Origin of the sequence: Mycolicibacterium tusciae (genome assembly GCF_002086795.1) — a bacterium.
GTDB lineage: Bacteria > Actinomycetota > Actinomycetes > Mycobacteriales > Mycobacteriaceae > Mycobacterium > Mycobacterium tusciae.
The window spans coordinates 57,672-113,067 of the sequence record NZ_MVIM01000007.1 but is presented as its reverse complement, the minus strand read 5'-3'; the positions used below and the strand labels follow the sequence as shown (position 1 = coordinate 113,067).

The window sequence follows — 55,396 nt, the reverse complement described above, 5'->3', positions numbered from 1 at the left end:
CGTCGACGGTCCAGTACTTCGAGACGGCTTGGCGCAGCTCCTCCTCGCTGACGGTGTTCGGGCCGAATTCCGCTCCCGGCGGGAACGCGCCGTTGGCGAACACCAGGATGTAGAACACCGCTCCCGGGGCTGCCGCCCGGTGCGCCGAATGCAGGTATCCATCGCGGCCGTCGACCGGCAGCGAATGAAACAGGGTGCTGTCCACAATGGTGTCGAACCGTCCGTCGTATCCGGTGAACGACGTGATGTCGCCCTGGACGAACGTCGCACTGGTCAAACCGCGCTCCTCGGCGGCCTTGGTGGCGGCGGCGACGGCCGTCGGCGTCAGGTCGATCCCGACGACCGTGTGGCCCTCGGCGGCCAACGCCAGTGACAATTCCGCGACTCCACACCCGGCGTCGAGCACGTCGCCGCGGATCTTCCCGCTCTTGATCAACGCAGCGAGCTCCGGCTGCGGCTCACCGATGTTCCACGGCGGGGGCCCCTGGAACTGGCCACTTTCCTGGTAGGCGTCGTCCCATTCCATTACGTCGTCTGATGCCATGGCATCCAACGTAGTTCACGCGATCTTTCGCATTACCAGCGTTGCGCTGAGCGCAGCTCGATGGCATAGCCGCCGACGTCGTTCGTCAGCGTGCCCTGCCCGGGCGCGGGATTGGTGTTGAACTCCAGCGACGCCGGCGCGTTCTGATCGGGCTCAGCGTCGACGGTGATGCGCGCCTGCCCCGTCCAGAAACATTCGACGTCCGTCGGGCAGCGCGAATTCTCCACGTCGGTGAAGTGCAAGCGCAGACCAGCGCCGCGATCACGGGCCGTCCCAGGTATGTACGGGCTCGTTGCTGTGCATGTGTTCGCAGTAGAGCCGCAGCATCTCGGCCAACGCGTCCGGCCGCGACATCCCGCCCTCCTGCAGCGCGTGCACCGTCGCGATCTGCCAGACGGACCCGTTGACACCGGTCTTCGCGCGGCCCTCGATCACACCGAGGTAGCGGTCGCGCACGTCGGCGGACACCTCCCAACGTTGCAGCCCTTCGTCGGCCATCGGCAGCAGCTGCCGCAGCACCAGCTCGTCGGGTGTCACCTCACCGAGGCCGGGCCAATACAGCCGCGCGTTCATGCCGTTCTGCGCGGATTCGACGAAGTTATGTTGGGCCGCAGCGAAACTCATCTTCGTCCAGATCGGCCTGTCGTCCTCGGCCATCGTCCGGAGCACACCGTAGTAGAACGCGGCGTTGGCCATCATGTCGACCACCGTGGGCCCGGCGGGCAGCACCCGGTTCTCCACCCGCAGGTGGGGCCTACCGCCAACGACGTCGTACACCGGTCGGTTCCACCGGTAGATCGTGCCGTTGTGCAGCCGTAGCTCGGCCAGCTTGGGGGTGCGGCCCTCGGCCAGCTCGTGGGTCGGGTCCTCGTCGGACATCTCGGGCAGCAGCGACGGGAAGTAGCGGACGTTCTCCTCGAACAGGTCGAAGATCGAGGTGATCCAGCGTTCGCCGAACCACACGCGGGGCCGCACACCCTGGGTCTTGAGTTCGTCGGGCCGGGTGTCGGTGGCCTGCGCGAACAGCTCGATGCGCGTCTCGGCCCACAGCTGGTGCCCGAAGAAGAACGGTGAGTTGGCACCGAGCGCCAGCTGCGGGCCGGCCAGCACCTGCGCCGCGTTCCAGTTGTGCGCGAAATCGGCCGGCGAGACCTGCAGGTGCAGTTGCATGCTGGTGCACGCGGACTCCGGCGCGATCGACTCGGTCTGCAGGCTGAGCCGTTCCGGCCCGTGGATGTCGATCAGGATGTCCTCGCCGCGCGCGGTGAAGATCGAGTCATTGAGCGCCTGGTAGCGCACCGACTCGCTCATCCACCGCCCCGTGAGGTGCTCGGGCATCAGGGTGGGCAGGATGCCGACCATGACGATGTGCGCGTCATGCCCATTGGCCTTGGCTTCGGCAGCGTTGAGGCTGGCCCGCACATCGGCTTCGAGCTCGAGTGCGGCGCGGCCGGGCAGCCGGCGCGGCGGAACATTGAATTCGATGTTGTAGGCGCCCAATTCGGTCTGATACGCCGGATCGGCGATCGCCTGCAGCACTTCGTGATTCGTCATGGCGGGCTGGTATGCGGAGTCGACGAGGTTGCACTCGATCTCCATGCCGGTCAGCGGCCGTTCGAACTCGAAACTGGACTCCTTGAGCATGGTTTCGAAGACGTCTAGGCACTGCTGCACCTTGCGCCGGTACTCGCGGCGGTGCGCGAGGGAGTACTCGGTGTCCTGCACTTCTTCGCCCACGATCCGAGCCTATCGGCGGGTGGCCACCACAACCTGCGGATTCATCAGCCCGCCGCGCAGTTCCACGTCGATCGCCGGATCGGCATGTTCGGCCAGCGCCCGCAGCGCCGACGGACTGTACGTGCGCAGCGAGCTGATGAAGCCGTCGTGCAGAAAGGGGACGAACGGCGTGAACGGCAACATCGTCGCCAGCCGCAGGAGGTGCAGCGGGGCCGGCGGCCGGGGCAGATCGATGATCACCAGCTTGTCGGCGGCGCGCGTGCCCTCGGCGAACACCCGGGAAGCAGCCGAGGGCGGCAGGTGGTGGAACGACAGCGCGAACACCGCGAGGTCGAAGTGTCCGTCGGGCGCGTCGATGGCGGTGGCGTCCATTTCGCGAACCGTCGCGCGCGGGTTGTCGCCGAGGTCGCTCGCCGCCATTTTCGCGACGGACGCGGGCTCGACGTCGGTAACGGTGAGTTCGGCGGTGGGATGCCAATCCAGCAGTTTTCGCGACAGCCCGCCGTGGCCGGCGCCCAGCTCGAGGATCTTGGGATCGGCAACGTCAGCGACTTCCTCGAGCGCGATGCGCGCGAAGTTCTCGGTGTTCCCGAAGCGTTCCCCGGTCCATTCGAGGGCGCGGACCACGCTGCGTTTGACGTCCTCGTCCACGTCATCGCGGTCGAGGTACTCCTGGCGGTCGGTCTCGAGCAGCCGGTCCAGGCACGACGCGTCGGGCCCGCCGCGGGGCATGCGGTCAATGTCGGCGATCGGGCTGGCCACGTAGACCATGATGGTCGATTGAAGTCGCCGTTACGAGGGGAGAATGAGTTGGCCGATTTCGTCGCCGCCATCGACCAGGGCACCACCAGCACCCGGTGCATGATCTTCGACCACGACGGCGCCGAGGTGGGCCGCCATCAACTCGAGCACGAGCAGATCCTGCCCAAGGCCGGCTGGGTCGAGCACAACCCCGTCGAGATCACCGAGCGCACCGCGGCGGTCATCCAGTCGGCGCTGAACAAAACCAAATTATCTGCCACCGACCTCGCGGCGCTGGGTATCACCAACCAGCGGGAGACCTCGCTGGTGTGGAACCGCAAAACTGGACGACCGTACTACAACGCGATCGTGTGGCAGGACACCCGTACCGACCGCATCGCCACCGCGTTGGACCGCGACGGGCGCGGTGACGTGATTCGGCGCAAGGCAGGACTGCCGCCAGCGACCTACTTCTCCGGCGGCAAGCTGCAGTGGATCCTGGAGAACGTCGACGGGGTGCGCCGCGACGCCGAGAGCGGCGACGCGATCTTCGGAACCACGGACTCGTGGGTGCTGTGGAACCTCACCGGCGGCGCCCGCGGCGGTGTGCACGCCACCGACGTGACCAATGCCAGTCGCACGATGCTGATGAACCTCGAAACGCTCGACTGGGACGACGAACTGTTGTCGTTCTTCGACATTCCGCGTCAGATGCTGCCCGAGATCAAGCCGTCGTCGTACCCGGACTCCTACGGCAGCACCCTGGAGGGTGGGCCGGTCGGCGGCGCAGTGCCGATCACCGGCATCCTGGGTGACCAGCAGGCCGCCATGGTCGGTCAGGTCTGCCTCGATGCGGGTGAAGCCAAAAACACCTACGGCACAGGCAATTTCCTGCTGCTCAATACTGGCGAGAAGATCGTCCGCTCCGAGAACGGGCTGCTGACCACGGTGTGCTATCAGTTTGCGTCCAAAGATGGTCCAGCGAAGCCCGTCTACGCACTGGAGGGTTCGATCGCCGTCACCGGCTCTGCGGTGCAGTGGCTACGCGACCAGCTCGGCATCATCAGCGGTGCATCAGAGAGCGAGTCGCTGGCCCGTCAGGTGGAGGACAACGGTGGCGTCTACTTCGTGCCTGCGTTCTCGGGACTCTTTGCGCCGTACTGGCGTTCGGATGCGCGCGGCGCGATCGTCGGCCTGTCGCGGTTCAACACCAACGCACATCTGGCGCGCGCGACGCTCGAGGCGATCTGCTATCAGAGCCGCGACGTCGTCGACGCGATGGAGGCCGACTCCGGCGTGCACATGGAGGTACTCAAGGTCGACGGCGGTATCACCGCCAACGATCTGTGCATGCAGATCCAGGCCGACGTCCTCGGCGTCGAGGTGGTCAAGCCCGTCGTCGCCGAGACGACCGCGCTGGGTGCCGCCTACGCGGCCGGTCTCGCGGTCGGCTTCTGGGAGAATCCCGATGACCTGCGGGCCAATTGGCAGGAAGGCAGCCGCTGGTCCCCGGCGTGGAGCGACGAGCAGCGCGCCGACGGATACGCCGGCTGGCGCAAAGCCGTGCAGCGCACGCTCGATTGGGTCGACGTCGAGTGAATCTGGCGCGCTAACCAACCCTCACGGTGCGTCAGCGCGCCCGATTCGCAATTAGGCGGCGACGTCTAGCTGTCGTCTGGTTTCGTCGTCGAGCGTGATGTCGCGGACGGCGGTGTTCTCCTCGAGATGCGCCACCGACGATGTGCCCGGTATCAGCAGCACGTTCGGCGCGACGGACAGCGTCCACGCGAGCGCGATCTGCGCGGGCGTGCGACCCAGTTTCTCCGCCTCGCTCTTGACGGCTGGATGGCCGAGCACCGGATTGTCGGGGCTGAACGCCGAGCCGAGCGGGAAGAACGGCACGAACGAGATGCCGTGCTCGATACACGCCTCGAGCACCGGCTGCGAGGTGCGATCGACGAGGTTGTATGCGTTCTGCACGGTGACGATCTCGGTGCGGTCCAACGCGATTCGCAGATGCTGGGGACCGATGCTGGATAGGCCGATGCCTCCGATGAGCCCTTCATCACGGGCCTTGATCATGGCCGTGAGCTGACGGTCGAACAACTCGCGATCGACAGGGCCGACCGAACTCGGATCGCCGGCATGAATGCGAAGGTTGACCGCGGCCAGGCGATCGGTCCCCAGCGTCTGCAGATTCTCCTCGATGTCGGCGCGCAGTTGGTCGGGTTCCTGCGCCGCCAGCCACGCCCCGGTGTCGTCACGTCGGGCGCCGACCTTGCTCACCAGTGCGAGATCGGCGGGGTAGGGGTGCAGCGCTTCGCGGATCAGCTGATTGGACACGTTGGGCCCGTAGAACTGCGACGTGTCGATGTGGTTGATACCCAACTCGATTACGCGGCGCAGGACCGCGATCGCCTCGTCGTGGTCACGCGGCGGACCGAAGACTCCCGGGCCGGGTAGTTGCATGGCGCCGTAGCCGACGCGCCCGACATTGAAAGAGCCCAGGGAGTAGGAGTCCATGGCGCCACGCTATACGCGAGTTGTGCACGTTTAGGAGCGGTGGGCGCTCCCAAACGTGCACAGATCGCTACTATTCGGCTTCGCCCAAGATGCCGTAGATCTCGCGGCGGGCATTGTTGACAATGTCGACAATGCGCTGCTGCTGTTCGGCGGATGCGGCGTGCGCCGACTGTGCGACCGCGCCCATCAGCTGGCCAACGGCGGCGCGCAGGCTGACTGCGCCCGGATCGGCACCTTCGGTGATCTCGTCCCACGGAGCCGTCTCGATCTTCTCTGCGGCGGCCCGGCCTTGATCGGTCAGCTCGAAGAGCTTCTTGCTGCCCTCGGTCTCCGTCGCGACGAGCAGGCCCTCGTCGACCAGCAGTTGCAGCGTCGGGTACACCGAGCCGGGGCTGGGCTTCCATAGCTGCTGACTGCGTTCGTTGATCTCCTGGATCATCTCGTAGCCGTGCATCGGCCGATCGGTGAGCAGCTTCAGGATTGCGGCGCGCACGTCACCGCGCCTGCCGCGGCCGCCGCCACGGGGTCCTCCGCGCCGACCGCCACGACCGGGGCCGAAGCCGAAGCCGGGACCGAAGCTGCCGGGGCCGAAGCCGCCGAAACCGGGACCGAATCCTGCGTCGCCGCGGTGTTCACGGACGTGCTCGCGGAACCCGCGACGGGCTTGCCGACGCTGTTCGTGCAGCGTACGACGGTCTTCAGGACTGACGGCAGGGCCGAAGCCGAAGCCGAGTCCGCGGCCCGCGAAGGGACCTTGAGGGGGTGTGAATGGGGTGTTCATGTCTGTGTCTCTCTTTCGGACAGAAAGCACGATCTGCGCTTCCGATACGTTGACGATATATCGGAAACTATCGCGATGCAACGTCCGAGGTCAGGGCGACATCGACACGTCGACCGCCAAGTACTCACCGATGGCCCGCGCCGTCGGCCAGTCACCTGCGTTTACGGCCTTTTGGAGATCGCCGGCCAACGGACTGTCGGCTCCGAGTTCGGCCAGCCAGCCCGACACCGTCGTCGCAATCGCGTCCGCCGGTACCTCGACGGTGAGCCCACCATTCAAGCGTTGAGTAACGCGATAGCGGCGCTGCATACTCGTGATTCGGAGCTACCGGACCCACGGATGGCCTTAGAGCGCCGAGGAGTCCAGGTCGTCCGCCGACGGTGCAGCGGTGGAGCGGTGGGTGTTCGGGCTGACCCCGTAGGCCCGCTTGAACGCACTGCTCAACGCGAACGGGGTGCTGTAACCGACCTGGCGGGCGACCGCACCGATCGTCACCTGACTCGACCGCAACAGGTCGGCGGCCAACGCCAGCCGCCAGCTCGTCAGAAACGCGATCGGCGGCTCTCCCACCTGATCGGTGAACCGGCGTGCGAACACCGCACGCGAACAGCCAACGGCCGCAGCCAAATTGGCCACGGTCCATGGGTGCGCCGGATTGTTGTAGATGAGTTTCAGCGCCGGGCCCACCACCGGATCCTGCTCGGCGTCCCACCATGTCGGTGCGTTGCCATCGCGGCCGAACCAGACCCGCAGCACAGCGATCAGCAGCACATCGAGCATCCGGTCCAGATACGCTTCCTGGCCGGCGCCGTCATCTCCCGCCTCGCGAGACAGCAGATCCACCAGCGGCGAGTCCCATTCGCCGGACCGCACCACCAGCACGGTGGGGAGCACGTCGAGCAACCGGGCGCTCACCTCACTGCGACCCTCGTAGGCGCAGACAACCGATCGTGTCGTGCCCGACGCGCTGTTGCCCCACGTCCGCACGCCAAGCGACATCTCGAACTTCAGCGTCTCGCCCGACAGCGTCGTGCAGCGGTTGCCCGGATGGATCACCGCCATCGGTTCGGTGCCCGGATCGTCGGCGAAGACGTAGTGCTCGGTGCCACGGACCAGGGCGACGTCACCGGGATGCAACCAGGTGGTCCCGTTGCTCGCGCCGACGATGACTGAGTCCCCATGCGTCTGGCAGATCAAGGTCAGCGGTGCGTCATCGCGGATGCTCAGCGACCACGGTGGATCCATCATCATCCGCAGAACGAACGCGCCGCGCGCGCGTACCCCGTCGAGCAGGCCGACTACGGCGTCCACCGTGCGAGCCTATCGCTCCGTAATGCCGTGGCGAGGCAGGTAACCGGCGAGAAACAGCGCGACCCCGGCGCGGACGTGGCGGTCGACATCCAAGCCCGCGAGAACCTGCGGCCCGCCGCAGAACAGCGCCTGGTCTATGCACCGACCCACGACAAGGAACGCGAAATGCTCTGCCGCAACGGCAGGTTCAGACACCGACAGGAGACCCCGATCGTCTAGACGTTCCATGCAATCGGCGAACGCGGCCAGCGCCCGCGAGGGGGCCTGCTCGTAGTAGAGCTGCGCCAGGGCGGGCACCCGGTTGGCTTCGCCGACCACGAGTCTGCGCAACTGCACCACCGGTTCCGTGAGCACCGCGCGCAGGTACTCGCCCGCCAGCGCGGTGAGGTTGGCCTCCAGATCGTCGGTATCGGCCAGCTTCGCGATGCGGTCCAGAAACGGCGTCACTGTGCTGTCCAGTGCCTCGTTCACGATCGCCAACAGCAATTCCTGTTTGTCGCCGAAGTGCTTGTAGACCGTCTGTTTGGACACCTCGGCCGACGCGGCGATCTGGTCGACGCTGGTGCCCTGATAGCCGTGGCTCAGGAAGAGTTCGCGCCCTGCCGCCAGGATGGTCGCGCGTTTCCGCGCCGAGCGCCCCGGCACCGCCCCGGTCATACCGCCTCCTCAGCCAGTACTGGACAGTCTAGTTCGACAGTGATAGTACTAGACGGTCTAGTTTGATTAGACCACGAGGAGTCTGATGACCAGCACTGATTGCCCGCCGTTGTCGGTGCGAATAACCAAATCGTTGCTCGGCTACGGCGTCATCGCAGGCCCCATCTACGTCGTCGTCGCGGCGGCGCAGATGTTCACCCGCGACGGCTACGACCCCACCAGACACGCGGTGAGCCAGTTGTCCAACGGCGACCTGGGCTGGATCCAGATCCTCAACTTCCTGGTGACCGGGGCGATGACGATCGCGGCCGCCGTCGGCGTGCGACGTGCACTCGGGCCGGGCCGGCAGTCGGTCTGGGCGTCCGGACTGCTCGGGGCGTACGGGCTCGGTGTCTTCTGCGCAGGCATCTTCCGGGCCGACCCGTCGGACGGCTTCCCTCCCGGTACGCCGCCCGGGATGGGCGAGGTCAGCTGGCACGGACTGACCCACTTCGCGGTCGCGGGCCTCGGGTTCGCCTGCCTGGTGGCGGCGTGCATGGTGATGGGCGCGCGGTTCGTCCGGACCAATGAGACGGGCTGGGCCTGGTATTCGCGTATCACCGGAGGCGTGTTCGCGCTGAGCTTCATTGCGTTGTCCTCCGGATCAGGTGCACCCACAACGGTTTTGGTATTCACTGCCGCAGTCGTCGCCGCGTGGGCATGGTTGGCCGCGGTGTCGGTGAAGCTGTACCGGACCGTCGAATAGGCGCAGACGCACGCGTATGCGGCCGGGACGTCTGACGATGGACCGTGAACGCCGGCCCTTGTTCACTCAAGGCATGAACATGAGCCCCTTCGTCGTCGTCACCTCACTGGCCGCGCTGACCGCTGCCGCCGCCTGCGGGATGATGTACGTCTTCTCGACATTCGTGATGAAGGGACTCGACCGCACCGGCCCGGTCGAGGCGATCACTGCCATGCGCGGCATCAACGTCGTCGCGAATTCGAGTCCGGGGTTCCTGCTGGCCTATTTCGGCGCATCGCTGCTGGCGCTGGTCGCCGGAATCATGGCCGTGACGCGGATCGGGGAGCCGGGCAGCGGATGGATCCTCGTGGGAGCGGTCCTCGGAATTCTCGCGGCGATCATCACGATGGTGTTCAACGTGCCACTCAACAACCACCTCGAAACCGTCGACCCGGTCGGGCTCCCGGTCGCCGACGCGGCGCGGGAGTGGCAGGCGTACCTGTCAACGTGGACGGCGTGGAACCACGTGCGCGCGGCCACCAGCATCATCGCGGCTGTGCTGATGCTCGTCGGGCTCCGATACCGCTGACGGAGAATACCTTTCGATCACCGAAACCGCGTCGTCGCTAGCTCGGCGGCGCGAAACCGTCGGGGTCGGACGACGGTGGCGGAGCCTGTCGCGGTGGAACCTGCTGCGGCGGAGCTGGATACCCGATGACGGGGGGTGGGCTCGGCGGCCATTGGGGTGGAGGCCCAACGGGCGCGGGCTGCAGCCGGGCGAGTTCGCGGCGGTGGCGCTCGGCTAGCACAGCGGCCAGCACGTACTGCGGTGGTGTGCCGAGCGGTGGTGGCGGCGAGATCTGGGCGACGACGTCGCTGGTGATGCGGTAGGCCATCTGGTCGCGCAGCTGTGGATCCAATTGCGATATGCGGGAAAGGAACTGGCGTGCCAGCTCGGCCTGCTCGGGATGCAGCCCGGACAACTGCAACGTGGACGCCCACCACGCGAGCTGCGGCGGCATCAGCGGAGGCGGCGACATTCTTGGTGCACGTTCACTGATGACCACGGTTCCGGCGAAGATGTCGCCGATCCGCTTGCCCTTCGACGACGCCAGGCTGCAGATCACCGCAGGCCCGCCGGTGAGCATCCAGATTTCGATCACGCCTGCCAGCGCACGAAACAAGGCCTGCCGAAAGCGTTCCGGGCTGCCATCGTCGGACACCACCCGCAGTCCCATCGCGAGCTTGCCCAACGAACGGCCACGGGTTGTCGTCTCGAATATCGTCGGATACCCCACGATCGCCAGGACGGTGAAAATGATCAGCACCGCAGCCGAGAAGGCCGGATCGAACTGGGTGAGTGTGTTGGCCCACAACACGACGCCGGTGATGTAGAGGATGAACACCACGGCGACGTCGATGATCGCCGACAGCGCGCGGACCGGTAGCTGGGCGATCTGAACATCCAGAACCACCGCGTCCCCGGTCACCACGGGTTCTTGCTGGCCGACCATGGCGATCACGCTACTAGGATTCGTGGGGTGGATGTCGACGCGTTCGTGGTGGCGCATCGTCCGACGTGGGAGCGGCTGGAGCAGCTGACCAGGCGTCGGCGGAAGCTCACGGGCGCCGAAGTCGACGAATTGGTCGATCTCTACCAGCGGGTGTCCACCCACCTGTCGATCGTGCGCAGCTCGTCCACCGACTCGGTCCTCATCGGGCGGCTGTCGGGGTTGGTCGCCCGCGCACGGTCGGTGGTGACGGGTGCGCATGCGCCGCTGTGGCGCGAGTTCGCGAGGTTCTGGACGGTGTCGTTCCCGGTGGTCGCCTATCGCTCATGGCGATGGTGGCTCGCAACGGCCTTCGCGTTCTTCTTCGTCACCGCGCTGATCGCGCTGTGGGTGTCGGGCAACCAGGAGGTGCAGTCGGCCCTCAAAACCCCAAGCGAGATCGAACAATTGGTGAACGAGGATTTCGCCAACTATTACAGCGAGAACCCAGCCGCATCGTTCGGCCTGCAGGTGTGGATCAACAACTCATGGGTTGCCGCGCAGTGCATCGGCTTCGCGATCCTGCTCGGCATCCCCATCCCGTACATCCTGTTCCAGAACGCTCTCAACCTCGGAGTGATCGCCGGCTTCATGTTCGACGCGGACAAGGGCGACGTCTTCCTCGGCCTGCTGACCCCGCATGGGCTCATCGAACTGACAGCGGTCTTCCTCGCCGGGGCCGTGGGAATGCGACTCGGGTGGTCGGTCGTGTCGCCGGGCCATCGGCCGCGGACGCAGGTGCTGGCCGAGCAGGGCCGCGCGGTGGTTGCGGTCGCCGGCGGCCTGATCGTCGTCTTGCTGGTGGCCGGGCTGATCGAGTCGTTGGTGACACCGTCGCCGCTGCCGACGTTCGTGCGCATCGCCATCGGGGTGGCAGCCGAAGTCGCTTTCCTCTGCTACGTAATCTATTTCGGCCGCCGGGGTGTCGCTGCGGGGGAGAGCGGCGACATCGCCGACGCACCGGATGTGGTGCCGACGCGCTAGAGCCTGCCGGTGGCCTTCATGGCGAGGTAGTGGTCCGCGAGCGCGGGTGCCAGTTCGTCGGGTGGTGCGTCCACGACATCGACCCCGGCCGCCCGCAATCGCGAGGCCATCGAACGCCGGTCGTTGCGCGAACGTTCGGCCGCCGCAGCGTCGTACACCGCGGGGGCGTCCGCCCGCCCCGCGGCCATCGCGTCCACCCGCGGGTCGGCGACAGCGGCCAGCAGAACCTGATGTTTGGCGGACAATTGCGGCAGCACGCCCATCAGACCCTCGTCGAGCGCGGAGGCGTTCAGGTCGGTGAGCAACACGACCAGCGCTCGGCGCCGAACGCGTCGCTGTATCGCGGCCACCATGGCCCTGGCATCGGACTCGATCAGTGCGGGTTCCAGCGGCGCCATGGCGCCGACCAGTTGCGCGAGCAGTTCCGTGCGCGAGGCGTTGAACAGGCCGGCCCGGGTGACCCGGTCGTGAGCGAGGAAGTCGACGTGATCGCCCGCGCGCGCTGCGAGCGCGGCCAGCAGCAGCGCGGCATCCATGGACCAGTCCAGTCGCGGCCAGCCACTGGGATCGTCGGCGGTGGGGTCAACGCCGACACGGCCCGCCGATGTGCGTCCGGTGTCCAGCACGATGACCACCCGCCGATCACGCTCGGGTCGCCACGTCCGCACCACGACGTCGGCTCGCCGGGCGGTGGCGCGCCAGTCGATTGATCTGACATCGTCACCGATGACGTACTCACGCAACGAATCGAACTCGGTGCCCTGACCGCGGATCAGGACCGCGGTGTTCCCTTCCAGCTCGCGAAGTCTGGCCAGCCGCGAGGGCAGGTGCTTGCGGGACAGGAACGGTGGCAGGATCCGGATCTGCCATGGCACCCGATGCGAGTGCTGCCTTCCGGCCATTCCCAACGGCCCGATCGACCGGGCCGTCACCAAAGCTGATCTCTGGTCGCCCCTGCGAACCGACCGCAGCGTCGTAACGAGTCGAACCCGTTGTCCTGGAGCAATATTCACACTGTGCATCCGGGGCTCGGCCCTGGCGCTGGGCGCCCACGCATCGCGGACCTGTCCGCGCAAGCGTCGCGGACCCGGGTTCTCCACTTCGAGAACCGCGTCGACGGGTTGCCCCAGTCTCGCCGTGGTGTCACCGGATCGCGCGAAGACCAGCCGGCGAGTGCTGGCGGCCAGAAGGATGTCAAGTACGATCGCTGCCGCAAGCGCACCGGCTAGAACGGCGAACGCCGTTGCCGGCCATGGTGACAACGCGACCGGAAGCACGCAGACCAGTGCCACCAAGCCGGCGCGACCGGTCAGAACCACTACCGTGGCACCGGGACGGCTGCGAGAATCCCGTCCAGCACGCCGTCGGGATGAGCGCCTTCGAGCTCGGCCTCCGGACGCAACTGGATACGATGCCGCAACGTCGGCCGCGCCATCGCCTTGACGTCATCGGGGGTGACGTAGTTGCGGCCCGACAGCCATGCCCAGGAGCGGGCCGTGCCCAGCAGGGCGGTCGCCCCGCGCGGCGACACCCCTAGCTGCAGTGACGGGGAATGCCGTGTAGCGCCCGCGATATCGACGATGTAGCCGAGCACCTCGTCGGCGACGAGCACCTGTTGTACGGCGGCACGGCCGGCCGCCAGTTCGGCGGGCCCCGCGACGGGTCGCACGGCGGACAGGTCGCGAGGGTCGAAGCCGCGCGCATGCCGATCGAGGACCGTGATCTCCTGGTCCCGCGGCGGCAGGGGAACGTTGAGCTTCAAGAGGAACCGGTCCAGCTGTGCTTCGGGCAGCTGATAGGTGCCCTCGTACTCGATCGGGTTCTGCGTCGCCGCCACGATGAACGGGTCGGGCAACGGACGCGGTTCACCGTCCACGCTGACCTGGCGCTCCTCCATGGCCTCAAGCAGCGCGGCCTGAGTCTTGGGCGGAGTCCTGTTGATCTCGTCGGCCAGCAGCAGGTTGGTGAACACCGGGCCGGCGCGGAACTCGAATTCGGCCGTGCGGGCGTCATATACGAGCGAACCGGTGACGTCACCTGGCATCAGGTCGGGCGTGAACTGCACCCGCTTGAACTCGAGTTGCAGCGCGGCCGCCAGCGTGCGGACCAGCAGGGTCTTGGCAACGCCCGGCACTCCCTCGAGCAGCACATGACCGCGGCACAGTAGTGCGATCACCAAGCCGCTGACCACCGCCTCCTGGCCGACGACTGCCTTGGCGATCTCAGTGCGCAGAGCCAGCAGCGCATTTCGCGCCGCATCACCTGCGGCGCCGGGATTCTGACCTGAAGGTGGCTGAGTCACGATTGTGCGACCTGCCTTTCGATGTTGTCGAGTTCACGGGCGAGCTGGACCAAGTCGTCGTCGGTCTGCGGTGGCGGACCGAACAGTGTGTGCGCCACTGTCTGTGCGTGGTGTCCCGACCGCTGCGCCACTGCCTGGACGACGGCGGGCGGCTCGGCGTTGGTGGACAGGCCGAGGCGCGGCAGCATCCGTTGCAAGGTGGCGGTGCGCAGGGCCGTCGCTGCGCGGTCGCGAGCGCGACGGGAGCGATACAGCCTGCCGCGCCCCTCGACCGTCTCGGATGCGCGCACGACAACGGGCATACGTTCTGCAACAAGCGGACCGAGGCGTCGGCCCCGCCACACCGCGACGAGCGCGATCGCGAGCCACAGCTGGATCACTATCCATCCGACCGCGGGAGGAACGAGGTCGGAGATTTCCGCGCCCGCATCGGATTCGCCTTGACGCTTCTGCGGCGCATACCAGATCACCCGCGGGTTCGTTCCGGCAAGGTTCATCGCGAGCGCGGCGTTCCCGTCGGCCAGCAGTCCACCGTTCATCATGAATTCGCCGCTGCCGACGACCGTGACGGTGCGTCCGTCCTCGGTGTAGCGGACCAGGGCTCCGCCGTAGCAGCGGGTGATCGGAAAGTCTTCCACCGCTTCGTATTCGTCGCTCACGCCGAGCTGAACCGCGCCGGCTCGGGTTGCCTCCCGCAGGTCGCAACCGGGTTCGGAACCGCCGAAGGGAACCGACCCGGCAACGGTGATATGGGGAGCCAGCGCTTCACGGGTACGCGTCGACGGAGCCACCAGGAGCCGGTCACCGGGCAAGTTGCTCAGCCGCCACAGGACGTCGTCGTCGAGACGCTGCAGTGTCTGCAACACGACGATGAGTGTGCCGGGGCGCGCGGCACTTTCGGCGGCCGAGATATCCGGTGCCTCGACGACATCGATGCCCTGCTCGCGCAGCAGGGTCACCAGTGCATGGGCGCCGTCAGGCGACGTGGACGTCGGATCCATCGGGCCGCCGAGTCGGGGCGCGGTCAGATAGGTGATCAGGGTGGCGACTGCGATGACGACGACGAGCGACAACAGCATCCATCGGGAGGCACTCCAGCGCTGCTTCAACGTGTGCCCGACCGCCGTGTCCGTCATCGCACCTCCGCCCAGCCGGTGGACGGTGCTGCGGCGGGGACGGCCCCGGAACTCGTCGCAGTGTTGAAACGCACGTGATCGTCGAGTTGGGCGATCATCCGGTACGCGGCTTCGGTACCCGGTCGCTCCCCGTAGGTGACGTCGTTGAATGAGGTTGCAGCCATGGATAATTCAGCAGCCAACGCGGGCATCGCTTTACCCGCGTCGCGCGCGAGCTCGGTGGCCGTCCGGCCGGGGATGGCATCCAGCACCCTGGCGTCCTCGAGCTCACGGGCCACTGCTCTCAGGCGGTGACGGATGGCCGCCGCCCAGTCACCCGCTGCTGCATACTGCTCGGCCGTGGCCCGATGCTCGCCAGCGCTGAGTTCCTGTTCACCGAACAGCGCGAAGCGGCCGCCACGGTCGGTCCGCATGGTGCGCCGTGCGATCCGTATCGCGACGATGATCCCGGCGACGAGCAGGATCAGCAGGATAGAGATGGTGAACCAACCACCGGGTAGGCGAGATCCGTTGTCGGCCAATCGGTAGAGCAGCTCGTTGATCCACTCGAGGAGACGTTCGGTCAGGCCTGGCTTGGGGTAGATCGGTCTTTGCAGTTCGCGTTGCGCGGCGTCGTGGGCGGCATCGCCGTCGATGTCTATCGTCGGCACGTCAGGCTTGACGGGTCAGCCACAGATGGTCAGTGGAATCGGACGGCGAGGACGGACCGAATGCCGCGCCGGTCCGCAATACGAGGTCGAAGGCTTCGGCGCGGATCCGGCGATCGGTGTAGAGCAGCACGACGACGCCTGCCAGGAACGGGGCGGTGATGATCTGGGCGACGATGCCGCCCACCGACAGCAGGAGGAACGACAGCATCGTCATCGCTGTGGACTCGGCCGCCATCAGAAGGAGCTGACCGCCCACGCTGAACGGAATCGTGACCGCGCCGGCGATGAACTGCACCGCGATCGTGGCGAGCAGCCGGATGCCGAACACCCGCCAGAAGTCGTTCTTCACCAACCTGAACGACCGCTCGATGGCGGCGAAGATGCCGAGGCGTTCCAGCACGATGAGCGGCGGCGCGAAGCTGAGAACCACCCAGACATAGACCAAGGCGACGATCAAGAGCAGACCGAGAGGCAGGCCGACGATGATCGCGGCGGTCACGCTGGACGCTATCCCGATCCAGAAGATCAGGCCCAAGACGATGGCGACCAGAATCGCGACGCCAAACCCTTCGATGATCGTGAACCCGATCAGTGCCGACAGTCGACCCTTGAGCCGCTGCCACGCGTCACCAATCGTGATGCCGGCCCCGAAAACGGACCGGCCGACGACGACGGTGAGCAGCCCACTCAGCAGGATCGCCGTCAACCAGGTCGCCGCGGCGCCGACGAGGCTGGACAGTGTCGAGCCCAGCAATGCGCCGGTGGACACCTCGTCACTGTTGAACGACCCCGCGAGCTGCCCGGTCGCGGCGAGCGGTCCCACCGAGAGCAGGAGTGCCAAGAGCTGAGTGGTGACGACGACGATGGTGGTGAATCCCAACGTCGCCTTCGGATTGGCGCGAATGTAGGCGACCGCGCCGTTGAAGATGTCTGACAGGCTCAGCGGTCGCAGCGGGATGATGCCTGGTTTGAGGAGGGGCGGCATCGGCGGTCCGGTGCCCGGAGGTGGTCCGTACCCGGGTGGGGGACCGTAGCCCGGAGGTGGTCCGTACCCGGGTGGGGGTCCGTAGCCCGGAGGCGGTCCGTAGGCAGGCGGCGGTGCGTAGCCCGGAGGCGGTCCGTAGGCAGGCGGCGGTGCGTAGCCCGGTGGCGGTCCGTAGGCAGGCGGCGGTGCGTAGCCCGGTGGCGGCTGTCCGGCGATCCCCGAATTGCCGGCCTCGGTGCTCATGGCAACCATCCTGTCGATCATGATGCGAATTGACAAACGTCTCTGACCGCCGTGTCAGTGCGCTGACCGAGGCTACGGTGGCCGTGTCGACCGAGATCACGGTGCGCGACGGTGCGGCGTAGGTTTGCGGCATGGCAGAACTCAAAGAGCAACTGCGTGCAGACCTCACCGCGGCGATGAAGTCGCAGGACAAACTGCGGACGGCGACGCTGCGGATGCTGCTCGCGGCGATCCAGACCGAGGAAGTGGCGGGCAAGGATGCGCGCGAGCTGTCCGACGCGGACGTGCTGAAGGTGCTGTCCAAGGAATCCAAGAAGCGCGCGGAGGCCGCCGAGATCTACACCCAGAACGGCCGCGGTGAGCTGGCCGCCAACGAGCATGCCGAAGCACGCGTCATCGACGAATACCTGCCCACTCCGCTGACCGAGGCTGAAGTGGCCGATGTGGTCGACACCGCGATCGCGCAGGTCGCCGAGGAGATCGGTGAGCGGCCGGGCATGAAGCAGATGGGCCAGGTGATGAAGGCCGCTACCGCGATCGCCGCGGGTAAGGCCGACGGCTCACGACTCTCGGCTGCCGTGAAGGCCAGGCTGTAGTCGTTTCGTCGTCATTCGCAGGGGTACCCGAATGCCATGACTCGTTTCGGCTACACCCTCATGACCGAACAGAGCGGACCTAAAGATCTTGTCCGTTATGCCGTTTCGGCAGAACGGGTTGGGTTCGACTTCGAGGTCTCCTCGGACCACTACTTTCCGTGGCTCTCGTCACAGGGGCACGCACCGTATGCGTGGTCGGTGCTCGGCGCCGTCGCGCATGCGACCGATCAGGTCGAGTTGTTCACCTACGTCACGTGCCCGACGATGCGCTACCACCCGGCGGTCGTCGCACAGAAAGCCGCCACGTTGCAGATCCTCGCCGACGGCCGGTTCACCCTCGGGCTGGGCAGCGGCGAGAACCTCAACGAACACGTCGTCGGCAAGCGTTGGCCGACCGTGACCCGGCGCCAAGAGATGCTGCGCGAGGCCATTCAGATCATCCGCGAGTTGTTCACCGGCGAGCTCGTCGATTGGAAAGGCGAGCACTTCGAGGTGGATTCCGCGCGACTCTGGGACATTCCGGAGACACCGGTCGCCATCGCGACTGCGGTGTCCGGTGAACGGTCGGTGGAAACCTTCGCGCCGCTGTCCGACCATCTGATCGCTGTCGAACCGAACAAGGATTTCGTGGACGCTTGGCATGACGCCAGGCGCGCCACCGGGCTGCCCGGAGATGTGCGGGTCATCGGACAGATTCCGATCTGCTGGGATCCCGACCGCGACAAGGCAATTCGCCGGGCTCACGACCAGTTCCGCTGGTTCGGGGGCGGTTGGGCGGTCAACGCCGACCTGCCGACCACGGCCGGTTTCGACGGCGCCACCCAGTACGTGCGGCCGGAGGACGTCGCCGAATCCATCCCGTGCGGACCGGATCTCGACGCGATCGTCGATGCGGTGAGCAAGTACTGGGAGGCGGGTTTCACCGATATCGCCCTCGTGCAAATCGGTGATGAGGGCCAGGACCTGTTCCTCAAGGAAGCGGCAGGATCTCTGCTGGAAAAACTCAGAAGCGCATCGGACTGAAAGGCAAACATGCCCAAGGGCAAGGGAATTTACGAGGACCACACGGTCGACGAGTCGCAGAAGAAGGGCGGACGCCCAGGGCCGACCGACGAGGGCGGCGAAGGAGGTATGGCCACCCGGGAGGAAGCGCCCGATGTCGCCGATACCCGTGGCGAGCCCACCGCTTGACAGCTACTGCGGGTCGCGTCCCTGGCGGCTGCGGCGATAGGCCGCGCGCCGGAATCTGGTCAACCAGCGGGGCAGCAGCTCGACGTCGCAGTCGCTGTGCAACGCGGGATCGAACGCGATGTCGTCACAACTCGGGTCGACGTTGCGCAGGGTGAGCCGGGCCAACGGGCTGAACTCCCCCTTTGCCGGAGCCTGCTCGATGTCGAACTCGACGCCTCCCGAACTGATTTGGGCCTCGATCGTGTCGAGGGCAAGACCTCGGTGGCTGAGCTCGGTGACCAGCCGTGCCCGTAACCACCACACGCGGTCGCGGTAGCGCAACGGCATCAGGCTGGAGAAGGCGGCACCGGACCATGAGGTGACCGGCGCCAGACCGAAACGGCTGCCGGCCGCGGTCGATGCCAGCAGCACATCCCAGGGACCGCAGGAACGCAGATCCTGCGGCGGCGGAATCCGGAACGCCAACCCCGCGATGTCGGGCGCCGCTCCTGGCAGTCCGACACCCTTGGATACGCGACCGATGACGTCGCAAGACCGCATGGGCAGTCCCTCACTGCCGGGGGCCGTCCGCTCCAAAGTGCCTTCCGCGAGCACACCGACGGGATGGAACAGCCGGCGACCGCGAGCGGCCGCTCCGAACTTGATGGGCAACGAGGCGAGATCGGAGATTTGCACGCTTGAGGGTGCCCGTACTGCCGGGCCGCAAAACCGGGCGACCCGGTTTAACAGCCCCGATACCGGGCATTAACCCAGCGCACTGCTGCGACGCCGCAGCGAAAACTGTTCGAAAGGCCCTTGCGTGACAACCGCTTACTCCGACTCGCCGGATACTCTATTCGCGCCGGCGGGCGTCTACACCCCGCAGGAAGACTCGCAATTTCTCATCGACGTGATGGAGAAATCTGGCCTCGCGCGCGGTCGCCGAGTAGCCGACCTGTGCACCGGCAGCGGTGTGGTGGGTATTGCCGCAGGCGAGCAGGGGGCATCGCAGGTCATGGCGTTCGATGTGTGTTCGCGTGCCGTTCGGCATGCACGGATGAATGCGTTGAGCGCGGGCATTGATGTCGATGTTCATCTGGGATCGTGGGCGCGCGCCGCGGAGTTCGGCCCGTTCGACGTGGTGGTCTGTAATCCGCCGTACGTGCCACATGATCCCGACGTCACGTACGCGCCGATACCGCCGGATACCGGCCCGGCGCGCGCGTGGGATGCCGGCCTCGACGGTCGCCTCGTTCTGGATCCGCTTTGCGAAGCGGTGCCGGATCTGCTTGCCGCGGGCGGCACTTTCCTCCTGGTGCAATCCGAGTTCGCGGTCCCGCGTCAGACGCTGGCGGCGCTGGCGTCAGCCGGACTTGACGCGGAAGTCGTTGCCTATCAGTGGATTCCGTTCGGACCCGTGCTGAAGTCGCGTGCCGCGTGGCTGGAGGAAACCGGCAGGCTCGAGCCCGGCCGACGCGAGGAAGAACTCGTCGTGATCAGGGCCGAGAAGCCGTGACTGAAACCCGCACGGTGCGCATTGTTCCCTCCGGCCCGGTGATGGTCGAGGGACCGGTGCGAATCGAGTTGCCCGACGGCAGCGTCGTGGAGTCCGATCGCTTCATGGTCGCGATCTGCACATGCCGTCGCAGCAAGGACTATCCGATGTGCGACACCAGCCATCGGTGCCGTCCGCGCGCAGGCAAGCGGTCAGCTCAGCGGACGTCGTAGCGACGGACGACCCGCCTTCCAGCACTCCATCAGGTGATCGGCGAGGCGGTTTTCGACGAGGTCGCGCGCCCTGATCCCGAACACCACGTCAGCCTCCAGATGCGGTTCGCGCGCAAGCAGACCACCGACGACGTCGGTACGCACCACTTGTTCGTGAACCGCGTCGGCCACCACGTGTTCGGAATAGAACGTCACGCATGCTTGGGGTGCGTTCATCCGCCGGAGCGCGTCGACCAGCCGCCGTGACCCGGGCGACGAGGTGATCTCGGTGGACGCGAAGTGCCCCACCGTTGCGCCGCGCAATTCGCGGTGCAGCCCGAACAGCGACATCAGGTTGATCGATGCCAGCGCCTCGGCGGGCACATTGTTGAGATAGGCGAGGTAGGTGGCATCGAGACCGGCGGCGTCCATCAACTCGGCGTACAGATGCTGGTGGACACGCTCTTCGCGGCCGGCGCCGTACTCGTCGAATTCGACTGCGACGAAGGCTGCTTTCGCCCGGCCGGTGAGGCGGGGGATCACCCACGCGTGGGGGTCACCCTCCTTGAGGTGGTAGATGGAGCGGTGCACGAAGTACTCCTGCATCTGCTCCCAGGTGCCCTCGTCACGCAGGTAATAGGACGGGCCACGGCCCTCGACGGGTTCGAGCGAGATCGCATCCATCTCCGCTTCGGCGGTGTCGTCGGGCGTGATGTCCCCGACGTCGCGCCGAACGGCCTCCAGAAACGCCTCCTCGAGGCGGCCGCGCAAGTGGAGCAGAGCGGGATTCCACTCCCAGCGTGGATTGACCGAACGAAAGCCGCGGTAGTGCAACTCGTAGCAGACGCACAGCGCGAGTTGCAGGTCGAGTCCATACGGATCCGCCTCGTAGACGGGAACCTCGAGCGGGCGCACGGGCAGGGCCGGGCGCTGACGCGCAAGCATGTCGACGATCGCCGCCGAGACGGGCCCGGCAGCGCGGGGGAGAGCAGGTTCGACCAGAGTGGATGGCAACGTCACAGCCGTGTGATTCCCGGCTGGCCACCGGTCAAACCTCGGCAGCCTGGTCCTCTGGAGAAGACAGCGCTACTATCCGACAGTCGGTTGCCACTTCTGTTGGTCAGGTTCTCCGATGAGGGGGTCTCATGCGGATGCCTCGCGCAGTCGCAAACTTCAATCGCCGGGTCACCAATCCCGCGGCTCGCGCCATAACTCCGTGGCTGCCCGGTCAAGGCACGCTCGAGCACGTCGGCCGAAAGTCGGGTAAGCGGTACCGCACACCGCTGCTGGTTTTTCCCACTGCGGACGGGTTCGTCGTTCTGATCGGCTACGGGCCCGAAACGGACTGGGTGAAGAACGTGTTGGCCGGTGGACCGGCGGTGCTGCACAAGCGCGGCGAGCATGTTGCGCTGACCAACCCGCGGCTGATGAGCAAGGCCGAGGCGGCACCCCTCGTCGTTGGGCCGGGCCGCACTTTCTATCGCCTGTTCCCCTACAACGAGGCGGCGCTGGTCCTGACCAGAAGCACCTAGCGACGCAAACGCCCCGACCGGCTGAGCCGAGTCAGGGCGTCTACCCGAAAATCACATGAGTCGGGGTGGCGGGATTTGAACCCACGACCTCTTCGTCCCGAACGAAGCACGCTACCAAGCTGCGCCACACCCCGAGTGAAGCCACGACAGCGTATCGCACCCCGACGGTGTGACACCAAACGCGCCCGGCCGCACTGAGGTGCACGTCACGACACGCCGGTGGATGCATTTGGGTTGTCGGTGGCGTTATGCAAACTGACGGTAGAAAACGACTAAGTGAGGCGAGAAATGACCGGGCTCGGTGCTTCGATCTATCTGGGATTCTTCGTCCTGGCCGCCTTGTGGCTGTTCCTGACTTCCGACGGTCCCCTCATGGGCCGGTCCGAGGATCAGGCCCAGCGGCCCGAGCGTTCGAACTCGATGAGGACCTCGGCCCACGCCGAGGGGTCCAGCCCGTGGCTGGTAAGCCACTCGTCGCAGAAGTAGGTGTCCGCGTAGCGGTCGCCGCTGTCGGCGAGCAGGGTCACCACTGACCCGCTGCGTCCGTTCGCGACCATTTCCGCAAGTAGCCCGAAGGCGCCCCACAGGTTCGTGCCGGTGGACGGACCCACGCGTCGCCCCAGCACCGCGCTCGCATGCCGCGCGGCAGCGACCGACGCCGCATCGGGCACGACGACCATCCGATCCACGACGTCGGGCAGAAACGACGGCTCCACCCGTGGACGGCCGATGCCCTCGATCCGCGACGACATCCCCGTCACGATGTCGCCGCGCCCCTGCGCATAGGAGGGGAAGAACGCCGAGTTCTCCGGGTCGACCACACACAAGCGCGTCTCGTAGCGGCGGTACCGGATGAACCGGCCGATCGTCGCGCTGGTGCCACCGGTGCCCGCGCCCACCACGATCCAGTCGGGCACGGGGTGGGCCTCGTCGCGCATCTGATCGAAGATCGACTCGGCGATGTTGTTGTTGCCGCGCCAGTCGGTAGCGCGTTCGGCGTTGGTGAACTGGTCGAGATAATGGCCACCGGTCTCCGCGGCCAGCCGCTCGGCCTCGGCATATACCTGGGACGACTCGGCGACGAAATGGCAACGGCCGCCTTGTGATTCGATCAGGGCGATCTTGGTGGCGCTCGTCGAGCTCGGCATCACCGCGATGAACGGCAAACCCAGCAGCGCCGCGAAATACGCCTCCGACACCGCCGTCGACCCCGACGAGGCCTCGATGACGGTGGTGTTCTCGTCGATCCAGCCGTTGCACAGCGCATACAGGAACAACGACCGCGCCAACCGGTGCTTGAGGCTGCCGGTGATGTGGGTGGTCTCGTCCTTGAGGTAGAGCGCGACATCAACCGTGTCGCACCACGCGGTCGGCAGCGGATAGCGCAGCAGGTGTGTGTCGGCGCTACGGCGCGCGTCGGCCTCGATCAACCGAACCGCATTGTCGACCCACTTGCGTGGCCGGCCCCGGCTGGCGCTCGCTGCCGCGCTCAAGGCGCTCAGCGCACCGAGACGCTCGGGTGGGACTGGCCCTCTTGAATGCCGGTGAAGGACCCGCCGATCGGTGCGGCGACCAGAGTCAGCAACGTGGCTTCGGGGCGGCAGCAGAACCGCACCGGCGCATACGGTGAGGTGCCGATGCCCGCGGACACGTGCAGTTGCGTGTGGGCGCCCCACTGGGAGGCACCCTTGGCGCGCGACCGGTCGAGATCGCAGTTGGTGACGACCGCGCCGTAGAACGGCAGGCACAGCTGGCCGCCGTGGGTGTGGCCGGCCATGATCAGCTGATAGCCGTCGGCGGCGAAACGGTCGAGGACCCGCGGCTCCGGCGAATGGGTCAGGCCCAGCCGCAGGTTCACCGCCGGGTTGGCGGGTCCGGCGATCGTCTCGTAGCGGTCGCGCTTGAGGTGCGGATCGTCGACGCCCGCGGCCGCGACCAGCAGGCCGCTCACCTCGAACTCGCGCCGGGTGTGCGTCATGTCCAGCCAGCCGCGCTCGGTGAACGCAGCGCGAAGGTCCTGCCAGGGCAGCGGCTCGCCGTGCAGGCGGCGGGTCGGATTGGTCAGGTAGTTCAGCGGGTTCTTCGGCTTCGGACCGAAGTAGTCGTTGCTGCCGAACACGAAAACCCCGGGCACGGCGAGCAGGTCGCCGAGTGCCTGCACGACGGCGGGCACGGCCTTCGGGTGGGCGAGGTTGTCGCCGGTGTTGACGATGAGGTCCGGCTCCAGCCGCGCCAGTTCCCGCAGCCAGTCCTGCTTGCGGCGCTGCTGCGGACGCATGTGGATGTCGCTGATGTGCAGCACCTTCAGCGGTGACGATCCGGGAGAGAGTACTGGCATCGTCACTTCACGCACGGCGAATGCATTGCGCTCGATGAGCGACGCATAGCCGATCCCCGCAGCCAGCGAACCGGCGGCGGCGACTGCGGAATTCTTCAAAATCGAAGACGCGGGCATGAAGCAGAGCTTACTGCCAGCCCACCGTTCACTGCGATTTCACCGCGGTCAGCGTGGGCCAGACCACAAGGCCGTCACGGCGGTGGCGGCGGGGCCCCCGGAGGTGGTGGCGGCGGTGGTGGCGGACCCAGCACCGGCACCGTGATCGGCGGCAGTCCAGGAATCTGGACCACCGTCTGCCCGACCGGCGGTGGCAGACCCGGTATCGCTCCCGGCGGTGGGGGAGGCGGTGGCGGCGCGATGCCGTTGGAGATCTGGATCGTGATGATCGATCCGGGCACCGTCTGACCGGCCGGGGACGTGCCCACCACAGCTCCGTAGGATGCGGTGCTGTTCACCGGCGTCGACTCGTTGGCGACCTGGAATCCCGCGTCGCGCAGCCGCTCCCGCGCGGTGCTCTCGCTCATCCCGGAGACACTGGGCACCCGCGAGCCCGGCGCGCCATCGACGTAGCGGGGGTCGGTCGGGGGCAGCGTGACGGGCCCGAAGTTGTTGGCGATAGGCATCATCGCGGTGAACCACGTCCGCGCGGGTTCATTGCCGCCGAACAGGTTGCCGTCACCGCCGCACTGGCGCAGCGGGTAGGAGCACAACGCGCCCGGCGCCGGCGAGTCGTCGTAGATGTAATTGGCGGCCGCGTACTGGTTCGTGAAACCGAGGAAGCCCGCCGAGCGGCTGGCCTCGGTGGTGCCGGTCTTGCCCGACATCGGAAGATTCCAGCCGACCGAGCCGGCGGCACCGGCGGCGGTGCCCGCTCCCGTGTCGTCCTTGCTCATCGCATTGGCGAGAGTGTTGGCCAGCCCCTCGGGCACGACCTGTTCACACGTCTCGGTGGTCACCGACACCTGCTTGCCGTCGCGGTCGATCACCTCGGCGATCGGATTCGGCGGGCACCACATCCCACCGGACGCGAGCGTGGCCGCGACGTTCGACAACTCCAGCGCGTTGACCTCGATCGGGCCCAGCGTGAACGAGCCGAGATTCTGCCGTTTGACGAAGTCGGCCAGGCTTTCGTTGCTCTCCGGGTCGTAGTCACGGGCGGTGCCAGGCAACGCGTAGGAACGCAGACCGAGCTTGACCGCCATGTCGACCGTGCGCTGCACACCCACCTGCGAGATCAGCTTGGCGAACGCCGTGTTCGGCGACGTGGCCAGCGCATCGGTGACGCTCATGGTGCCGCGGTAGTTGCCGCCGTTCTGCACACACCACGTCGCGGGTGGGCAGCCCCGGGCACCACCGCTGCCCAGACCCTTGGCCTGGAACCGGGCCGGCGCGTCGAGCTGAGCGTTGATGCCCATGCCCATGTCCATCGCGGCGGCTGTGGTGAAGATCTTGAAGACCGACCCCGCGCCGTCGCCGACCAGCGAGAAGGGCTGGGGCTGCATGGTTTCCCCGGCCTCGAGGTTCAGGCCGTAGGTACGGTTGCTCGCCATCGCCACGACCGGGTGGGACTCCTTGCCCGGCCTGATCACGCTCATCACGCTCGCGACGCCGTCGAGGTCGGGACTGGCGATCTCGTTGACCGCCGCCTTCACCGGGATCTGCACATCGGGATCGAGGGTGGTCTTGATCAGGTAGCCGCCCCTGGCGACCTGATCCTTGCTTATGCCCGCGCGCGCGAGATATTCGAGGGCGTAATCGCAGAAGAACGCGCGATCACCCGCGGCAATACAGCCGCGCGGCAACTCCTTGGGCACCGGCAGGACGCCCAGCGGCTTCTCCTTCGCCGCCCGCAGCGCCGCGCCCTCCTCGGGGATGTTCTCGATCATGGTGTCCAGCACCACGTTGCGACGGGCCAGGGCACCCTCGGGATTCGTGTACGGATTGAGGGTGCTGGTCGACTGCACCATGCCGGCCAGCAGTGCGGCCTGTTCCCAGTTCAGCTCGGAGGCGTTGATGCCGAAGTACGTCTGCGCGGCATCCTGCACACCGAACGCGCCGTTGCCGAACGAGACGAGATTCAGATAGCGGGTCAGGATCTCAGGCTTGGTGAAGGTCTTGTCCAGCGTCAGGGCCATCCGGATCTCACGCAACTTGCGCGCCGGAGTGGTCTCGATGGCCGCCCGCTTCTCCGCGTCGGTCTGCGCGATCACCAGCAATTGGTAGTTCTTCACGTACTGCTGCTCGATCGTGGAGCCGCCGCGGGTGTCGAGATTTCCGGACAGGTAACCGGAAAGACCGGTGAGCGTGCCCTGCACGTCCACGCCGTTGTGCTCGGCGAACCGCTTGTCCTCGATGGACACGATCGCCAGTTTCATGGTGTTGGCGATCTGGTCGCTTTGCACCTCGAACCGACGCTGGCTGTACAGCCATGCGATGACGTTGCCCTTGGCGTCGACCATCGTCGACACCTGCGGCACCTCACCCTCCACCAGTTGCGCCGAACCGTTGGCCACTACGTCCGAGGCCCGGTTCGAGACCAGTCCGAACCCTCCGACCACGGGAAACATCAGTGCCGCGAGGACGACGCTGGCCAACACACAGCACCACGCGAGCTTGATCACCGTGACCGCGGTTGGCGGTGGGGACGGCGGGGTCTCCGGCATGGGTACAGAGTAGCTAGCGGATTCCGCCAGCAAAATTCGCAGATTTCCCGGGTTATCGCCTCACTTTGTTAGCTCTCCGACCTGCGCGCGCGTCAATTTCCGCCAAGGACTGCACGGTTGTCCCAAAAAAGTGGCCTTCTACGTATTGCGCAGAAGCGTCCTGACCACTTAAGTTGTGCTGACAGTGCGATGCAGGTCACACTAGACCGTCGCAACGTGACGTAGAACGCACTAACGCGCTCTGCACCAGGAGAGTAAGCCGTCGTCGGGGGGCGGCCGGAACGAAGGGGAACGCTGGTGTCCGGTACGAGGCCCGCAGTGCGGAGGACAAGCATGACAATTTCTGCCCCCAGTGTCGTCCAAGGCGCCGAGGCTGAGGCACGCATCGCCTGGGTTTCCCAGGCACGCTGCCGTCAGGCCGACCCCGATGAGCTTTTCGTCCGCGGAGCCGCGCAGCGTAAAGCGGCCGTGATCTGCAGGCATTGCCCGGTGATCCTGGAATGCGGCGCCGATGCGCTCGACAACCGGGTGGAGTTCGGTGTGTGGGGAGGCATGACTGAACGCCAGCGCCGTGCCCTGCTCAAGCAGCACCCCGAGGTGATTTCCTGGGCCGAGTTCTTCGCCGCCCAGCGCAAACACCGCAGCGCTGTCTAAGCCGCAGGTGTCTCGCCGGTGATCTGATCGGCGATCGCCCGCAACGCCTCCAGGTCGGAGACGTCGAATGGCAACGACGGCACACCTACGATCGCCACATGTGGATTGGCGCCCGTGAAGCGCGACAGCAGCCTGATCTCCCGCTTGGACCGTCCCGCGCGGTCGGAGTGGATCCGCAGCGCCGCCGCGGTCACCGAGTCGGGATCGGTGGCTTCGATGGCATCCGCGGCCTCGTCGGCCTTGTCGGCATGCAACGACGACAACATCGGGTGGGTGCGGTTGAGGATGAGCCCCGACAGCGGCATGTGCTCCTGTGAGAGCCGGTCGATGAAGAACGACGCCTCACGCAGCGCGTCGGGCTCGGCGGCGGAGACCACGACGAACTGGGTGCCCCGGCGCTTCAACAATTCGTAAGTGCGGTCGGCCTTCTCCCGGAACCCGCCGAACGTGGCGTCCAGCGACTGCACGAAAGCCGCCGCATCGCCGAGCATCTGAGAACCGAGCACTGTCGAGAGTGCTCGCATTGCCAGCCCCATCGCGCCCGTCACCAACTTGCCGATACCGCGGCCCGGTCCCAGCAGCAGCTTCCACAGTCGACTATCCATGAAGCCGCCCAACCGTTTTGGCGCATCGAGGAAATCGAGCGCGTTACGCGACGGGGGAGTGTCGACGACGACGAGGTCCCAGCGGTCCTCGGAGAGCAGCTGGCCCAGCTTCTCCATCGCCATGTATTCCTGCGTGCCCGCCAGCGACGTCGCGACCGTTTGATAAAACTGGTTGTCCAGAATCTCTTGTGCGCGTTCTTTTCCGGAGTACTGGATCACCATTTCGTCGAACGTGCGACGCATGTCGAGCATCATCGCGTACAGCTGTCCCGACACCTCGGGGGCCAACGGCACCCGCTGTGGCGTATTGCCCAGATCCTTGATGCCCAGCGCCTGCGCCAGCCGCTTGGCCGGGTCGATGGTCAGCACCACGACCGTGCGGCCGTATTCGGCGGCACGCAACGCCATCGCCGCAGCGGTGGTGGTCTTGCCGACACCGCCTGCGCCGCAACACACCACGACGCGGTTGGACGTGTCGGCCAGGATCGAGGCCATGTCAAGTGCGGGTGGTGTCGTACTCATCTGACCCCCTGGTGAGCGAGCGCTTCGGCGAGTTCGTAGAGGCTACCGAGATCTACGCCGTCGGAGATCTGCGGCAACTCCAGACGGGCCACGTCGAGCGCGTCGAGTTGCTCGGCGCTCTCGGCACGCGCCTGGATCCGGGTGGCGTGCTGGATGGTCTCGGTCAGCAGCCCCGCGAAGTCGTTGTCGGACAACGTGATTCCCGCGTCGTTGAGTCCTGCGCGTATGGCGTCGGCGTCGATCACACCCTCGGCGGCCTTGGTCAGGTCATCTGGAGACAGGTAGGAGGGGATGTTGCGGTTGACGATGACACTGCCGATCGGCAGGCCCAACTCCTTGAGCTCGTCGATGGCCTCCAGCGTCTCCTGGATCGGTAACGCTTCGAGCAGCGTCACCAGATGGATGGCGGTGAGGTCGGAGTGCAATACCTTCACGACGCTCTCGGCCTGCGAGTGCACAGGGCCGCCCTTGGCGAGTTGCGAAACGGCCTTGGTGACGTCGAGGAAGCGGGAGATACGGCCCGTCGGCGGCGAGTCGACGACGACGGCGTCGTAAACCGGCTGTTTTCCCTTCTCGGCACGGGTGACGATTTCGCGGATCTTGCCGGTGAGCAGCACGTCACGCAGGCCGGGTGCGATGGTCGTGGCGAACTCGACCGCCCCGATCCGTCGCATCGCGCGGCCGGCGATGCCCAGGTTGTAGAACATGTCGAGGTACTCGAGGAACGCCGCCTCGGTGTCGATTGCCAGCGCGTTGACGGTGCCGCCACCGTCCGCCGTGGCGATCTTGACTTCTTCGTAGGGCAGCGGCGGCACGTCGAACAGCTGCGCAATGCCTTGTCGCCCTTCGACTTCCACCAGCAGCACCTTGCGCCCGCCCGCGGCGAGCGCCAGCGCTAATGCGGCGGCGATGGTCGACTTACCGGTTCCGCCCTTGCCGGTGACGAAGTGCAGCCGCGCCTTGGTCAGGCGCGACGGCCATCCGACCCCGCTGCGATCCTCAGAGGTGGTGCCCACCCGTGCATGCTAACCAAGTGCACTTGGCTGCCCGATAAGCTCAGCAACATGAGCGAACCGACCCGCTGGGAGTACGCCACCGTTCCGCTGCTCACGCACGCGACCAAACAGATCCTCGATCAGTGGGGAGAAGACGGCTGGGAGCTGGTGTCGGTACTCCAAGGACCGACGGGTGAGCAGCACGTCGCGTATCTCAAGCGACCAAAATGAGCCCGTCGGCCAGGCTCGCCGAGCTGGGCATAACGCTGCCCGACGTGGTGCCGCCGCTGGCTGCCTACGTGCCCGCGGCGCGGACGGGGAACCTGGTCTACACCGCCGGTCAGCTGCCCATGGAGGCGGGAAGCCTGCTTCAGGCCGGCAAGGTGGGCGCCCAGGTCACACCGGAGGACGGCAAGGCGCTGGCGCGGGTGTGCGCGCTCAATGCGCTCGCGGCCGCGCACTCGCTGGTCGGCATCGATTCGGTCACCCGCGTGGTCAAGGTGGTGGGCTTCGTCGCCTCCGCGCCCGGCTTCAACGGCCAGCCCGGGGTCATCAACGGGGCGTCGCAGCTGTTCGGTGAGGTTTTCGGCGACGCCGGGGCACACGCCCGGTCGGCCGTCGGCGTCTCGGAGCTGCCGCTGGACGCCCCGGTCGAGGTCGAAGTGATCTTCGAGGTCGCGTGAGCGCGTGACCCTCGAGCACCCCGCGTACAAGAAACTCCGTCCGGTGACGGAAACCGCGGCGGTGCTGCTGTGCGACAACCCCGGTCTCCTGACCCTCGAGGGCACCAACACGTGGGTGCTGCAGGGGCCGGGCAGCGACGAGATGGTCATCGTCGACCCCGGACCCGAGGACGACGAGCACATCGAGCTGATCGTGGGCCTGGGCAGGATCCCACTGGTGCTCATCAGCCACAAGCACGAGGACCACACCGGGGCCATCGACAAGATCGTCGACCGTACCGGCGCGGTGGTGCGCTCGGTCGGCAGCGGCTTCCTGAGGGGCCTCGGTGGACCGTTGACCGATGGTGAGGTCATCGACGCGGCCGGCCTGCGCATCACGGTGGTGGCCACGCCTGGGCACACGGCGGATTCAGTGTCATTTCTGCTCGACGATGCGGTACTGACCGCCGATACCGTGCTGGGCCGCGGCACGACCGTTATCGACAAGGAAGACGGCAGCCTGCGGGACTACCTGGAATCGCTTCGGCGGCTGCGTGGCATCGGCCACCGGACGGTGCTGCCGGGCCACGGCCCTGAGCTCGCCGACCTGGAAGCGGTCAGCGATATGTACCTGGCGCATCGCGAGGAGCGACTCGACCAGGTGCGGGCGGCGCTACGCGAGCTCGGCGACGACGTCACCGCGCGACAGATCGTCGAGCATGTGTACACCGACGTCGACGAAAAACTGTGGGACGCAGCGGAATGGAGCGTCCAAGCCCAGGTTGACTATCTGCGTTCCTAGGCCTCAGCGCGCGCGACGGGCCAGGCGCTCGCTGTCGGAGATCAGAACGCTCTTGCCTTCCAGACGAATCCAGCCGCGATGAGCGAAGTCGGCGAGCGCCTTGTTGACGGTCTCGCGCGATGCGCCGACGAGCTGAGCGATCTCTTCCTGCGTCAGGTCGTGGGTGACGCGCAGCGCGCCGCCTTCTTGGGTGCCGAAGCGCTGGGCCAGCTGCAGCAGCTGCTTGGCCACGCGGCCGGGCACGTCGGTGAAGATCAGGTCGGCGAGGTTGTTGTTGGTGCGACGCAGCCGGCGGGCCAGCACGCGCAACAACTGCTCGGCGATCTCCGGGCGGTCGGCGATCCACGCACGCAGGGCGTCGCGGTCCATCGAGACGGCGCGTACGTCGGTGATCGTCGTGGCGCTGGACGTCCGCGGACCGGGGTCGAAGATCGACAGCTCGCCGAACATGTCCGACGGGCCCATGATCGTGAGCAGATTCTCACGGCCATCGGGCGAGCGGCGGCCGATCTTCACCTTGCCGGAAACGATGATGTACAGCCGGTCGCCGGGTTCCCCCTCTGCGAACACGGTGTGCCCACGTGGGAAGTCGACGGGCTGCAGTTGCTTGGTCAGCGCTGAAACGGCGCTGGGTTCGACTCCCTGGAAGATTCCGGCCCGCGCCAGGATCTCGTCCACGTTGCCCCTCTTAAGCTGTTGGCTGATATGACATGCGCAAGCCGACCTCAAATTGGTTAGCGAGATCAGTCTAGAGGTGGGCCCCGCCGACGTTGTCGGCATTGCGCCTCCAGCGTGAGCCCACGCTACACACGATTGGGTTGTCGAGTCCGCTGAAATTCAGGATTCATCCCGCTGTGGATATACACCCGCGTCGGCAAACCAGCATTGTCCCCGGCCGGTATTCGGTCATTCTGTTTGGCTGCTTCCCCGTGCAATCGCCGATGTTGGCTGTCGATGGCGCGGCTCATACCGTCTCGCGCAAGTGTGTTGACGTCGTCGGCCTCGGCTTGTTCGAGAAACGCTGCCACGTCGCTGGACGACACCGTGTCGCGGGACAGGCTCGTCTCGAGCCGTTCCAGCGCGAAAGTCGCCATCATCAGCAGCCCCGGAATTAGGGCCACGAGCAACCAAGACACAGGGCAGAAGTAAACACGCCCAAGGTCTCAGCGGGATTACGAATTGTCACCGGTCCGCGCAGTGTTCGGGCACGGCCTGTCGGTGCCGATCAGTAGGCTGTTTTCGTGACTGTGCCCAAGCGTGCCCGCAAAAGAGACGGTGAGACCCGCCTTGGTCTCGTCCGTCGGGCGCGGCGAATGAATCGTGAGCTGGCACAGGCATTTCCACATGTGTACTGCGAATTGGACTTCACCAATCCGCTCGAGTTGGCCGTCGCCACGATTCTGTCGGCACAAAGCACCGATAAGGGCGTCAACCTCGCGACCCCCGCGCTGTTCAAGAAGTACCGGACCGCGCTCGACTATGCGCAGGCCGACCGCACCGAGCTGGAGGAACTGATCCGGCGTACCGGCTTTTACCGCAACAAGGCCAACTCCCTGATGCGGTTGGGCCAAGAACTCGTCGAGCGGTTCGACGGACAGGTGCCCGCGACGCTCGAAGAGCTCGTCACGTTGCCCGGCATCGGTCGCAAGACCGCCAACGTCATCCTCGGAAACGCCTTCGGCATTCCCGGCATCACCGTCGACACCCATTTCGGCAGGCTCGTCCGGCGCTGGGGATGGACCACGGAAGAGGATCCGGTGAAGGTCGAGCATGCGGTCGGTGAGCTCATCGAGCGCAGTGAGTGGACCGACCTGAGCCACCGCGTGATCTTCCACGGCCGCCGCGTCTGCCATGCCCGCAAGCCCGCCTGCGGCGTCTGTGTCCTCGCCAAGGACTGCCCGTCCTTCGGCGCCGGCCCCACCGACCCGCTGATCGCCGCGCCTCTGGTCAAGGGCCCCGAAACCGAGCACCTGCTGGCACTGGCCGGTCTCTAGCCGCCGTCCCGACGCACCGATGACCACCTCGACCCGTTGGACCGTGGCCGTGATGGTCGTGGTGGTCGCCCTCGGTGCCGCGCTGTGGACCCAGCTCGGCGGCGACGAATCCCAGTCGGGTTCGACGGGTCCGGGCACCTCCCGCGACCGGCGCGACGCCGACACCGCGGAGGCGCTGACCGAACCTCGCGCCCGCGCCGACCTGGCGCCATGCCCGACGACGGGTGCCGGGGAAGGTCCGGAGGCATTGCGCGGCATCATCCTGGAATGCGCCGGTGACGGGTCCAGCGTCGACGTCGCGAAGGCGGTCGCGGGCCGCACGGTTGTGCTCAACCTGTGGGCCTACTGGTGCGCGCCGTGCGCCGAGGAACTGCCCGCGATGGCCGAGTACCAGCGCCGGGTCGGTTCGGAGGTGACGGTGCTGACGGTGCATCAGGACGAGAACGAGACAGCGGCCCTGCTGCGACTCGCTGAGCTGGGCGTACACCTGCCAACGCTGCAGGACGGCCGCAGGCGAATTGCGGCCGCGCTGAAGGTTCCGAACGTCATGCCCGCGACGGTTGTGCTGCGTGCGGACGGTAGCGTTGCCGCAATCCTGCCGCGGTCCTTCGCCGACGCCGACGAGATTGCGGCCGCCATCGACCCACAGTTAGGAGAGCCGGGGTGAGTTGGGCCAGCGAAGGGAGCGAACTCGTTCCCGATGCGGCCCCATCGTGGCTCAAACCGCTGGTCGACAACGCCAAAGACATCAAGCATGCCTACCGCAGGCGGGTGCCTCCCGAGGTGCTGGCGATGGTCACCGCCGCGAACACGAAGGCCGCCGTCACCGGGGCGCGACGTGACGCCGCGGTGCTGGTGCTGTTCTCCGGCCCGACCGATTCACCCTCCGGTGGCCTTCCCGACGAGGCCGATCTGCTGGTGACCGTGCGTGCGTCCACCCTGCGTCACCACGCCGGACAAGCCGCATTCCCAGGTGGGGCCGCCGATCAAGGCGACACCGGACCGGTGTTCACCGCGCTGCGCGAGGCCACCGAGGAGACCGGCATCGACCAGGCCCGGTTGCAGCCGCTGGCCACCCTCGAGCGGATGTTCATCCCGCCGTCGGGCTTTCACGTGGTGCCGGTGCTCGCCTATTCGCCCGATCCGGGGCCGGTGGCGGTGATCGACGAGTCCGAAACGGCGGTCGTGGCGCGAGTCCCGGTCCGGGCGTTCGTCAATCCCGAGAACCGAATCATGGTCTATCGCAAGGAGAACACGCGCCGCGCCGCCGGCCCGGCGTTCCTGCTGAACGAGATGCTGGTCTGGGGATTCACTGGGCAGGTGGTCTCGGCGATGCTCGACGTCGCAGGCTGGGCGCGGTCGTGGAACACCGACGACATCCGCGAACTAGAGGATGCAATGGCGCTAGTCGGACGGGACGACGACTACGGTAAGGCGCAACCATGACATCGTCGCAATGGCTCGACCTCGCCGTGCTCGCGGTGGCGTTCATCGCCGCCGTGTCGGGATGGCGCTCCGGCGCGCTCGGATCGCTGCTGTCCTTCGTGGGCGTGGTGCTCGGCGCGGTGGCCGGTGTCCTGCTGGCCCCGCACGTCGTCGCCAACCTCGAGGGTCCGCGCACCAAGCTCTTCGTGACGCTGTTCCTGATCCTCGCACTGGTGGTCGTCGGTGAGATCGCGGGCGTGGTGCTCGGCCGGGCCGTGCGGGGCGCCATTCGCAACCCCGGGGTGCGGACGCTGGACTCCACCATCGGGGTGGCGCTGCAAATCGTCGCCGTGCTGGTCGCCGCGTGGATGCTCACCTACCCGCTGCAAACCTCCGACCAGCCGAACCTGGCCGCCGCCGTACGCGGCTCGGTGGTGCTCAAGGAAGTGGACGACGTCGCGCCGAGCTGGCTGAGGTCCGTGCCGACGCGGCTGTCGGCGCTGCTGGACACCTCCGGCCTGCCCGACGTGTTGCAGCCGTTCGGCCGCACCCCGATCGTCGCCGTCGACGCTCCTGACGCCGCGCTTGCGGGCGACCCCGTCGTCACGGCGACGCGGCCCAGCGTGGTCAAGATCCGCGGTGTCGCGCCCGGATGCCAGAAGGTGCTCGAGGGCACCGGATTCGTCGTGGCGCCGAATCGGGTGATGTCCAACGCGCACGTCGTCGCCGGTGCGGAAAGTGCCACCGTCGAGGTCGACGGCCGGACATACGACGCGTACGTCGTCTCGTACGATCCGCAGGCCGACATCTCGATCCTCGACGTTCCCGACTTGACCGCCACACCGCTGGAATTCACCCAGGGCGAGGCCGCCACCGGGACGGACGCCGTCGTGATGGGTTATCCGGGTGGTGGCGACTTCGTCGCGACGCCTGCCCGCATCCGTGAGACCATCGAGCTCAACGGTCCCGACATCTACCGCAACACCACCGTCACGCGTCAGGTGTACACCGTCAGAGGCAGTGTGCGACAAGGTAATTCGGGTGGACCAATGATCGACCGCACCGGCAAGGTGCTCGGTGTGGTCTTCGGTGCGGCAGTAGACGACGCCGACACCGGCTTCGTGCTGACGGCCGAGGAGGTCGGGCGCCAGTTCGACAAGATCAACAACACCCAGCGCGTCGCCACGGGATCCTGCGTCACCTAGTCAGGCGCCGTACACCTGCGCCACGAAGCGCGACAGCTGATCGTTGACCGCTTCTGGCGCTTCCTCGTGAGCGAAATGCCCTGCGCCGGCGATTGATACGTAGCGGCCATGCGGTGCGTAGTGCTGGGTTCGATACACCGGGTCGGCGAGAACGTACGGGTCGGCGTCGCCGCGCAGGTGCAGCACCGGTACGTTGATGGGCCGCCGCATCGAGCGCATGAACCGCCGCCCTTCACCGCGGAACTGGCTGCGCACCGCCCAGCGCTGATATTCCAACGCCGAATGCGCGGCCGAGGGAATCTGAATCGCACACCGCATGTGCGAGATCGTCTCGGAGAAGTCGTCGGAGGCAAGCCATTTCTCGCTTGCGCGGCTGCGGACCAGGCGCTCGAGTTCCTCGCCGTTGTGGCGTGTCAAGGAGTGCTCGGGCCATGCCGGAATCTGGTAGCGCAGCATCCACGGCAGCAGCGCCCGCCCCTGGTCTCGTCGCGTCAGCGCCGAAGCGCGCAGTGCGACCGGATGTGGCGAGCTGACAACCGCGATCGACCGGACCATGCGCGGATGCAGCACCGCGGTCGCCCAGCAGACCAGGCCGCCGTCGGCATGGCCGACCAGCGTCGCGGCCTTGTGGCCGAGCGCGCGGACCAGCCCGGCGGTGTCGCCGGCCAGCGTCCAACCGTCGTAACCGCGTGGCGGTTTGTCACTGCCGCCGTAGCCGCGCAGGTCGACGGCCACCACCCGCGCACCCGTCAACCCGCGGAGTTGGTGACGCCATGACCACCAGAATGATCCGAACCCGTGCAGCAGGATGACCAGCGGGCGCTCCGTGACCGGTATGGACGATGAGTCCGGGGATCGCGCCTCGACCACATGGAAGCGAATTCCATTGGCGTGCACCTGGAGATGGTTCCAGGGACCGTCGATCCGAACGACCGACGGATCGGGTGGCATTACCAGCCTGACGGGTCAGAGGTCGACGCCGGCTTGCCGGACTTTCCTTCGCCGTTCGACTCGATCGCCACGGCGCCGGCCCTGTCGTGGCCCGGTGTCAGTGCCTCGGGCAGTTCCTTGACCGATTCGATCGTCTTCTGCGGTCCCCTGATGCGACGGACCTTGAGATAGCCGAGGAGCGCGAAGATCGCGGTTACCAGGACCATCACCCCGAACACGATCAGGAAGGCCGCCCATCGCCACAGCCAGGTATCGAGCAGCTCGGCGGCGAAGAAGAAGAAAAAGAAGGTGGAGTAGAACAGCACCACGAGCGCGAGGATGAAGAAAACGCTGCCCGTGAGGCCCTTCTTGACGTCGCGGGTGATCTCGGCCTTGGCGAGCTCCACCTCGGCGCGTACCAGCGTGGACACCTGTGCGGTGGCGTCTTTGACGAGGTCGCCGATCGACGGGTCGGGCTTGGGAGCATGCGGGTCGACCAGTGGTATCGAGGTCACGGTGGTCGGCACGCCATTCCTGCGATCGCTCACGACAATTCCTCCCGCATTCATGTCGGTCTGCGGTTCATGTTGCCATGCGGCGCGCAGTCAAACGATTCCGGCCGACGTTAGACTTGGACGACGAATGGGATCGCAGGTCGGGCGAGTCGAGGAGGTTCTTCAGTTGAGGAGCAGCGGCCGCTGCCTGCGGATCCCAGTGGGTGTCGCCACCCTGATCGCGTTGTTCATGCCGACCCCCGCGATCGCGCACGCCCAAGATCCCGTCACGCTGGGCGGTGGCTCGGGTCTGGTGGTCAACGGCGAGACGTTCTGCACGCTCACCGCGATCGGCAACGACAACCGGGGCAGCCTGATCGGATTCACCTCCGCGCACTGCGGTGGTCCGGGCGCGCAGGTCGCCGCCGAGGGCCACGAGGATGCCGGCGTGCTCGGCACGATGGTGGCGGGCAACGACCTTCTCGACTACGCGGTCATCGAGTTCGACCCGCAGAAGGTGCGTCCGGTCAACAACATCGACGGTTTCCAGATCGACGGCCTAGGCCCGGACCCCCTCGTCGGCGACATCGCCTGCAAGCTCGGCCGCACCACCGGGTACTCGTGCGGCATCACCTGGGGGCCGGGCGACGAGCCGGGCACCTTCATCAACCAGGTGTGCGGTCAGCCCGGCGACTCCGGCGCACCAGTGACCGTCCACAACCGGCTGGTCGGCATGATCCACGGCGCGTTCTCCGAAGAGCTTCCGACGTGCATCATCAAATACATCCCACTGCACACGCCCGCGGTGAACATGTCGTTCAACACGCAATTGGCCGACATCGTGGCCAAGAACCGCCCCGGCTCCGGCTTCGTTCCCGTCGGTGCGGCACCGGCCGCCTGAGTCCGGGCCGTGCCGGGATCGCCTACCGGTAGTCGATGACGATGCGACCGTCGATCTGGCCGCGCTCCATCCGCTCGAACACCTCATTGACGTCGTCGAGGGCCGCGCTCGTGACGGTGGGGTGAATGAGCCCGCGGGCGTAGAAGTCGAGCGCCTCGGCCATGTCCTGGCGGGTGCCGACGATCGAGCCGCGAATGGTGAGCCCCTTGAGGACGATGTCGAAGATGGGTGCCGGGAAGTCGCCTGGCGGAAGACCGTTGAAGACGATGGTGCCGCCGCGCCGCGTCAGGCCGATCGCCTGCCCGAACGCCTGGGGATGCACCGCGGTGACGAGCACGCCGTGCACGCCGCCGGTCGCCTTCTGCACTTCGGCAATCGCATCCTGGGTCTTGGCGTTCACTGTGACCTCGGCACCGAGTCGTTCGGCAAGTGCCAGCTTCGCGTCGTCGATGTCCACGGCCACCACGCGAAGACCCATCGCTCGGGCATACTGCACCGCGATATGACCGAGACCGCCGATGCCCGAGATCGCGACCCACTGGCCGGGTCGGGTGTCGGTGACCTTGAGGCCCTTGTACACGGTCACACCGGCACACAGGATCGGCGCAACCTCCAGCGGATCGGCGCCCTCCGGGATGCGCGCCGCGTAGGCGGCGTTCACCACCATGTAGGTGCCGAAGCTGCCGTCGACTGAATATCCGCCGTTACGTTGGCTCTCGCACAGCGTCTCCCAGCCGGTGCGGCAGAATTCGCAGCTGCCGCACGCCGACCACAGCCACGCATTGCCGACCTTGTCGCCGACGGCGAGATCCTGCACTCCCTCGCCGAGTGCCACCACGGTGCCGTATCCCTCGTGCCCGGGCACGAAAGGCGGAGCCGGCTTCACCGGCCAGTCACCGTGTGCCGCATGCAGATCGGTGTGGCAAACGCCCGATGTCTCCAGCTTGACGAGGGCTTCGCCGTATCCGGGCACAGGTAGTTCCACATCGGTGATGTCCAGTGGCGCACCGAATTCTGTGACCACCGCGGCGCGCATCGTGGCGACGGAGGTGTTGCCGGTGACGTTGTTGTCGAGTGTCTGTGTCATGTTCGTACTCCTTGTTGGTTGGCGGGACGATCGTTGTTTCGTTGGGAATCAGAAGAATCCGAGAGCCTTGTCGCTGTAGGACACGAGCAGGTTCTTCGTCTGCTGGTAGTGGTCGAGCATCATCAGGTGGTTTTCCCGGCCGATACCCGACTGCTTGTAGCCGCCGAAGGCCGCATGCGCGGGGTACTGGTGGTAGCAGTTGGTCCACACCCGGCCGGCCTTGATGTCGCGCCCGGCCCGATACGCGGTGTTCCCGTCGCGCGACCAGACCCCGGCGCCGAGTCCGTAGAGGGTGTCGTTGGCGATGCCGATCGCCTCGTCGTAGTCCTTGAACGACGTGACCGCGACGACGGGGCCGAAAATCTCCTCCTGGAAGATGCGCATCTTGTTGTTGCCCTCGAAGATCGTCGGCTGCACGTAGTAACCACCGTTGAGATCGCCGCCGAGGTCAGCACGTTCGCCACCCGTAAGGACATGCGCGCCTTCGCTTTTGCCGATCTCGATGTAGGACAGGATCTTCTCGAGCTGATCGTTGGATGCCTGCGCCCCGATCATCGTCTCGGTGTCCAGGGGATCGCCTTGGCGAACGGCCTTGGTACGAACGGCCGCCATCGCGAGGAAGTCGTCGTAGATGTCGGCCTGGATCAGGCCGCGCGACGGGCAGGTACACACCTCGCCCTGGTTGAGGGCGAACATCGTGAACCCTTCCAGCGCCTTGTCCTGGTAGTCGTCGTTGGCCGCGAGGACATCGGCGAAGAAGATGTTCGGGCTCTTGCCGCCGAGCTCCAACGTCACCGGGATCAGGTTCTGCGATGCGTACTGCATGATCAGTCTGCCGGTGGTGGTTTCGCCGGTGAACGCGATCTTGGCGATGCGGTTGCTCGAGGCCAATGGCTTGCCCGCCTCGACGCCGAAGCCGTTGACGACGTTCAAGACGCCGGCGGGCAGCAGGTCGCCGATCAACGACATCAGGTAGAGGATCGACGCCGGGGTCTGCTCGGCAGGCTTGAGGACCACCGCGTTTCCCGCCGCCAGCGCGGGAGCCAGCTTCCACACCGCCATCAGGATCGGAAAGTTCCACGGGATGATCTGGCCGACGACACCGAGCGGTTCATGGAAGTGATACGCCACGGTGTCTACGTCGATCTCCGACAGCGAGCCTTCCTGCGCGCGGATGGCGCCCGCGTAGTACCGGAAGTGATCGACCGCCAGCGGCAGGTCGGCGTTCAGGGTTTCTCGCACCGGCTTGCCGTTGTCCCACGATTCGGCGACAGCGATCGATTCGAGGTTCTCCTCGATGCGGTCGGCGATCCGGTTGAGAATGATGGCGCGTTCAGTCGCCGAGGTCTTGCCCCAACCGGGTGCGGCGGCGTGGGCGGCGTCGAGCGCCTTGTCGATGTCGGATTCGTCTGAGCGGGCGACCTCGCAGAACACTTCTCCCGTCACGGGGGAACGGTTCTCGAAGTATCGGCCGGCGACGGGCGGCACCCACTGCCCTCCGATGAAGTTGTCGTACCGCGACTCGAATGACATCACGGCGTCCGTGTTTCCCGGTCGTGAATAGACGGTCATGGGTTTCCTTCCCTGTCCGGTGTCGCCGACACCAGCTGTGGCGCACGTCACTGAAGGTAGGAAAGAAAGGGTTGCAGCACGGTTGCACGCTGTCGTGCAGCGGTTGGGCGACGGCGACTAACCCAGTTCGAGATCGAGGCCGGCAAGGTGCCCACTGGCCCGTGCACGCGCCGCTGGTCCCGTTCCAGCGACATCGTGAAGCATCTGCCATCCGTCGCGGTCATCGCGGCCTTCCGGCGTCTCCAGCCAGCGGCGAAGCAGTGCGGGTCGTCCAGCGGTCAGCACCGCGCCGCGAACACTCATGGAAAGTTCGGTGCGTACGCGCGCGATCGCCGGTGACACCGATTGCGGCAGAAGCGGACCGGCATAGCAGCGGAGCGCTTCCTCGACATCGTCGGCGGCCAGTGCGTCGAACACCTCGCTGACGTCGCTGCTGACCAACCCGGTCAGTCGATAGGGACGCGAATCCAGGTGGTGTGGACCGATCACACGGCGCAGTCGCGACATCTCCGCGCGCACGGTGACGACGTCGAGATCCTTCTCGTCGAGCAGCAATGCGAGGTGGTCGGCGCTGAGCCCCTCGGGGTGGCGGGTCAGCAGAACAAGGATGTCGGCGTGACGGCCGGTCAACGACAACGATTGGACCCGGCCGTCGTCGTCGGGCGCGATCCAGCGCGGACGATCACTGCCCAGAACGGCCAGTCGTGGCTGTGCCGTTGCCGGCGTCGTCTTCGAGGCCGTCAGATGCATCAGCGCCAACTGGCCTTCGACCGCCGCCACCGTTGCGCGGACCAGCCCGAGTGCCTGGGGTGAGGCGACCTGGCCGTCACCGGTCAGGTCGACGGCGCCGATGAGGGCCCCGGTTGCCGGGTCGTGGACGGGGACTGCTGTGCACGTCCAGGGTTGGACGATTCGGGAGAAGTGCTCGGATTCGCGGATCTGGATTTCGCGGTCCAGCGCCAGCGCCGTCCCCGGGGCGTTGGTCCCCGCACCGCGTTCACTCCAGTCGGCACCGGGAACGAAGTTCATCGATTCGGCCCGGCGGCATGCTGCGGCGTCACCCTCGACCCACAGCAGAGTGCCATTAGCCGCCGAGACCGCCACGACCACACCGGAATCGGCGGCGTCGTTGACGAGCAACCGACGGATTATCGGCAACGTCGCTGCCAACGGGTGGCCGGCACGCATGTCGGCGAGGGTGGTCTCGTTGCGGCACAACGCCTCCGCCGCTGGTGAACCGCTCAGGTCGGGATCCACACCGGTGGCGATGCTGCGCTGCCAGCTCTCGACCACCACGCGGCGAATGGCCGCGGCGGCCAGGTAGGACGCGTCGACCTGACCTGCGACGAACAACTCATGCGCCCGGCGCAGTGCGGCAGGGAGCGACGGGGCGATCGTCCTGTCGACTGCGGATCCGGTTGTGTCCATCGCCCTCCTCGTGCGCTGCCTAGGTCTCGGCCTTACTGGCCCGGATCGCCTCGAACACGTTGGGATCCACCAGAGTTGAGGTATCGCCGAGCTCACGTCCCTCGGCGACATCGCGCAGCAGTCGGCGCATGATCTTGCCGCTTCGGGTCTTCGGAAGCTCGGGTACGACGTGGATCTCCCGCGGCCTCGCAATCTTGCCGATGTCCTTGGCGACATGCTCACGAAGTTCGTGGACCATGTCATCGTCGTCGCGGTGCTTGGCATGCGACTCGAGGATGACGAACGCGCAGATGCCCTGACCGGTGGTCTCGTCGTTGGCGCCGACCACGGCCGCCTCGGCCACCCCGGAGTGGCCGACCAGTGCCGACTCCACCTCGGTGGTCGAAATCCGGTGTCCCGAAACGTTCATCACGTCATCGATGCGGCCCAGCAGCCAGATCGAACCGTCGGAGTCGACCCGCGCGCCGTCGCCCGCGAAGTACCAGCCCTGCTTTCCGTAGCGCGACCAGTAGGTCTCCTTGTACCTTTCCGGGTCGCCCCAGATGCCGCGCAGCATCGCCGGCCACGGCTTGTCCAGCACGAGGTAACCCGTGACGTGCTCGGCCTCGTCGGCCCCGGGCACCAACTCGCGTCCCTCCTCGTCGACGATGATCGCCGAGATGCCGGGCAGCGGCTTCATCGCCGAGCCGGGTTTGGTTTCGGTGATGCCCGGCAGCGGCGAGATCATGATCGCGCCGGTCTCGGTCTGCCACCAGGTGTCGACGATCGGAGTCTTGTTGCCGCCGAACGCATCCCGATACCACCGCCATGCCTCCGGGTTGATCGGCTCACCAACCGACCCCAGCAACCGAAGACTCGACAGGTCGTGGGCATCCGGGAATTCGCGACCCCACTTCATGAACATGCGGACCAGCGTGGGCGCCGTGTAATAGATGGTGACGCCGTACTTCTCGATGATTTCGAAGTGCCGGTGTTCGTCCGGAGAATTCGGTGTGCCCTCGTAGACCACCTGCGTTGCGCCGTTCGACAAGGGCCCGTAGACAATGTAGCTGTGGCCGGTGACCCAGCCGATGTCGGCGGTGCACCAGAACACATCCGTCTCGGGCTTGATGTCGAAGACGTAGTGGTGCGTGTACGAGGTCTGGGTCAGATAGCCGCCCGTCGTGTGCATGATGCCCTTGGGCTTGCCGGTGGTTCCCGAGGTGTAGAGCAGGAACAGCGGGTGTTCGGAATCGAAGGCCTCCGGGGTGTGCTCCGGTGATGCCGGCTCGACGGTGTCGTGCCACCAGACGTCGCGGCCCTCGGTCCACGGCGTGTCGATTCCGGTGCGGCGCACCACAAGCACGTGCTCGACGGATTCTTGTCCCTTGCACGCCTCGTCGACGGACTCCTTCAGCGACACCGCCTGACCGCGCCGGAACTGCCCGTCGCTGGTGATGACGAGCTTGGCTTCGGCGTCCTCGATGCGGGCCGCGAGCGCGGTCGACGAGAAGCCGGCGAAGACGACGGAGTGCATGACGCCGAGGCGCGCGCACGCCAGCATCGAGACGATGGCCTCAGGAATCATCGGCATGTAGATGGCGACCCGGTCGCCTGAGACGAGGCCCAGCTCGGTGAGCGCATTGGCGGCCTTGCACACGTCGGACTGCAACTGCGCGTAGGTGATCGTGCGGGTGTCATCGGCCGGTTCGCCCTGCCAGTGGATCGCCACCCGGTCGCCGTTGCCCGCCTCGACGTGGCGGTCCACGCAGTTGTAGGCGACGTTGAGCTTGCCGCCGACGAACCACTTCGCGAACGGCGCCTCCGACCAGTCCAGTACCTCCTCGAACGGCGTCTTCCACGCCAGCCGCTCAGCCTGTTTGGCCCAGAACGCAAGACGGTCGGCGTCGGCTTCGCGGTACATCTCCTCGGTCGCGTTGGCTTGCGCGGCGAATTCGTCGGAGGGGGCGTAGGAGGACGGAACGTCGGTGTGCTTCGTCGAGGTGCCTGTCATATGTGTGAGCGTAGTCACCCACGTCGATGATCAGGCCTGCAAGTCACAGCTCGCTCCGCGGGCGGCGCGTGGCGAGCGCCGAACGTCGCGACAGACGGGCCCAACGGTCGGCTAGCGTGTGCTGCCGTGACCACCGCCGACCCATTGGCCCCCCTGGCAGAGCTGCCAGGGGTGGCTGAAGCGTGCGCCGAAGCCAGCGACGCCCTGGGGCGGGCGCACCGGCACCGTGCCAACCTTCGCGGGTGGCCGGCGAACGCAGCCGAGGCGGGACTGCGGGCGGCGCGGGCGTCGTCGGTTCTGGACGGCGGCTCGCTGCAGTTGTCGGAGGAGGGCCCAGACCCGATCCTCGCCGGCGCCCTGCGCGTATCCGAATCGTTGGAGGGCGGAGCGACCTCCTTGGTCGGGGTGTGGCAACGCGCCCCGATGCAGGCCATCGCGAAATTGCACGCGCTGGCCGCCGCCGATATCGCCGACGACGACCACCTGGGCCGCCCGCGTGCGGACACCGACGTCGGTCGTCGTCTGGAGCTGTTGGCCGCCATCGTGACCGGCGGGACGAACGTGCCCGCGCCGGTGCTCGCCGCCGTCGTGCACGGTGAACTGCTGACGCTGGCCCCGTTCGGTAGCGCCGACGGAGTGGTGGCGCGGGCGGTTTCGCGGTTGGTGACGATCTCGACTGGGCTGGACCCGCACGGGCTGGGCGTGCCCGAGGTGTATTGGATGCGCCAGTCCGGCGACTATCGCGCTGCCGCGCGCGGGTTCGCGTCCGGCACCCCCGACGGTCTCACCGCCTGGGTGCTGATGAGTTGTCGGGCATTGCAGGCCGGTGCGCGGGAGGCGTTGTCGATCGCGCAGGGGAGCGTCGGCGAGGGTCCCTCAGCAAAGTAAAGCGGGCGGCGTTCCGAACTGATTCGGCTCGCCGCCCGCTAGCACGGATTCCGGTTACCATGCGTGCTCTTTTGGGTTGCGTGGGTGGCCTCGGCGTCTTGTCGATGCGCTCCGACTGCAACCCCACCCAAGGGGCCGTCGTGGCCGTCCGCTATCGCAATTACGCAGGCCCGCAACACTTTTGCCTATTCCGCGGCATGTGCTCCGCGTGGGTGCCGGGATCCGTGCTGGGTAGCCTGATTCGGGAGATCCGAGCCTTCTCTTCCGGCTCGGCCTTGGCCTCACCAAGCTTCCGTGATTCCTTTGTACTCCGTGACCGCGGTCACATCAAGGGGCAAATGGCCGCGTCTCCATATCGTTACGCCTTGGCTGCGCGGAAAACGCAGGGTCAGCCGTCGGGAGGGATCAGAAGGCGAAACGGCGCAACAACGAGTACGTCAGCGCGCCGGCCGCCAGTGCGCTGACGCCGACCGCGGCGGTGGTTGCCATGGCCGCTCCCGACGGTGCTGGGATGCGGTCCCGCAACGACACCGGCTTGGAGAACGTCAGCACCGGCCAGCCACGCGCCGATGCTTCTTTGCGCAATGTGCGATCCGGGTTTACCACCGTGGGGTGGCCGACCGTCTCGAGCATCGGCACATCGGTGACCGAGTCGGAGTAGGCGTAGCAATGTTCGAGCGCGTATCCCTCGCGGGCGGCAAGCTCGCGGATCGCCTCCACCTTGCCTTCGCCGAAGCAGTAGAAGGCGATGTCACCGGTGTACTTGCCGTCCTCGACGACCATGCGGGTCGCCATAGCATGGGTGGCCCCGAGCGCGCGGGCGATCGGAGCAACAATCTCCTCGCCAGAGGCGGAAACGACCACCACATCCCGACCGCACAGTTTGTGGTCGGCGATGAGTTCGGCGGCCTCGGCGAACACCAGAGGGTTGACGATCTCGTGCAGCGTCTCCCCGACGATCGACTTCACCTGCTCGACGTCCCACCCGGTGCACATGTTGGTCAGATAGGAGCGCATCCGGTCCATCTGATCGTGGTCGGCGCCCGACATCAGGAAGAGGAACTGGGCGTACGCGGACTTCAAAACGGTCCGCCGATTGATTAGCCCCTGATCGAAGAAAGGTTTGCTGAACGCTAGCGTGCTCGACTTCGCGATGACCGTCTTATCAAGATCGAAGAAGGCGGCGGTGCGGACCGGTTCGCTAGCCGGGCGCATCGTTTGCGCCTCATTTGGCCCTTCTATGCTGGGGCGGGATGCGGCCACCGATCCAGCATAGGGGCGGGCGGTGCGCCCAAGGAAAGAGAGTCTATGAAATGACAGTCTCCGACAGGTGCCGGTGACTGCATTTTTCCTGCTACACCCGTGCTTTTTAATCAGGCGCGACACTTGCGCCCATCCATGTTGCCGTGTGTATAGTGAGTGTTACTCGGCTTATGCCGGGTGTGCATCAGCCCGACCCCCCGGGGCTGATACACGACGACCTCCGCCTCCTCCCCCCCTGGCGGGGGTCGTCCCTTTTTCGGGGGTGTCCTTTTCGCGTCGCCCAGCCGCTCCGTTTGCGGGCAACATCCTCATTGTCGCAAGGTTCGTCTTTCGGACAGATGGGCCGACGGTCCGTGGTTGCGGAATATGGTTTTCGCCGTCAATTTTTGCCGGTTGTCCCCAATTTGCGGTTCATCCACAGAGTCCGGGTTGACGGTGGCGCGGCGTTAGCGACAGCCCGCATCGTGGGCTCATGGGAACCACCGCCGGGATTCTCGCTCTGACGGTCGACGCTGAGCTGCGCGACGATGTTGATCGCGTCGCCGCCGCGGCCGGTGTCCACGTGGTTCACGCCAGCGAACCGTCCGGTCGCAAGGTCTGGACGGGCGCGGTGGCGGTCCTGCTCGACCGCGGGGCGGCCCACCGCTGCGCGCAGCGGCTGTTACCGAGGCGCGGTGGCGTCATCCTGATCACGCGGTCGGAGCCCGGCCCTGCCGATTTCCAGGCCGCCATCGCAGTCGGGGCGCAGCGCGTCGTGGCCCTGCCCGCCCAGGACGGCGAGCTGATGGCCGAGCTGTCCGATGCCGCCGAAGCCGCCGTGGCCGACGTCGCGCGCGGGGCGGTGGTCGCAGTCATCGCGGGACGGGGCGGAGCGGGCGCATCGGTGTTCGCGGCTGCGCTGGCGCAGACGGCGGCTCAGGTGACCGACGCGCTGCTCATCGACACCGATCCGTGGAGCGGCGGCATCGACCTCCTGCTGGGGATCGAGGCGGACGCTGGACTGCGCTGGCCGGATCTGACACTGCAGGGCGGACGGCTGAACTACGCAGCGCTACGCGATGCGCTGCCACGGCAACGCGGCGTATGTGTGCTCTCGGGCGGTCGCGGAGGCGGTGACGTCGACGCCGTGCCCCTCGGCGCCGTCGTGGATGCGGGCAGCCGGGGCGGCGCGACGGTGATCTGCGACGTACCGAGGCGATCGACCGCGGCCGCCGAGACCGCACTCGAATCCGCGGATCTCGTCATTCTCGTCGCCCCGGCCGATGTGCGGTCCTGCGCCGCAGCCGAACGCGTCGCACGCTGGGTTTCCACGGTGAACCCGAACGCGGGCCTGGTCGTGCGCGGGCCTGCACCGGGTGGGCTGCGATCCTCCGACGTCGCCGAGATCGTCGGCCTGCCACTCCTTGCCGCGATGCGACCGCAAGCCGGCATCGCCGAGACCCTGGAACACGGTGGCCTTCGGTTGCGCCGCCGCTCCCCGCTCGCCGGTGCCGCGCGCCGGGTGATGGCGGTACTGCAGCAGCATTCGGTGGTGAGCGCGGCATGAGTGCCTCGCTGATCGAGCGCGTCCGCGAGCGGCTGGCCGCGGAGTCCGGACCCCTGCGGCCGAACGCGGTCGCGGCCGCCATCCGCGCGGAGTCCGGCGGGCTGCTCGGGGACGCCGAGGTGCTCAGCGGCCTGCACGTATTGCAGACCGAACTCACCGGGGCGGGTGTGCTCGACCCGCTGCTGCGTGCGGAGGGGACCACCGATGTTCTGGTCACCGCGCCCGACGCGGTCTGGGTCGACGACGGTGACGGCCTGCGGCGCACGTCGATTCGGTTCGCCGACGACGATGCCGTGCGGCGGTTGGCGCAACGGCTTGCGTTGTCGGCCGGACGTCGGCTCGACGAGGCGCAACCCTGGGTGGACGGCCAGCTGACCGGACTGGGCAGCGGGCAGTGCAGCGTGCGTCTGCACGCGGTGCTGTCGCCGATCGCCCCCGCGGGAACGTGTCTGTCCCTGCGGGTGCTCCGACCCGCTACGCAGGACCTCGCCGCCCTGACGCGGACGGGAGCCATCGAGCCGTCGGCCGCTGCGCTGTTGAACGAGGTGATCGCCGCACGCCTTGCCCTGCTGGTGTCCGGGGGCACTGGCGCGGGCAAGACCACGATGCTGGCCGCCATCCTCGGCGCGGTTCCCGCGCACGAGCGCGTCGTCTGCGTCGAGGACGCCCCCGAACTGGAGCCGGCACATCCGCATCTGGTGAAACTCGTTGCACGACCGGCAAACGTCGAGGGCGTCGGTGAAGTGACCGTGCGCGACCTGGTCAAGCAGGCGCTGCGGATGAGACCTGACCGAATCGTCGTCGGCGAGGTTCGCGGCGCCGAGGTGGTCGACTTGCTCGCCGCCCTCAACACCGGTCACGACGGCGGAGCGGGGACCGTACACGCCAACAGTCCGGCCGAGGTGCCGGCGCGACTCGAAGCGCTTGCTGCGGTCGGCGGACTGGACCGGGGGGCGCTACACAGTCAGCTCGCGGCGGCCGTGCAGGTGCTCGTCCACGTCAGCCGCGATCGCAACGGGCGACGCCGGCTCAGCGAGATCGCGGTGCTCACCCCCGCCGCCGACGGCCGCGTCCGTGCAGTGACCGCCTGGCGTACGGGCATCGGTTTCGACCGTGGCGCCGAGCAACTGCGAACGCTGGTGCATGAGCGGCGGCAGGCATGAGCGGTGCAGCCCTGGCGCTGGCACTCGCGCTGCTGACGGCGCCGAGACCAGCGCAGCACCGACTCCGTTCGCGCGTCCCCGCCGGCTCGCCGACACCGAGAATCGCGACGTGGGTTCTCGTTCCCTGCGGTGTGGCGTTGACACTCGCACTGGGTGCGGCCACGTCGACCGGAGCTGTTCTCGCCGCAGCCATTGTGGGCGCGACCGTCGAGAAGCGCCGGCGGAACCGGCGGCGGCGCTGGACCCGCGACGCCGAAGCCGCCGCGCTCAGGGGTGCGCTGGACGTCCTCATCGGCGAATTGCGGGTCGGCGCCCACCCCGTCACCGCCTTCGATATTGCCGCCGATGACACCGAGGGCGAGGTCGCGTCAGCGCTGAGGACGATCGCGGCGCGCGCACGCTTGGGCGCCGATGTCGTCGCGGGCATTCTCAGCGTGGCGCGGCGGTCGTCGCTGCCGGCGCACTGGGAGCGGCTCGCGGTGTGTTGGCAGCTGGCTCAGGCGCACGGCCTGGCGATCGGCACGCTCATGCAGACCGCGCAGCGGGATCTGGTTGAGCGGCAACGGTTCTCCTCCCGTGTCGACGCCGGTATGGCCGGCGCGCGCACCACCGCCGCCGTGCTTGCGGGCCTGCCCGCCGTCGGCATCGCAATGGGACAGCTGATCGGAGCCGACCCGCTGCGCTTCCTCCTGGCGGGAGGATTCGGCGAATGGCTGTTGATTCTGGGAGTGCTGCTGGCCTGCGCCGGTCTGCTGTGGTGCGACCGGATCACCGGTGCAGTGGTGAAATGACCTACGCTGCAATGCTATTGGCCGTCGCGATACTGCTCAGCGGCGAGAGCTCGCGGACTCGCATCCAGGTGCGAGGTCTGGGGGCAGAAAGGCCGGGGCGCCGCACCACGGCCCCCGCGGACGATCCGCTGGCCACGGCGTCGGCTCTGGAAGTGCTGGCCGCGTGTCTGCGGTCGGGAATGGCGGTGTCGGCAGCCGCGGCGGCGACGGCGCCGTCCGCGCCGCCGCCTCTCGGCCAAATCCTGAGTCGCGCTGCAGACCTGCTAGCGCTCGGGGCCGATCCGGCGACGGCGTGGTCGGATCCTGCGGACACTGACGGTCAGACCGACGCGTTCGTGCGTCTCGCCCGTCGGTCGGCCGCCTCGGGCGCCGCGTTGGCGCAGGGCGTCGCCGCGTTGGCCGCGCAGTCGCGTGACGGTGCCGCCGACGCCGCCCGCGCAGCGGCCGAACGGGCGTCGGTGCTTATCGCGGGGCCGCTGGGCCTGTGTTATCTGCCGGCGTTCCTGTGTCTGGGCGTCGTGCCCGTCGTGGCGGGGCTGGCAGGGGATGTGTTGCGTTCCGGTGTGTTGTAGGGGTTTCGAGTGATGGGGAGGAAATCAATTGATACGCAGATGGGCTCGTTCGGTGCAGGCGCGAATGACCGTGATGATCGTGGACGAAAGCGGCATGTCCACGGTCGAGTACGCCATCGGCACCATCGCGGCGGCGGCGTTCGGCGCGATTCTGTACACCGTCGTGACGGGAGACTCGATCGTCAGCGCGTTGACCAACATCATCAACCGCGCGCTGAACACCAACGTCTAGGCGGTGAGGTCGGCGGTGCCACGGTCGAAGCGGCGCTCGGCATTGCGGGCCTGGTCGCGGTGCTGCTGCTGTGCGCAGCGGGCCTCAACGCAGTGTCTATGCACGTCCGGTGCGTCGACGCGGCCCGGGAGGCCGCACGCCTGGCAGCGCGTGGTGACGACGGCTCGAATGCCGCCCGAGCCATCGCGCCCGAGGGCGCTTCGGTGCACCTTCGTCGTGACGGCGCCCACGTCGTCGCGACCGTCTCGGCGAAATCGGTTCTCCTGCCGGGGATCATCGTCGCGGGCCGCGCCGTCGCCGCGGTGGAACCTGGTCAGCGCTGAGTCGGGCTCGGTCACGTTGGTCGCCGTCGCGATGATGGCGGTGCTCCTGGCGATCACCGTCGCCTGCGTGTGTCTCGGGTCGGCCGTCGTCGCGCGCCATCGTGCGCAGGCAGCGGCCGATCTCGCTGCGCTGGCGGCCGCGGGTGGACTCGTACACGGCGCCGAGACGGCGTGCGGACATGCGGCCGCAGTGGCCGAGGCGATGGGCTCGTCGGTCGCGGGCTGCACGGTGAGCGGTCTCGACGTCGTGGTCGCCGTCGAAGTGCCTGCCGTGCTGGGCCGGTTTGGCGTAGGCACCGCACGTGCGGTCGCCCGGGCGGGTCCGGTCGACTCAGGCCTGACGTAGCGTCGCCAGTCCGGCGAACACGTCGTCCTCGAGCTCGACACGGTTGATCGTTACGTGCACAGCCGTCCACCCGCCGTCGTTGGCGGCCAGCCGCAGCGTGGCCGACGTACTTCCGTTGGCGAATTCCTCTGTCATTCTTGCGATCTGGGCGCGATCGTCGGGATGCACGAGGTGATCGCCGGCCAGGCTCGCCCGCCAGTTGAAGAACGGCGCGGGATCGTCGAGCCACTTCAGCAGCGTCCAGTTCGTCAGGTCGACGAGCGCACGATGAGCGCCGGGCTGCGCCAGCCCCTTGAGGATGCGCTGTGCGAGGTAGTCGGGTGTATCCGCGTCGCTGTCGCGTTCGCCGCGCCAGTTCATCGCCCGCAGGATCAGTCGGGTGCTCCCGTCGTCCTCCTCCTCGGCGAGCACACGCGCGACGAAGCCGATGGTGATCGGTTCGCCGCGATAGTCCGTGACGTCCCAGGAGTTGCAGATCGTCTGGCCCGGTTCACGCGTGATCGTCATCGAGAGGACCTTTGCCTCGCTCGGATTGAGGTCACGCTTGGGCAGGTCTTCGGCGAACGCCCTGCCGTGCAGCACCTGGCTATCCGGCGCCCATCCGCTGTTGTGCAGAGACTCCGTGGTGTCGGTCGCGGTCCCGCTGGTGAGGTCCCAGACCAGCGGGCCGGGGACCGGGCGCGCGGGCGGTTCCATGTCGGGCGGGCCGATCCATACGTGCACCCCGTGGATCCGCCCGTCGGTCATCTGGACGACCTCGGTGCGGATTACGCGGTCATTTTTGGGCGTGATGCTGCTCAAGCCCTGTCGCGCCCGGACGGTCTCACCGATAGCGGTCTGGATCGCCATCAAATTCGGATTGCGCCTCAGGAACGCGCTGACCGGGACCAGGTTCTTGGTCCGGCGACCCTGGGCAACCACGGCGGGTTCGCTGCCCAGAGTTTCCACGAGCAGCCAGTCGTGGTTCATTAGGGCAGTTTAGGGCCGAGCGCCCGATCCCCTGCAGCCAGCTGTCACCTACGAAATCCGTGGCAACGTGACAGTTATGCAGGGCAATTCGTCGGATCCGGCGGCGCCAATTCCCCCAAACAGAGTTGCAACACCCGCTCCGACAAGGTAATTTGCGATTGCACCCGGTCTACCCGGACTAGGGAACGGATCGCGTTGTCCGACTGTTCTCCGCAAATGAATTGCCAGGCGTTTCCACGCGTATGGTGCTCCATCCGCGTTACCGCGGGGGCGACTGTTCGAGGGGTCGGTCGCCCCTGTGGCGGTATCACAGGCCCGCGCCCCCGAGTTCGGCCAGGACCAGCCGCAGCACGGTGATTGCCCCGTGTTTGTCGAGTGGATCGTTTCCGTTCCCGCATTTTGGTGACTGCACGCACGACGGGCACCCCGTTGCGCACTCGCAGGCCTCGATGGCCGCCGCAGTCGCCGCCCACCAGGTGCCCATCTTCTCGAACCCGCGGTCGGCGAATCCCGCGCCGCCGGGGTAGCCGTCGTAGACGAATATCGTCGGCAATCCGTCGACCGGGCCGATCGCGGTCGACACCCCGCCGATGTCGCCGCGATCGCAGCTGGCGACCAACGGCAGCAATCCGATCGCCGCGTGTTCGGCCGCGTGCAGTGAGCCGGGCACCCGCAGCGCCTCGATCCCGTTGCGCTGCAACGTCTCAGGCGTGATGGTGCACATCACCGCCATGGTCTCCAGAATACGCGTCGGCATATCGAGTTCGACGAAGTCGATGACTTCACCGGTCAGCCGGCGACGGAGGTACCCGATGACGGTGTTCGTCACCGACACGGGGACCAGCCCGACTGTGACCGGCCCGTACGCCTTTCGCTCGCCCTCGCCGGTGACGGCGATGTCGGTCAGTTCGCGCGCGAACGTGGTGTAGCCGGGATCCTCGGCGTGGACGAAGGCCACACCGTCCTCGAAATCGAGCGAGTCGACGACGTAGCTCTCACCCTGATGCAGGTAGACGGCCCCCGGATGGACCGACGCCGGCGCCTGGCCGGCCCCCGCACTGCCCAGCATCCGACCCGTGCCGGCTTCCAATATCGCGATCTGACCGCCCGACGATCCGCGGATGTCGACCGCCGGGTGTGGATCGACACCGGGAGTGGCGAAGTAGCCGGTGGGCCGCTTACGCAGCAGGCCGTCGTCGACGAGCGCGGCCGCGACCGCCTCGGCGTTCCACATCCGCACCTCCGCTTCGGTCAGCGGCAGTTCGGTGGCGGCGCAGAGGAGTTGCGGCCCAAGTACATACGGGTTGGACGGGTCGATGACCACCCGCTCGATCGGCTTGTCCAGCAGCGCCGCCGGATGATGAACCAGGTACGTGTCGAGTGGATCGTCGCGGGCGATCAACACGATCAGGGCACTTTGACCCCGGCGACCGGCGCGGCCGGCCTGCTGCCAGAACGACGTCACCGTGCCGGGGAATCCGGCCAGCACGACGGCATCGAGGCCCGCGATGTCGACGCCGAGTTCCAGGGCGTTGGTGGTCGCCAACCCCCGCAATTCGCCATCGGCGAGTGCGCGTTCCAGCGCGCGACGGTCTTCGGCCAGATAGCCCGCGCGGTATGACGCCACCCGGTCGGCGAGGTCCGGTGCGAGTTCTTCCAGGCGTGCGCGTGCACCGAGTGCGGTGAGTTCCGCGCCGCGCCGCGAGCGCACGAACGTCAGTGTGCGGGCACCCTCGGCAATCAGATTGCCCATCACCTGGGCCGCGTCGGCACCTGCCGAACGTCGTACCGGAGCACCGTTTTCACCGACGATGTCGTCGAGCAGTGCCGGCTCCCACAGCGCGACGGTGCGCGCGCCCTGCGGAGAACCGTCCTGGGTGACCTCTGCGACCGTCTCGCCGATCAGCTCCGACGCGGTGATGGCGGGGGAGGCGGTGGTGGCGCTGGCGAAGATCACCGTGGGCCCCGACCCGGTCGCCGAATCGCGCGCGCACAAGCGCAGCAGTCGCCGTAGCACCATGGCTACGTTGGAACCGAAAACGCCACGGTAGTAATGACATTCGTCGACGACGACGTATCGCAGGTTCCGCAGGAAGACCGCCCAACGGGCATGGTTGCGTAGCAGCGAAAGGTGGATCATGTCGGGATTGGAGAAGATCCACCGCGACCGTTCGCGCGCGAACCGTCGCACATCGGTTGGGCTGTCGCCGTCGTACGAGCTCGGGGCGACATCGCGCAGCGCGGGTATCGCCTCGGTGAGTGCCACCGCGGCGCGCAACTGATCGTGGCCGAGTGCCTTGGTGGGCGACAGATACAGAACCCGGGAGCGCGAATCACTCTTCAGCGCCGTCAATATCGGTAGTTGGTAGGCCACCGACTTGCCCGAGGCCGTACCCGTGCTGAGCACGACGTGGCGGCCGGTGTGCGCGAGGTCGGCAGCGGTGAGCTGATGCGACCACGGCGCCTCTATACCGCGATCAACAAACGCCCGCACCACATCTGGGTCGGCCCACTGGGGCCAGCTCTGTTGGTGTCCCTGTCGCGGGGGCAGATCGGCGACATGACGCAACGGGTTGTGCCCCCCGGTAACGGCACCGTCGACCGCGCAAGCGAGCAGCTCGCGGCCGAAATCTGCCATTACATGCCCTCCTGAAACCTCTGGTATGTGAATTGTTCCCCAATCGATCGCTTCTCCACTGTCGCCGCAGCCCAGAACGTGATTGACTTACGGCGGTCGCAGCTTCTGTGTTCGTGTATTCGCACTCGCAGGATCGACGTTGCGATCGCGGTTCCTGCGAGGGTTGTAGGTCGGGTCGTTCCGAGCACTCCACGAAGGTATGGCGGTCGGAACGGGCCCGGTGCACCGGAAGTCGGTGGACCGCTCCCGGTAAGAAGAGAAGGAAATCACGAGAGATGCCACAGGGAACTGTGAAGTGGTTCAACGCGGAAAAGGGCTTCGGGTTCATCGCTCCCGAGGACGGTTCTGCTGATGTGTTCGTCCACTACACGGAAATTCAAGGAAGCGGCTTCCGCACCCTTGAGGAGAACCAGAAGGTCGAGTTCGAGGTTGGCCAGAGCCCCAAGGGCCCGCAGGCCACAGGCGTTCGCGCCGTCTAACCGACACACTTGAAGGAAACCCCCCGCACGGCTCCGACAACGA

At 66.9% G+C, this 55,396-nt stretch carries 61 protein-coding genes and 1 tRNA gene (1 of these 62 running past the window's edge); 28 read left to right on the top strand and 34 right to left on the bottom strand.

The window, feature by feature from the left end:
* The 4 genes in view from BST47_RS14890 to BST47_RS14875 are tightly spaced (at most 34 nt apart) and all read right to left on the bottom strand, a layout consistent with a single transcriptional unit that may run on beyond the window.
* Positions 1-544 carry the 5' portion of a class I SAM-dependent methyltransferase gene (locus BST47_RS14890; RefSeq protein WP_083126294.1) on the bottom strand. It extends 173 nt beyond the left edge of the window, so 544 of the gene's 717 nt are visible here — the first part of the coding sequence; the start codon lies at positions 542-544; its stop codon lies off the left edge, out of view.
* A 32-nt stretch (positions 545-576) separates the two neighbouring features.
* Complete coding sequence (locus BST47_RS14885; protein WP_234809718.1) at positions 577-771, bottom strand: hypothetical protein; 195 nt, start codon at positions 769-771, stop codon at positions 577-579.
* 34 nt (positions 772-805) lie between these two features.
* Positions 806-2,281, bottom strand: coding sequence for a glutamate-cysteine ligase family protein (locus BST47_RS14880; RefSeq protein ID WP_083126293.1), 1,476 nt, complete (start codon positions 2,279-2,281; stop codon positions 806-808).
* A gap of 9 nt (positions 2,282-2,290) precedes the next feature.
* Positions 2,291-3,052 carry a class I SAM-dependent methyltransferase gene (locus BST47_RS14875; protein WP_207568613.1) on the bottom strand — a complete coding sequence of 254 codons (762 nt, stop codon included), beginning with the start codon at positions 3,050-3,052 and terminating at the stop codon, positions 2,291-2,293.
* Positions 3,053-3,091: 39 nt separating this feature from the next.
* Here BST47_RS14875 and glpK point away from each other — a divergent pair, with 39 nt between their 5' ends.
* Positions 3,092-4,621: a glycerol kinase GlpK gene (glpK, locus tag BST47_RS14870; RefSeq protein WP_083126292.1), complete on the top strand. Its 1,530-nt coding sequence runs from the start codon at positions 3,092-3,094 to the stop codon at positions 4,619-4,621.
* Between the two features lie 51 nt (positions 4,622-4,672).
* Here the strand turns inward: glpK and BST47_RS14865 are convergent, their stop codons facing one another.
* The 5 genes from BST47_RS14865 to BST47_RS14845 all read right to left on the bottom strand — a co-directional run bounded on the left by BST47_RS14865 (position 4,673) and on the right by BST47_RS14845 (position 8,294).
* Positions 4,673-5,545 carry an oxidoreductase gene (locus BST47_RS14865; protein WP_083126291.1) on the bottom strand — a complete coding sequence of 291 codons (873 nt, stop codon included), beginning with the start codon at positions 5,543-5,545 and terminating at the stop codon, positions 4,673-4,675.
* 70 nt (positions 5,546-5,615) lie between these two features.
* Complete coding sequence (locus BST47_RS14860) at positions 5,616-6,326, bottom strand: PadR family transcriptional regulator (RefSeq protein ID WP_083126290.1); 711 nt, start codon at positions 6,324-6,326, stop codon at positions 5,616-5,618.
* A gap of 90 nt (positions 6,327-6,416) precedes the next feature.
* Positions 6,417-6,605, bottom strand: coding sequence for an Rv2628 protein family (locus BST47_RS14855; RefSeq protein WP_234809717.1), 189 nt, complete (start codon positions 6,603-6,605; stop codon positions 6,417-6,419).
* A gap of 66 nt (positions 6,606-6,671) precedes the next feature.
* Positions 6,672-7,637 (bottom strand): AraC family transcriptional regulator, encoded by a 966-nt coding sequence (locus BST47_RS14850; RefSeq protein WP_083126287.1) that lies wholly within the window; start codon positions 7,635-7,637, stop codon positions 6,672-6,674.
* A gap of 9 nt (positions 7,638-7,646) precedes the next feature.
* Complete coding sequence (locus tag BST47_RS14845) at positions 7,647-8,294, bottom strand: TetR/AcrR family transcriptional regulator (RefSeq protein WP_083126286.1); 648 nt, start codon at positions 8,292-8,294, stop codon at positions 7,647-7,649.
* Positions 8,295-8,379: 85 nt separating this feature from the next.
* On the opposite strand from BST47_RS14845, the gene BST47_RS14840 reads away from it, so the two are divergent.
* Together BST47_RS14840 and BST47_RS14835 are read left to right on the top strand one after the other, a co-directional pair.
* Entirely contained in the window at positions 8,380-9,039 is a 660-nt protein-coding gene (locus BST47_RS14840) for a DUF998 domain-containing protein (protein ID WP_083126285.1), read from the top strand.
* A 73-nt stretch (positions 9,040-9,112) separates the two neighbouring features.
* The gene (locus BST47_RS14835) at positions 9,113-9,607 is read left to right on the top strand and encodes an anthrone oxygenase family protein (RefSeq protein WP_083126524.1); all 495 of its coding nucleotides are present in this window, start codon (positions 9,113-9,115) and stop codon (positions 9,605-9,607) included.
* 37 nt (positions 9,608-9,644) lie between these two features.
* Here BST47_RS14835 and BST47_RS14830 read toward each other — a convergent pair whose 3' ends face one another.
* Positions 9,645-10,532 (bottom strand): RDD family protein, encoded by an 888-nt coding sequence (locus tag BST47_RS14830; RefSeq protein ID WP_083126523.1) that lies wholly within the window; start codon positions 10,530-10,532, stop codon positions 9,645-9,647.
* A 27-nt stretch (positions 10,533-10,559) separates the two neighbouring features.
* Here BST47_RS14830 and BST47_RS14825 point away from each other — a divergent pair, with 27 nt between their 5' ends.
* Positions 10,560-11,552, top strand: coding sequence for a stage II sporulation protein M (locus BST47_RS14825; protein ID WP_083126284.1), 993 nt, complete (start codon positions 10,560-10,562; stop codon positions 11,550-11,552).
* Here BST47_RS14825 and BST47_RS14820 read toward each other — a convergent pair.
* From BST47_RS14820 to BST47_RS14800, 5 genes are read right to left on the bottom strand one after another with little or no spacing between them, the layout of a single operon-like run.
* Positions 11,549-12,871 carry a DUF58 domain-containing protein gene (locus BST47_RS14820; RefSeq protein WP_083126283.1) on the bottom strand — a complete coding sequence of 441 codons (1,323 nt, stop codon included), beginning with the start codon at positions 12,869-12,871 and terminating at the stop codon, positions 11,549-11,551. The two genes, BST47_RS14825 and BST47_RS14820, sit on opposite strands and share 4 nt — an antisense overlap.
* Positions 12,871-13,857: an AAA family ATPase gene (locus BST47_RS14815; protein WP_420094040.1), complete on the bottom strand. Its 987-nt coding sequence runs from the start codon at positions 13,855-13,857 to the stop codon at positions 12,871-12,873. The genes BST47_RS14820 and BST47_RS14815 overlap by 1 nt, the downstream gene beginning before the upstream one ends.
* Positions 13,851-14,990 carry a DUF4350 domain-containing protein gene (locus BST47_RS14810; RefSeq protein WP_083126281.1) on the bottom strand — a complete coding sequence of 380 codons (1,140 nt, stop codon included), beginning with the start codon at positions 14,988-14,990 and terminating at the stop codon, positions 13,851-13,853. The genes BST47_RS14815 and BST47_RS14810 overlap by 7 nt, the downstream gene beginning before the upstream one ends.
* Positions 14,987-15,640, bottom strand: coding sequence for a DUF4129 domain-containing protein (locus BST47_RS14805; RefSeq protein ID WP_083126280.1), 654 nt, complete (start codon positions 15,638-15,640; stop codon positions 14,987-14,989). The genes BST47_RS14810 and BST47_RS14805 overlap by 4 nt, the downstream gene beginning before the upstream one ends.
* A gap of 1 nt (position 15,641) precedes the next feature.
* Entirely contained in the window at positions 15,642-16,868 is a 1,227-nt protein-coding gene (locus tag BST47_RS14800) for a DUF7847 domain-containing protein (RefSeq protein ID WP_083126522.1), read from the bottom strand.
* Positions 16,869-16,999: 131 nt separating this feature from the next.
* Here BST47_RS14800 and BST47_RS14795 point away from each other — a divergent pair, with 131 nt between their 5' ends.
* The 3 genes from BST47_RS14795 to BST47_RS30710 are packed head-to-tail and all read left to right on the top strand — an operon-like array spanning position 17,000 to position 18,655.
* Positions 17,000-17,464 carry a GatB/YqeY domain-containing protein gene (locus tag BST47_RS14795; protein WP_083126278.1) on the top strand — a complete coding sequence of 155 codons (465 nt, stop codon included), beginning with the start codon at positions 17,000-17,002 and terminating at the stop codon, positions 17,462-17,464.
* A gap of 36 nt (positions 17,465-17,500) precedes the next feature.
* Entirely contained in the window at positions 17,501-18,487 is a 987-nt protein-coding gene (locus BST47_RS14790; protein ID WP_083126277.1) for an LLM class F420-dependent oxidoreductase, read from the top strand.
* Between the two features lie 9 nt (positions 18,488-18,496).
* Entirely contained in the window at positions 18,497-18,655 is a 159-nt protein-coding gene (locus BST47_RS30710) for a hypothetical protein (protein WP_165799794.1), read from the top strand.
* Between the two features lie 3 nt (positions 18,656-18,658).
* On the opposite strand, the gene BST47_RS14785 is transcribed toward BST47_RS30710, so the two are convergent.
* Positions 18,659-19,330, bottom strand: a complete 672-nt coding sequence (locus BST47_RS14785) for a phosphodiesterase (RefSeq protein ID WP_083126276.1) — start codon at positions 19,328-19,330, stop codon at positions 18,659-18,661.
* 124 nt (positions 19,331-19,454) lie between these two features.
* Between BST47_RS14785 and BST47_RS14780 the strand changes: the two genes are divergently transcribed.
* The gene (locus tag BST47_RS14780) at positions 19,455-20,150 is read left to right on the top strand and encodes a class I SAM-dependent methyltransferase (protein WP_083126275.1); all 696 of its coding nucleotides are present in this window, start codon (positions 19,455-19,457) and stop codon (positions 20,148-20,150) included.
* The gene (locus BST47_RS14775; RefSeq protein WP_420094038.1) at positions 20,147-20,362 is read left to right on the top strand and encodes a CDGSH iron-sulfur domain-containing protein; all 216 of its coding nucleotides are present in this window, start codon (positions 20,147-20,149) and stop codon (positions 20,360-20,362) included. Before BST47_RS14780 ends, BST47_RS14775 begins: the two co-directional genes overlap by 4 nt.
* On the opposite strand, the gene BST47_RS14770 is transcribed toward BST47_RS14775, so the two are convergent.
* Entirely contained in the window at positions 20,342-21,361 is a 1,020-nt protein-coding gene (locus BST47_RS14770; protein WP_207568612.1) for an iron-containing redox enzyme family protein, read from the bottom strand. The genes BST47_RS14775 and BST47_RS14770 overlap by 21 nt on opposite strands.
* A 125-nt stretch (positions 21,362-21,486) precedes the next feature.
* On the opposite strand from BST47_RS14770, the gene BST47_RS14765 reads away from it, so the two are divergent.
* A complete protein-coding gene (locus BST47_RS14765; protein ID WP_083126274.1) occupies positions 21,487-21,873 on the top strand; it encodes a nitroreductase family deazaflavin-dependent oxidoreductase in 387 nt (128 codons plus the stop codon).
* 60 nt (positions 21,874-21,933) lie between these two features.
* On the opposite strand, the gene BST47_RS14760 is transcribed toward BST47_RS14765, so the two are convergent.
* The 4 genes from BST47_RS14760 to ponA2 all read right to left on the bottom strand — a co-directional run bounded on the left by BST47_RS14760 (position 21,934) and on the right by ponA2 (position 26,874).
* Positions 21,934-22,007: transfer RNA gene (locus BST47_RS14760), tRNA-Pro, on the bottom strand.
* A 255-nt stretch (positions 22,008-22,262) separates the two neighbouring features.
* A complete protein-coding gene (gene cds1, locus BST47_RS14750; RefSeq protein WP_083126272.1) occupies positions 22,263-23,366 on the bottom strand; it encodes an L-cysteine desulfhydrase Cds1 in 1,104 nt (367 codons plus the stop codon).
* A 5-nt stretch (positions 23,367-23,371) separates the two neighbouring features.
* Positions 23,372-24,328: a metallophosphoesterase gene (locus BST47_RS14745; RefSeq protein ID WP_083126271.1), complete on the bottom strand. Its 957-nt coding sequence runs from the start codon at positions 24,326-24,328 to the stop codon at positions 23,372-23,374.
* A gap of 74 nt (positions 24,329-24,402) precedes the next feature.
* Positions 24,403-26,874: a transglycosylase/D,D-transpeptidase PonA2 gene (ponA2, locus tag BST47_RS14740; protein WP_083126270.1), complete on the bottom strand. Its 2,472-nt coding sequence runs from the start codon at positions 26,872-26,874 to the stop codon at positions 24,403-24,405.
* 297 nt (positions 26,875-27,171) lie between these two features.
* Between ponA2 and BST47_RS14735 the strand changes: the two genes are divergently transcribed.
* A complete protein-coding gene (locus BST47_RS14735) occupies positions 27,172-27,528 on the top strand; it encodes a WhiB family transcriptional regulator (RefSeq protein ID WP_083126269.1) in 357 nt (118 codons plus the stop codon).
* Here the strand turns inward: BST47_RS14735 and bagB are convergent.
* Together bagB and bagA are read right to left on the bottom strand one after the other, a co-directional pair.
* Positions 27,525-28,655, bottom strand: a complete 1,131-nt coding sequence (gene bagB / locus BST47_RS14730) for an ArsA family ATPase (RefSeq protein ID WP_083126268.1) — start codon at positions 28,653-28,655, stop codon at positions 27,525-27,527. The genes BST47_RS14735 and bagB overlap by 4 nt on opposite strands.
* On the bottom strand, positions 28,652-29,671 hold the full coding sequence (gene bagA, locus BST47_RS14725) for an ATPase BagA (RefSeq protein ID WP_083126266.1): 1,020 nt from the start codon (positions 29,669-29,671) through the stop codon (positions 28,652-28,654). The genes bagB and bagA overlap by 4 nt, the downstream gene beginning before the upstream one ends.
* Positions 29,672-29,719: 48 nt before the next feature.
* On the opposite strand from bagA, the gene BST47_RS30275 reads away from it, so the two are divergent.
* The 3 genes from BST47_RS30275 to BST47_RS14715 are packed head-to-tail and all read left to right on the top strand — an operon-like array spanning position 29,720 to position 31,114.
* Positions 29,720-29,881, top strand: a complete 162-nt coding sequence (locus BST47_RS30275; RefSeq protein ID WP_006243873.1) for a Sp36 family protein — start codon at positions 29,720-29,722, stop codon at positions 29,879-29,881.
* Positions 29,878-30,333, top strand: coding sequence for a RidA family protein (locus tag BST47_RS14720; RefSeq protein ID WP_083126265.1), 456 nt, complete (start codon positions 29,878-29,880; stop codon positions 30,331-30,333). Before BST47_RS30275 ends, BST47_RS14720 begins: the two co-directional genes overlap by 4 nt.
* Before the next feature lie 4 nt (positions 30,334-30,337).
* Positions 30,338-31,114: an MBL fold metallo-hydrolase gene (locus BST47_RS14715; RefSeq protein ID WP_083126264.1), complete on the top strand. Its 777-nt coding sequence runs from the start codon at positions 30,338-30,340 to the stop codon at positions 31,112-31,114.
* Positions 31,115-31,117: 3 nt separating this feature from the next.
* Here the strand turns inward: BST47_RS14715 and crp are convergent, their stop codons facing one another.
* Together crp and BST47_RS14705 are read right to left on the bottom strand one after the other, a co-directional pair.
* Positions 31,118-31,792, bottom strand: a complete 675-nt coding sequence (gene crp, locus BST47_RS14710; RefSeq protein ID WP_014210546.1) for a cAMP-activated global transcriptional regulator CRP — start codon at positions 31,790-31,792, stop codon at positions 31,118-31,120.
* A gap of 125 nt (positions 31,793-31,917) precedes the next feature.
* Positions 31,918-32,211 carry a hypothetical protein gene (locus BST47_RS14705; RefSeq protein ID WP_234809735.1) on the bottom strand — a complete coding sequence of 98 codons (294 nt, stop codon included), beginning with the start codon at positions 32,209-32,211 and terminating at the stop codon, positions 31,918-31,920.
* 144 nt (positions 32,212-32,355) lie between these two features.
* Between BST47_RS14705 and nth the strand changes: the two genes are divergently transcribed.
* The 4 genes from nth to marP are packed head-to-tail and all read left to right on the top strand — an operon-like array spanning position 32,356 to position 35,738.
* Positions 32,356-33,108, top strand: a complete 753-nt coding sequence (nth, locus tag BST47_RS14700; RefSeq protein ID WP_083126262.1) for an endonuclease III — start codon at positions 32,356-32,358, stop codon at positions 33,106-33,108.
* A gap of 19 nt (positions 33,109-33,127) precedes the next feature.
* A complete protein-coding gene (locus BST47_RS14695; protein WP_083126261.1) occupies positions 33,128-33,775 on the top strand; it encodes a TlpA disulfide reductase family protein in 648 nt (215 codons plus the stop codon).
* Positions 33,772-34,554, top strand: a complete 783-nt coding sequence (locus BST47_RS14690; protein WP_083126260.1) for an NUDIX hydrolase — start codon at positions 33,772-33,774, stop codon at positions 34,552-34,554. The genes BST47_RS14695 and BST47_RS14690 overlap by 4 nt, the downstream gene beginning before the upstream one ends.
* A complete protein-coding gene (gene marP, locus BST47_RS14685; RefSeq protein WP_083126259.1) occupies positions 34,551-35,738 on the top strand; it encodes an acid resistance serine protease MarP in 1,188 nt (395 codons plus the stop codon). Before BST47_RS14690 ends, marP begins: the two co-directional genes overlap by 4 nt.
* Here marP and BST47_RS14680 read toward each other — a convergent pair whose 3' ends face one another.
* Both BST47_RS14680 and BST47_RS14675 read right to left on the bottom strand, forming a co-directional pair.
* Positions 35,739-36,689, bottom strand: coding sequence for an alpha/beta fold hydrolase (locus BST47_RS14680; RefSeq protein WP_083126258.1), 951 nt, complete (start codon positions 36,687-36,689; stop codon positions 35,739-35,741).
* The gene (locus BST47_RS14675) at positions 36,689-37,237 is read right to left on the bottom strand and encodes a phage holin family protein (RefSeq protein ID WP_207568611.1); all 549 of its coding nucleotides are present in this window, start codon (positions 37,235-37,237) and stop codon (positions 36,689-36,691) included. The genes BST47_RS14680 and BST47_RS14675 overlap by 1 nt, the downstream gene beginning before the upstream one ends.
* Positions 37,238-37,349: 112 nt before the next feature.
* On the opposite strand from BST47_RS14675, the gene BST47_RS14670 reads away from it, so the two are divergent.
* Positions 37,350-38,063: a S1 family peptidase gene (locus BST47_RS14670; RefSeq protein WP_083126518.1), complete on the top strand. Its 714-nt coding sequence runs from the start codon at positions 37,350-37,352 to the stop codon at positions 38,061-38,063.
* Between the two features lie 22 nt (positions 38,064-38,085).
* Here the strand turns inward: BST47_RS14670 and adhP are convergent, their stop codons facing one another.
* The 4 genes from adhP to acs form a co-directional block, all read right to left on the bottom strand.
* Positions 38,086-39,150 carry an alcohol dehydrogenase AdhP gene (adhP, locus tag BST47_RS14665; protein ID WP_083126256.1) on the bottom strand — a complete coding sequence of 355 codons (1,065 nt, stop codon included), beginning with the start codon at positions 39,148-39,150 and terminating at the stop codon, positions 38,086-38,088.
* 48 nt (positions 39,151-39,198) lie between these two features.
* A complete protein-coding gene (adh, locus tag BST47_RS14660; protein WP_083126255.1) occupies positions 39,199-40,722 on the bottom strand; it encodes an aldehyde dehydrogenase in 1,524 nt (507 codons plus the stop codon).
* A gap of 117 nt (positions 40,723-40,839) precedes the next feature.
* Complete coding sequence (locus tag BST47_RS14655; protein WP_107528973.1) at positions 40,840-42,150, bottom strand: GAF domain-containing protein; 1,311 nt, start codon at positions 42,148-42,150, stop codon at positions 40,840-40,842.
* A 19-nt stretch (positions 42,151-42,169) separates the two neighbouring features.
* Positions 42,170-44,143 carry an acetate--CoA ligase gene (acs, locus tag BST47_RS14650; RefSeq protein WP_083126253.1) on the bottom strand — a complete coding sequence of 658 codons (1,974 nt, stop codon included), beginning with the start codon at positions 44,141-44,143 and terminating at the stop codon, positions 42,170-42,172.
* Between the two features lie 126 nt (positions 44,144-44,269).
* Here acs and BST47_RS14645 point away from each other — a divergent pair, with 126 nt between their 5' ends.
* Positions 44,270-45,031: a Fic family protein gene (locus BST47_RS14645; protein ID WP_083126252.1), complete on the top strand. Its 762-nt coding sequence runs from the start codon at positions 44,270-44,272 to the stop codon at positions 45,029-45,031.
* A 405-nt stretch (positions 45,032-45,436) separates the two neighbouring features.
* Here BST47_RS14645 and BST47_RS14635 read toward each other — a convergent pair whose 3' ends face one another.
* Positions 45,437-46,246: an HAD-IB family hydrolase gene (locus BST47_RS14635; protein WP_083126251.1), complete on the bottom strand. Its 810-nt coding sequence runs from the start codon at positions 46,244-46,246 to the stop codon at positions 45,437-45,439.
* A 520-nt stretch (positions 46,247-46,766) separates the two neighbouring features.
* Here BST47_RS14635 and ssd point away from each other — a divergent pair.
* The 7 genes from ssd (at position 46,767) to BST47_RS31155 (ending at position 51,267) form a co-directional block, all read left to right on the top strand.
* Positions 46,767-47,840, top strand: coding sequence for a septum site-determining protein Ssd (gene ssd / locus BST47_RS14625; protein ID WP_083126250.1), 1,074 nt, complete (start codon positions 46,767-46,769; stop codon positions 47,838-47,840).
* Positions 47,837-49,003, top strand: a complete 1,167-nt coding sequence (locus tag BST47_RS14620; RefSeq protein WP_083126248.1) for a TadA family conjugal transfer-associated ATPase — start codon at positions 47,837-47,839, stop codon at positions 49,001-49,003. The genes ssd and BST47_RS14620 overlap by 4 nt, the downstream gene beginning before the upstream one ends.
* Entirely contained in the window at positions 49,000-49,794 is a 795-nt protein-coding gene (locus BST47_RS14615) for a type II secretion system F family protein (RefSeq protein ID WP_083126247.1), read from the top strand. The genes BST47_RS14620 and BST47_RS14615 overlap by 4 nt, the downstream gene beginning before the upstream one ends.
* A complete protein-coding gene (locus tag BST47_RS14610; RefSeq protein ID WP_083126246.1) occupies positions 49,791-50,366 on the top strand; it encodes a type II secretion system F family protein in 576 nt (191 codons plus the stop codon). Before BST47_RS14615 ends, BST47_RS14610 begins: the two co-directional genes overlap by 4 nt.
* 64 nt (positions 50,367-50,430) lie before the next feature.
* Entirely contained in the window at positions 50,431-50,598 is a 168-nt protein-coding gene (locus BST47_RS14605) for a DUF4244 domain-containing protein (protein WP_083126245.1), read from the top strand.
* Positions 50,599-50,657: 59 nt separating this feature from the next.
* The gene (locus tag BST47_RS31160; RefSeq protein WP_337360516.1) at positions 50,658-50,921 is read left to right on the top strand and encodes a TadE family type IV pilus minor pilin; all 264 of its coding nucleotides are present in this window, start codon (positions 50,658-50,660) and stop codon (positions 50,919-50,921) included.
* A gap of 31 nt (positions 50,922-50,952) precedes the next feature.
* A complete protein-coding gene (locus tag BST47_RS31155) occupies positions 50,953-51,267 on the top strand; it encodes an Rv3654c family TadE-like protein (RefSeq protein ID WP_234809716.1) in 315 nt (104 codons plus the stop codon).
* On the opposite strand, the gene BST47_RS14595 is transcribed toward BST47_RS31155, so the two are convergent.
* Positions 51,253-52,236, bottom strand: a complete 984-nt coding sequence (locus BST47_RS14595) for a PAS domain-containing protein (protein ID WP_083126244.1) — start codon at positions 52,234-52,236, stop codon at positions 51,253-51,255. The two genes, BST47_RS31155 and BST47_RS14595, sit on opposite strands and share 15 nt — an antisense overlap.
* Positions 52,237-52,543: 307 nt before the next feature.
* A complete protein-coding gene (locus BST47_RS14590; protein WP_083126243.1) occupies positions 52,544-54,874 on the bottom strand; it encodes a DNA 3'-5' helicase SftH in 2,331 nt (776 codons plus the stop codon).
* A 275-nt stretch (positions 54,875-55,149) separates the two neighbouring features.
* Here BST47_RS14590 and BST47_RS14585 point away from each other — a divergent pair, with 275 nt between their 5' ends.
* On the top strand, positions 55,150-55,353 hold the full coding sequence (locus tag BST47_RS14585; protein WP_006243848.1) for a cold-shock protein: 204 nt from the start codon (positions 55,150-55,152) through the stop codon (positions 55,351-55,353).
* Positions 55,354-55,396 lie beyond the last annotated feature (43 nt).

Excerpts from the sequence above, each read along its gene's own strand:
- BST47_RS14875 (WP_207568613.1), bottom strand. The coding sequence starts at position 3,052 with ATGGTCTACGTGGCCAGCCCGATCGCCGACATTGACCGCATGCCCCGC.
- BST47_RS14865 (WP_083126291.1), bottom strand. The coding sequence starts at position 5,545 with ATGGACTCCTACTCCCTGGGCTCTTTCAATGTCGGGCGCGTCGGCTAC.
- BST47_RS14860 (WP_083126290.1), bottom strand. The coding sequence starts at position 6,326 with ATGAACACCCCATTCACACCCCCTCAAGGTCCCTTCGCGGGCCGCGGA.
- BST47_RS14845 (WP_083126286.1), bottom strand. The coding sequence starts at position 8,294 with ATGACCGGGGCGGTGCCGGGGCGCTCGGCGCGGAAACGCGCGACCATC.
- BST47_RS14840 (WP_083126285.1), top strand. The coding sequence starts at position 8,380 with ATGACCAGCACTGATTGCCCGCCGTTGTCGGTGCGAATAACCAAATCG.
- BST47_RS14835 (WP_083126524.1), top strand. The coding sequence starts at position 9,113 with ATGAACATGAGCCCCTTCGTCGTCGTCACCTCACTGGCCGCGCTGACC.
- BST47_RS14830 (WP_083126523.1), bottom strand. The coding sequence starts at position 10,532 with ATGGTCGGCCAGCAAGAACCCGTGGTGACCGGGGACGCGGTGGTTCTG.
- BST47_RS14810 (WP_083126281.1), bottom strand. The coding sequence starts at position 14,990 with ATGACGGACACGGCGGTCGGGCACACGTTGAAGCAGCGCTGGAGTGCC.
- BST47_RS14800 (WP_083126522.1), bottom strand. The coding sequence starts at position 16,868 with ATGAGCACCGAGGCCGGCAATTCGGGGATCGCCGGACAGCCGCCACCG.
- BST47_RS14795 (WP_083126278.1), top strand. The coding sequence starts at position 17,000 with ATGGCAGAACTCAAAGAGCAACTGCGTGCAGACCTCACCGCGGCGATG.
- BST47_RS14790 (WP_083126277.1), top strand. The coding sequence starts at position 17,501 with ATGACTCGTTTCGGCTACACCCTCATGACCGAACAGAGCGGACCTAAA.
- BST47_RS30710 (WP_165799794.1), top strand. The coding sequence starts at position 18,497 with ATGCCCAAGGGCAAGGGAATTTACGAGGACCACACGGTCGACGAGTCG.
- BST47_RS14765 (WP_083126274.1), top strand. The coding sequence starts at position 21,487 with ATGCGGATGCCTCGCGCAGTCGCAAACTTCAATCGCCGGGTCACCAAT.
- BST47_RS14745 (WP_083126271.1), bottom strand. The coding sequence starts at position 24,328 with ATGCCCGCGTCTTCGATTTTGAAGAATTCCGCAGTCGCCGCCGCCGGT.
- ponA2 (WP_083126270.1), bottom strand. The coding sequence starts at position 26,874 with ATGCCGGAGACCCCGCCGTCCCCACCGCCAACCGCGGTCACGGTGATC.
- bagB (WP_083126268.1), bottom strand. The coding sequence starts at position 28,655 with ATGAGTACGACACCACCCGCACTTGACATGGCCTCGATCCTGGCCGAC.
- BST47_RS30275 (WP_006243873.1), top strand. The coding sequence starts at position 29,720 with ATGAGCGAACCGACCCGCTGGGAGTACGCCACCGTTCCGCTGCTCACG.
- BST47_RS14720 (WP_083126265.1), top strand. The coding sequence starts at position 29,878 with ATGAGCCCGTCGGCCAGGCTCGCCGAGCTGGGCATAACGCTGCCCGAC.
- BST47_RS14705 (WP_234809735.1), bottom strand. The coding sequence starts at position 32,211 with ATGATGGCGACTTTCGCGCTGGAACGGCTCGAGACGAGCCTGTCCCGC.
- BST47_RS14695 (WP_083126261.1), top strand. The coding sequence starts at position 33,128 with ATGACCACCTCGACCCGTTGGACCGTGGCCGTGATGGTCGTGGTGGTC.
- marP (WP_083126259.1), top strand. The coding sequence starts at position 34,551 with ATGACATCGTCGCAATGGCTCGACCTCGCCGTGCTCGCGGTGGCGTTC.
- BST47_RS14680 (WP_083126258.1), bottom strand. The coding sequence starts at position 36,689 with ATGCCACCCGATCCGTCGGTCGTTCGGATCGACGGTCCCTGGAACCAT.
- BST47_RS14675 (WP_207568611.1), bottom strand. The coding sequence starts at position 37,237 with ATGAATGCGGGAGGAATTGTCGTGAGCGATCGCAGGAATGGCGTGCCG.
- adhP (WP_083126256.1), bottom strand. The coding sequence starts at position 39,150 with ATGACACAGACACTCGACAACAACGTCACCGGCAACACCTCCGTCGCC.
- adh (WP_083126255.1), bottom strand. The coding sequence starts at position 40,722 with ATGACCGTCTATTCACGACCGGGAAACACGGACGCCGTGATGTCATTC.
- BST47_RS14655 (WP_107528973.1), bottom strand. The coding sequence starts at position 42,150 with ATGGACACAACCGGATCCGCAGTCGACAGGACGATCGCCCCGTCGCTC.
- acs (WP_083126253.1), bottom strand. The coding sequence starts at position 44,143 with ATGACAGGCACCTCGACGAAGCACACCGACGTTCCGTCCTCCTACGCC.
- BST47_RS14635 (WP_083126251.1), bottom strand. The coding sequence starts at position 46,246 with ATGCGCCCGGCTAGCGAACCGGTCCGCACCGCCGCCTTCTTCGATCTT.
- ssd (WP_083126250.1), top strand. The coding sequence starts at position 46,767 with ATGGGAACCACCGCCGGGATTCTCGCTCTGACGGTCGACGCTGAGCTG.
- BST47_RS14620 (WP_083126248.1), top strand. The coding sequence starts at position 47,837 with ATGAGTGCCTCGCTGATCGAGCGCGTCCGCGAGCGGCTGGCCGCGGAG.
- BST47_RS14615 (WP_083126247.1), top strand. The coding sequence starts at position 49,000 with ATGAGCGGTGCAGCCCTGGCGCTGGCACTCGCGCTGCTGACGGCGCCG.
- BST47_RS14610 (WP_083126246.1), top strand. The coding sequence starts at position 49,791 with ATGACCTACGCTGCAATGCTATTGGCCGTCGCGATACTGCTCAGCGGC.
- BST47_RS14605 (WP_083126245.1), top strand. The coding sequence starts at position 50,431 with ATGACCGTGATGATCGTGGACGAAAGCGGCATGTCCACGGTCGAGTAC.
- BST47_RS31155 (WP_234809716.1), top strand. The coding sequence starts at position 50,953 with ATGATGGCGGTGCTCCTGGCGATCACCGTCGCCTGCGTGTGTCTCGGG.
- BST47_RS14595 (WP_083126244.1), bottom strand. The coding sequence starts at position 52,236 with ATGAACCACGACTGGCTGCTCGTGGAAACTCTGGGCAGCGAACCCGCC.
- BST47_RS14590 (WP_083126243.1), bottom strand. The coding sequence starts at position 54,874 with ATGGCAGATTTCGGCCGCGAGCTGCTCGCTTGCGCGGTCGACGGTGCC.
- BST47_RS14585 (WP_006243848.1), top strand. The coding sequence starts at position 55,150 with ATGCCACAGGGAACTGTGAAGTGGTTCAACGCGGAAAAGGGCTTCGGG.